At 53.7% G+C, this 57,671-nt stretch carries 45 protein-coding genes and 3 tRNA genes (2 of these 48 cut by a window edge); 9 read left to right on the top strand and 39 right to left on the bottom strand.

The features are described from left to right. The 4 genes from TCARDRAFT_RS00465 to TCARDRAFT_RS00455 all read right to left on the bottom strand — a co-directional run. On the bottom strand, nt 1-1,372 hold the 5' portion of the coding sequence (locus TCARDRAFT_RS00465) for a molybdopterin-containing oxidoreductase family protein (protein ID WP_007288045.1). Its footprint begins 815 nt before the window's first position; the window shows 1,372 of its 2,187 coding nt (coding positions 1-1,372); the start codon lies at nt 1,370-1,372; the stop codon falls past the left edge of the window. A 255-nt stretch (nt 1,373-1,627) separates the two neighbouring features. Further along, the gene (larAH10, locus tag TCARDRAFT_RS00460) at nt 1,628-2,923 is read right to left on the bottom strand and encodes an NPN-dependent 2-hydroxyacid racemase, LarAH10 family (RefSeq protein WP_007288044.1); all 1,296 of its coding nucleotides are present in this window, start codon (nt 2,921-2,923) and stop codon (nt 1,628-1,630) included. A 234-nt stretch (nt 2,924-3,157) separates the two neighbouring features. Then, nucleotides 3,158-3,301: a hypothetical protein gene (locus TCARDRAFT_RS15655; RefSeq protein WP_198003869.1), complete on the bottom strand. Its 144-nt coding sequence runs from the start codon at nt 3,299-3,301 to the stop codon at nt 3,158-3,160. A gap of 2 nt (nt 3,302-3,303) precedes the next feature. Further along, on the bottom strand, nt 3,304-4,176 hold the full coding sequence (locus TCARDRAFT_RS00455; protein ID WP_007288043.1) for an ABC transporter substrate-binding protein: 873 nt from the start codon (nt 4,174-4,176) through the stop codon (nt 3,304-3,306). A 95-nt stretch (nt 4,177-4,271) separates the two neighbouring features. On the opposite strand from TCARDRAFT_RS00455, the gene TCARDRAFT_RS15395 reads away from it, so the two are divergent. After that, nucleotides 4,272-4,430 (top strand): hypothetical protein, encoded by a 159-nt coding sequence (locus TCARDRAFT_RS15395; RefSeq protein WP_156784608.1) that lies wholly within the window; start codon nt 4,272-4,274, stop codon nt 4,428-4,430. Nucleotides 4,431-4,489: 59 nt separating this feature from the next. Beyond that, entirely contained in the window at nt 4,490-5,560 is a 1,071-nt protein-coding gene (locus TCARDRAFT_RS00450; RefSeq protein ID WP_007288042.1) for a tetraprenyl-beta-curcumene synthase family protein, read from the top strand. Nucleotides 5,561-5,609: 49 nt separating this feature from the next. Here the strand turns inward: TCARDRAFT_RS00450 and TCARDRAFT_RS00445 are convergent, their stop codons facing one another. The 3 genes from TCARDRAFT_RS00445 to TCARDRAFT_RS00435 all read right to left on the bottom strand — a co-directional run bounded on the left by TCARDRAFT_RS00445 (nt 5,610) and on the right by TCARDRAFT_RS00435 (nt 8,932). Then, the gene (locus TCARDRAFT_RS00445) at nt 5,610-7,109 is read right to left on the bottom strand and encodes an AAA family ATPase (RefSeq protein ID WP_232199060.1); all 1,500 of its coding nucleotides are present in this window, start codon (nt 7,107-7,109) and stop codon (nt 5,610-5,612) included. Continuing rightward, nucleotides 7,106-7,639, bottom strand: a complete 534-nt coding sequence (locus TCARDRAFT_RS00440) for a hypothetical protein (protein WP_007288040.1) — start codon at nt 7,637-7,639, stop codon at nt 7,106-7,108. Before TCARDRAFT_RS00440 ends, TCARDRAFT_RS00445 begins: the two co-directional genes overlap by 4 nt. 165 nt (nt 7,640-7,804) lie before the next feature. Then, a complete protein-coding gene (locus TCARDRAFT_RS00435) occupies nt 7,805-8,932 on the bottom strand; it encodes a M20/M25/M40 family metallo-hydrolase (protein WP_007288039.1) in 1,128 nt (375 codons plus the stop codon). A gap of 142 nt (nt 8,933-9,074) precedes the next feature. Here TCARDRAFT_RS00435 and TCARDRAFT_RS00430 point away from each other — a divergent pair, with 142 nt between their 5' ends. Continuing rightward, on the top strand, nt 9,075-9,386 hold the full coding sequence (locus TCARDRAFT_RS00430) for a hypothetical protein (RefSeq protein WP_040682872.1): 312 nt from the start codon (nt 9,075-9,077) through the stop codon (nt 9,384-9,386). On the opposite strand, the gene TCARDRAFT_RS00425 is transcribed toward TCARDRAFT_RS00430, so the two are convergent. The 3 genes from TCARDRAFT_RS00425 to TCARDRAFT_RS00415 form a co-directional block, all read right to left on the bottom strand. Beyond that, on the bottom strand, nt 9,375-10,523 hold the full coding sequence (locus TCARDRAFT_RS00425) for a DNA polymerase IV (protein WP_007288038.1): 1,149 nt from the start codon (nt 10,521-10,523) through the stop codon (nt 9,375-9,377). The genes TCARDRAFT_RS00430 and TCARDRAFT_RS00425 overlap by 12 nt on opposite strands. Nucleotides 10,524-10,826: 303 nt before the next feature. Next, nucleotides 10,827-11,348, bottom strand: a complete 522-nt coding sequence (locus TCARDRAFT_RS00420) for a hypothetical protein (RefSeq protein WP_007288036.1) — start codon at nt 11,346-11,348, stop codon at nt 10,827-10,829. A 31-nt stretch (nt 11,349-11,379) separates the two neighbouring features. Further along, the gene (locus tag TCARDRAFT_RS00415; RefSeq protein WP_007288035.1) at nt 11,380-12,060 is read right to left on the bottom strand and encodes a hypothetical protein; all 681 of its coding nucleotides are present in this window, start codon (nt 12,058-12,060) and stop codon (nt 11,380-11,382) included. Between the two features lie 113 nt (nt 12,061-12,173). Between TCARDRAFT_RS00415 and TCARDRAFT_RS16130 the strand changes: the two genes are divergently transcribed. Next, nucleotides 12,174-12,299 carry a hypothetical protein gene (locus tag TCARDRAFT_RS16130; RefSeq protein ID WP_269635001.1) on the top strand — a complete coding sequence of 42 codons (126 nt, stop codon included), beginning with the start codon at nt 12,174-12,176 and terminating at the stop codon, nt 12,297-12,299. A 124-nt stretch (nt 12,300-12,423) separates the two neighbouring features. Here TCARDRAFT_RS16130 and pfkA read toward each other — a convergent pair whose 3' ends face one another. From pfkA to TCARDRAFT_RS00340, 15 genes are all read right to left on the bottom strand, one after another. Beyond that, the gene (gene pfkA / locus TCARDRAFT_RS00410; RefSeq protein ID WP_007288034.1) at nt 12,424-13,383 is read right to left on the bottom strand and encodes a 6-phosphofructokinase; all 960 of its coding nucleotides are present in this window, start codon (nt 13,381-13,383) and stop codon (nt 12,424-12,426) included. 88 nt (nt 13,384-13,471) lie between these two features. After that, on the bottom strand, nt 13,472-15,208 hold the full coding sequence (gene ptsP, locus TCARDRAFT_RS00405) for a phosphoenolpyruvate--protein phosphotransferase (RefSeq protein WP_007288033.1): 1,737 nt from the start codon (nt 15,206-15,208) through the stop codon (nt 13,472-13,474). 16 nt (nt 15,209-15,224) lie between these two features. Then, nucleotides 15,225-15,488 (bottom strand): HPr family phosphocarrier protein, encoded by a 264-nt coding sequence (locus tag TCARDRAFT_RS00400; protein WP_007288032.1) that lies wholly within the window; start codon nt 15,486-15,488, stop codon nt 15,225-15,227. Nucleotides 15,489-15,502: 14 nt separating this feature from the next. Beyond that, nucleotides 15,503-16,411 carry an HPr(Ser) kinase/phosphatase gene (gene hprK, locus TCARDRAFT_RS00395; RefSeq protein WP_007288031.1) on the bottom strand — a complete coding sequence of 303 codons (909 nt, stop codon included), beginning with the start codon at nt 16,409-16,411 and terminating at the stop codon, nt 15,503-15,505. A 304-nt stretch (nt 16,412-16,715) separates the two neighbouring features. Beyond that, nucleotides 16,716-18,755 carry a glucose-specific PTS transporter subunit IIBC gene (ptsG, locus tag TCARDRAFT_RS00390; protein WP_007288030.1) on the bottom strand — a complete coding sequence of 680 codons (2,040 nt, stop codon included), beginning with the start codon at nt 18,753-18,755 and terminating at the stop codon, nt 16,716-16,718. 143 nt (nt 18,756-18,898) lie between these two features. Then, nucleotides 18,899-19,750, bottom strand: coding sequence for a PRD domain-containing protein (locus tag TCARDRAFT_RS00385; RefSeq protein WP_007288029.1), 852 nt, complete (start codon nt 19,748-19,750; stop codon nt 18,899-18,901). 217 nt (nt 19,751-19,967) lie between these two features. Then, nucleotides 19,968-21,347, bottom strand: coding sequence for a TIGR02679 family protein (locus TCARDRAFT_RS00380; protein ID WP_007288028.1), 1,380 nt, complete (start codon nt 21,345-21,347; stop codon nt 19,968-19,970). Nucleotides 21,348-21,356: 9 nt separating this feature from the next. Beyond that, nucleotides 21,357-25,601, bottom strand: coding sequence for a TIGR02680 family protein (locus tag TCARDRAFT_RS00375; protein ID WP_007288027.1), 4,245 nt, complete (start codon nt 25,599-25,601; stop codon nt 21,357-21,359). A 28-nt stretch (nt 25,602-25,629) separates the two neighbouring features. After that, nucleotides 25,630-26,787 (bottom strand): TIGR02678 family protein, encoded by a 1,158-nt coding sequence (locus TCARDRAFT_RS00370; RefSeq protein ID WP_040682909.1) that lies wholly within the window; start codon nt 26,785-26,787, stop codon nt 25,630-25,632. A gap of 1 nt (nt 26,788) precedes the next feature. Further along, complete coding sequence (locus tag TCARDRAFT_RS00365) at nt 26,789-28,300, bottom strand: TIGR02677 family protein (RefSeq protein WP_007288025.1); 1,512 nt, start codon at nt 28,298-28,300, stop codon at nt 26,789-26,791. A 237-nt stretch (nt 28,301-28,537) separates the two neighbouring features. Then, nucleotides 28,538-29,908 carry a C4-dicarboxylate transporter DcuC gene (dcuC, locus tag TCARDRAFT_RS00360; RefSeq protein ID WP_007288024.1) on the bottom strand — a complete coding sequence of 457 codons (1,371 nt, stop codon included), beginning with the start codon at nt 29,906-29,908 and terminating at the stop codon, nt 28,538-28,540. 139 nt (nt 29,909-30,047) lie between these two features. Beyond that, on the bottom strand, nt 30,048-31,136 hold the full coding sequence (locus tag TCARDRAFT_RS00355; RefSeq protein WP_007288023.1) for a dipeptide epimerase: 1,089 nt from the start codon (nt 31,134-31,136) through the stop codon (nt 30,048-30,050). 149 nt (nt 31,137-31,285) lie between these two features. Further along, complete coding sequence (locus TCARDRAFT_RS00350; protein ID WP_007288022.1) at nt 31,286-31,630, bottom strand: DUF3870 domain-containing protein; 345 nt, start codon at nt 31,628-31,630, stop codon at nt 31,286-31,288. A gap of 179 nt (nt 31,631-31,809) precedes the next feature. Then, nucleotides 31,810-31,900, bottom strand: a tRNA-Ser gene (locus TCARDRAFT_RS00345). Nucleotides 31,901-31,933: 33 nt separating this feature from the next. Continuing rightward, nucleotides 31,934-32,022 (bottom strand) — tRNA-Ser (locus TCARDRAFT_RS00340). 313 nt (nt 32,023-32,335) lie between these two features. On the opposite strand from TCARDRAFT_RS00340, the gene TCARDRAFT_RS00335 reads away from it, so the two are divergent. After that, on the top strand, nt 32,336-33,289 hold the full coding sequence (locus TCARDRAFT_RS00335; RefSeq protein ID WP_007288021.1) for a magnesium transporter CorA family protein: 954 nt from the start codon (nt 32,336-32,338) through the stop codon (nt 33,287-33,289). A 60-nt stretch (nt 33,290-33,349) separates the two neighbouring features. Here TCARDRAFT_RS00335 and TCARDRAFT_RS00330 read toward each other — a convergent pair whose 3' ends face one another. Next, a complete protein-coding gene (locus TCARDRAFT_RS00330) occupies nt 33,350-34,117 on the bottom strand; it encodes a polysaccharide deacetylase family protein (RefSeq protein WP_007288020.1) in 768 nt (255 codons plus the stop codon). A 362-nt stretch (nt 34,118-34,479) separates the two neighbouring features. Here TCARDRAFT_RS00330 and TCARDRAFT_RS00325 point away from each other — a divergent pair, with 362 nt between their 5' ends. Next, nucleotides 34,480-36,099, top strand: coding sequence for an amidohydrolase (locus TCARDRAFT_RS00325; protein ID WP_007288018.1), 1,620 nt, complete (start codon nt 34,480-34,482; stop codon nt 36,097-36,099). On the opposite strand, the gene TCARDRAFT_RS00320 is transcribed toward TCARDRAFT_RS00325, so the two are convergent. The 3 genes from TCARDRAFT_RS00320 to TCARDRAFT_RS00310 all read right to left on the bottom strand — a co-directional run bounded on the left by TCARDRAFT_RS00320 (nt 36,087) and on the right by TCARDRAFT_RS00310 (nt 39,332). Continuing rightward, nucleotides 36,087-36,824, bottom strand: coding sequence for a pseudouridine synthase (locus tag TCARDRAFT_RS00320; RefSeq protein WP_007288019.1), 738 nt, complete (start codon nt 36,822-36,824; stop codon nt 36,087-36,089). The two genes, TCARDRAFT_RS00325 and TCARDRAFT_RS00320, sit on opposite strands and share 13 nt — an antisense overlap. A gap of 1 nt (nt 36,825) precedes the next feature. Then, nucleotides 36,826-38,199 carry an RsmB/NOP family class I SAM-dependent RNA methyltransferase gene (locus tag TCARDRAFT_RS00315; RefSeq protein WP_007288017.1) on the bottom strand — a complete coding sequence of 458 codons (1,374 nt, stop codon included), beginning with the start codon at nt 38,197-38,199 and terminating at the stop codon, nt 36,826-36,828. 164 nt (nt 38,200-38,363) lie between these two features. Next, nucleotides 38,364-39,332, bottom strand: a complete 969-nt coding sequence (locus tag TCARDRAFT_RS00310) for a bile acid:sodium symporter family protein (RefSeq protein WP_007288016.1) — start codon at nt 39,330-39,332, stop codon at nt 38,364-38,366. A gap of 239 nt (nt 39,333-39,571) precedes the next feature. On the opposite strand from TCARDRAFT_RS00310, the gene TCARDRAFT_RS00305 reads away from it, so the two are divergent. The 3 genes from TCARDRAFT_RS00305 to TCARDRAFT_RS00295 are packed head-to-tail and all read left to right on the top strand — an operon-like array spanning nt 39,572 to nt 44,338. After that, nucleotides 39,572-40,144, top strand: coding sequence for a TetR/AcrR family transcriptional regulator (locus TCARDRAFT_RS00305; protein WP_007288015.1), 573 nt, complete (start codon nt 39,572-39,574; stop codon nt 40,142-40,144). After that, nucleotides 40,141-41,241 (top strand): efflux RND transporter periplasmic adaptor subunit, encoded by a 1,101-nt coding sequence (locus tag TCARDRAFT_RS00300; RefSeq protein WP_007288014.1) that lies wholly within the window; start codon nt 40,141-40,143, stop codon nt 41,239-41,241. The genes TCARDRAFT_RS00305 and TCARDRAFT_RS00300 overlap by 4 nt, the downstream gene beginning before the upstream one ends. Before the next feature lie 10 nt (nt 41,242-41,251). Continuing rightward, nucleotides 41,252-44,338, top strand: a complete 3,087-nt coding sequence (locus TCARDRAFT_RS00295; protein WP_007288013.1) for an efflux RND transporter permease subunit — start codon at nt 41,252-41,254, stop codon at nt 44,336-44,338. Between the two features lie 29 nt (nt 44,339-44,367). On the opposite strand, the gene TCARDRAFT_RS00290 is transcribed toward TCARDRAFT_RS00295, so the two are convergent. The 10 genes from TCARDRAFT_RS00290 to TCARDRAFT_RS00240 form a co-directional block, all read right to left on the bottom strand. Continuing rightward, entirely contained in the window at nt 44,368-45,768 is a 1,401-nt protein-coding gene (locus tag TCARDRAFT_RS00290; protein WP_007288012.1) for an FAD-binding oxidoreductase, read from the bottom strand. Between the two features lie 86 nt (nt 45,769-45,854). Continuing rightward, nucleotides 45,855-47,129: a nickel pincer cofactor-dependent isomerase, group 22 gene (locus TCARDRAFT_RS00285; protein WP_007288011.1), complete on the bottom strand. Its 1,275-nt coding sequence runs from the start codon at nt 47,127-47,129 to the stop codon at nt 45,855-45,857. Between the two features lie 49 nt (nt 47,130-47,178). Then, a complete protein-coding gene (locus TCARDRAFT_RS00280) occupies nt 47,179-48,642 on the bottom strand; it encodes an SLC13 family permease (protein ID WP_007288010.1) in 1,464 nt (487 codons plus the stop codon). A 241-nt stretch (nt 48,643-48,883) separates the two neighbouring features. Beyond that, entirely contained in the window at nt 48,884-49,633 is a 750-nt protein-coding gene (locus tag TCARDRAFT_RS00270) for a LytR/AlgR family response regulator transcription factor (protein ID WP_007288009.1), read from the bottom strand. Continuing rightward, nucleotides 49,630-51,312, bottom strand: coding sequence for a LytS/YhcK type 5TM receptor domain-containing protein (locus TCARDRAFT_RS00265; protein WP_007288008.1), 1,683 nt, complete (start codon nt 51,310-51,312; stop codon nt 49,630-49,632). Before TCARDRAFT_RS00265 ends, TCARDRAFT_RS00270 begins: the two co-directional genes overlap by 4 nt. Before the next feature lie 155 nt (nt 51,313-51,467). Continuing rightward, nucleotides 51,468-53,075 carry a gamma-glutamyltransferase family protein gene (locus TCARDRAFT_RS00260; protein WP_007288007.1) on the bottom strand — a complete coding sequence of 536 codons (1,608 nt, stop codon included), beginning with the start codon at nt 53,073-53,075 and terminating at the stop codon, nt 51,468-51,470. 321 nt (nt 53,076-53,396) lie between these two features. After that, on the bottom strand, nt 53,397-54,182 hold the full coding sequence (locus tag TCARDRAFT_RS00255; protein ID WP_007288006.1) for an NAD-dependent deacylase: 786 nt from the start codon (nt 54,180-54,182) through the stop codon (nt 53,397-53,399). A 498-nt stretch (nt 54,183-54,680) separates the two neighbouring features. After that, complete coding sequence (locus TCARDRAFT_RS00250) at nt 54,681-55,754, bottom strand: Fic family protein (RefSeq protein WP_007288005.1); 1,074 nt, start codon at nt 55,752-55,754, stop codon at nt 54,681-54,683. A 526-nt stretch (nt 55,755-56,280) separates the two neighbouring features. After that, nucleotides 56,281-56,356, bottom strand: a tRNA-Ala gene (locus TCARDRAFT_RS00245). 63 nt (nt 56,357-56,419) lie between these two features. Beyond that, nucleotides 56,420-57,671, bottom strand: partial view of an MFS transporter gene (locus TCARDRAFT_RS00240; protein WP_007288004.1) — the 3' portion only. Its footprint extends 92 nt past the window's final position; only the last 1,252 of its 1,344 coding nucleotides appear in the window; the start codon falls outside the window, past its right edge; it ends in the stop codon at nt 56,420-56,422.

The raw sequence follows: 57,671 nt of genomic DNA, 5'->3' as shown, positions 1-57,671 counted from the left end.
CTGACCACTTAACATCGCACACAACCATCAGGTCAAGCTGTTTGTAGCCCTTCATCATAAATTCCGGGTCGGGCGCGTTGCGCACCGGATTAATCCGGTGTAAAAAGCCGGCTTTGGCCCGGCCCTCCATCGCCATCTTGGGCATGAGATGAACTATGCCCTGACTCGGCTGGCAGAGCGGGAATTCCCCTTTGATGCCGACGCCGTCGCAACGCGGGACCTTGGCTTTCGGCGGAGCAGGATATTTCTTAGGATCAAGCGAGCCCAACTTGGGCCCGACCGGAAACTTCATGCCGCCGTCTTGGCCGTAGTTGCCGAGCAGCGCGTTAACACAGGCCAGCGCGCGGAACATCTGGGTACCATTAGCGTAGTTGGTGCCGTTCGGAGCCTTGTAGCCCTGTTCGATGCAGCTGGCCGGTCGGTTTTGGCCCAAGCCGCGGGCAATCTCGTAAATGGTCGCGGCCGGGATATCGGTAATCGCGGCTGCCCACTCCGGCGTATACGGCGCCATGGCCTGCTTGAATTCGTCAAAGCCGACGCAGTAGTTAGTGACAAAATCCTTGTCATAGAGATCTTCCTTAATGAGCACATGGGCAATAGCCAATAGCAGCGCCAAGTCGGTACCGGGCCGGATGGGAACCCATTGCCCAAAAAGACAGGACGCATTATGCCGGGGGTCGACGATAATGATTTTGGCGCCACGCTCATGGGCGGCGACAAGATTGGCTACGCTTGACGGGGATAAACCTTCGGCGTAGTTGCGGCCCAAAAAGACGATATACTTGGTCTTACCGATGTCGGCCGTGGCCATGCCGCCGGTTGTCCATTTGTAGGCTACATCGCGGGCGGTACTGCACATCGAGTGATGGGACTGAAGCGTCGATGACCCGACAGCCGCCAAAAACCGGTCCAGATAAAATTTACCGGTCGGTCGGGGATTATGGGAAATAAAGAATTTTTCCGGCCCATGTTCGGCCAAGACCTGTTTGAGCTTGGCGGCAATTTCGGTGTACGCCTGCTCCCAGGTAATAGGCACATACCAGTTTTCGCCCATCCGTTTCATGGGGTGGGTGATGCGGTCCTTGTGGTACGCCAGCAGCATGCCGGCATGGCCGCGGGCGCACAACCGCCCTTTGCTGGCGGGATGATCTTTTTGCCCGCTCACTTTCCAGATCCGTCCGTTTTTGACATGCACCCACAGGCCGCAAGCGGCCGAGCAGGTCTCACAAATGGACGGAACCTTGGTTACCGTAGCGGCACTGGCCGTTTTCAACCAGTCACCGAAGGAAAAGGTTCCGCCAGCGCCCAAGACAGCGGCCGTTGTCGCCGCCGCTTTGAGAAAGGTTCGCCGGGTAAATCGTTTGGCCCACATTTCGTTCGCCTCCTTATAGATTGGTTTATCACAAAACTTGTGACCATTTTCACAATTCGGATTAGTATTTCTTATGAAAAAATAACGAAATTTTGATAGGTATTTTCTACATATCCGCACCCCATTTCCTACTGTGTTAACAGTCATAGGCAATCATAATATCTTATATAGTTATAATTATTTCTTGTACCAAGTAGGCCCAACAGCAATAAAGCTGCCCGGTCAGGCAGCAGCTTTATCTTTATTAATTATTGATTATTGCGTTTTAATTAGCGGCACGGTATTGGCGCCGTGGGGCATGACGGTGATCGTATAATCTTTACGCCCCAGTTTCGCCTCGGCGATGGCCAGTGCTTCCTCAAGTGAAGCGGCCGGGATCATGCCGGTCTTGGCAATAAAGTCCCGGTTTTCCGGCAAGGTAACGACAATATTGGGCGTCCGACGCACATATTCGCCGCATTTTAACGCCACAAACCCAGGGACGGTAAAGGCTTGGCGCAGAGCCAGCTCCCGGTCGTAGAGCGACTGATAATCAAACCAGCCGCTGAAGTCAGGCGGCTCGGCAATATCCGGACATGCGAGCACCAAAATGACCACCCCGCCGTCCTTGCAGGCCAGCATAGCGTTGTCCTGAGCCTTGGTCCCCTGGTACAGGTTGATGTCCTTGGGATACCCGCCGGCGCTGGCAATGACCAGGTCAGCCTTTCCCGTGACCGGTACGCCGAAGATGGCTTCGACCGTGCGGCAGCCTTCCTCCCAGGCGGCGCGCCAGTGGCCGGCCACAAACCCGGCGAACTGGCCGTCAGCCGTCATTATCGCATTTAGTAAAAAGGCGGGATTAAGCATGGCCGCAATTTCCATTAAATCTTCATGCATAGGGTTGCCGGCCAGTTTGCCGCTGTCACAGTGGGGATTTGTCCCTTTGCCGATCTCCGGGTGCAGACAAAAATTATGGTTAGCCTGAATAGTTTGATAGCTGGCGATGCCTGGCACAATGCTCTTGCGGCCACCGCCAAACCCGGCCATCGAATGATAGACAATGCCGCCAGTCAGGATGACTTTGTCGGCGCCGACCACATGGCGATTGAGACAAGCCCGCACGCCGCGACTGGTGACGCCTACATAGACAAAGTCATCTTCGTCCAGAGCATAGCTTTGCAAAATGCGGATCCGGCTAACCACTTCCTGGCCATAGGTTGCCACATGCTCGGCCTCACTGTGCCGCCGGTGCGCGCCAAGGGCGACAACAAGAAAGATATCGTCATCAGGAATCCCGGCGCCATTCAGCTCGTCCAGCAGGACGGGGAGAAACTGGTCTTGTTTTAGCCACGCCCGCGTTACATCGCTGGCAACGATCGCCACCTTGTCACCCGGTTTTATCACCTCCGCCAGCGGCGGTGCGCCAATCGGACGTCGCAGCGCGGCCTGCACCGCCGCCCGAACGTCGCCAACCGGCTGCACCGGCCTTCCTTCGATAACTGCCAGGATTTTTTCGTCGGGCAGCGTGACCGGCAAGGTCCCCTTGCCAAAACCGAGATGAAAGGTTGCCATACCTTTAGCCTCCTTTAATTTGCGGAAAAGCCCAGGGCAAATTTCCGGCAGAAACTTGCCCTGGGACCTATCTGGCAAAATTCAAACATATAATATTATAGCAACCGGCAAAAGACAGGGTCAAGCAAGAGCGCCAAAACCTTGCGCTCCGCTATTGGCAAACTGTCCCACAGCATGCGGCACGCTTCTACGACTAGCGCAAAACACCGGGCTGTAGCCCGGCGTTTTGCCGTGTTACTTTGCTTTTTTCAGGTAGCTGGTATCAATAATCTGCTTGGGATCAGGCTTAGTGTTAATAATCTTCTTATCGTAGTACAAGTTGATAATCTTATTCATGTTATCGTAGAAAACGCCGGGTTTATCGGCATCACCGAACATCTTCACATTATCCTGGTAATTGATAAGCTTAATTCACCCTGCAGGTTCTCCTTCATTTCCTGCTCGCTTATCTTCAAGCCCTGGGCCATGATTTTATTGCCTTCATCCGGATTGGCGGCATACCAGTCCATGGCATCCTTCATGGCATTGACCACGCCCTGCAGGACGTCCGGGTTTTCCTTAGCAAAATCGGCATGGAAGGCGATGGTGTCAACAATCAGCCCGGGAAAGTCTTTGGAGGTAGCCAGCACTTTGCCTTTGCTTTCCTTGGTCGCTTTGCTCAGCCACGGTTCCCAGGTGACAGCGGCGTCAATTTTGCCGGAAACAAACGCCGCCCCGGCATCACCACCGGTCATCTGCACAATTTTTATGTCTTTCTCCGTCATGCCTGCTTTGTCCAGCACCATAGTCAAAAAGACATGAGAGACCGTGCCGTAGTCAAAAGCCACTTCTTTGCCCCTGAGGTCCTGTACCGAATTAATGCCGGACTTCACCAGGATCCCGTCGCCGCCGGCCGAGTCGGCAAGGGCCCAGATAACTTTCACAGGCAGTCCGGCCGCAACGGTCTGGGAAACAATATCAAACGTGATAGCCAGTCCGTCAACTTTTCTGCCAGCCAGCGCTTGCTTGCGCTCAGCAAGCCCCTGGATCATCTGAATATCCATGTCAATGCCGTATTTCTTGAAAAAACCCTTGTCGCGGGCAATAAATAAGGGGCCAAATCCCGACCAGGTAGAAATAGCGATTTTGACCTGCTTAGTCTTGGGCGCTGCTGCTTGCTGCGGCTGCTGGCCAGAGCTGCACCCGGCCGCGAATACGACAACAAACAGCATAAGCGTAAGTATAGCGGTAAGTTTAAACCACTTTTTCGACACACTCTCCACTCCTTCATTATATTAAAGTATTACTATGATAATATGACGTATTGGTGTAATATTCCTGCCGAAAATAAAAAAATGTGGGATCAAGCTTGACTTATTTAAAAATTGACTTATTTCAATTTTCTTTAGTTGAAGGTAATGCCGGCCTACCCGCGAAAATACCAAAGCAGGATATTTATCAAGGCTTTGCCAAGCCGCTGATGGCAAAACATCGAACTTATCAAAAAATTCCTCTAGCCATCGATTAGTCAATCAACTCGAGAGGTAAAATATTCGTAGATTACCTCAGCGGGGGGGAGGAATAACGGTGGTACGCCAACTTGCCAGCCGCGCCGCCAGTCTCAGCCTCATCCTTAAATTCGTCGGCCAGGTTTTTCCCATGGTGAGCCGCGAACTCGCCAGCTGGCGCGAACATGCCGGCCGCCGGGCTTGTCCCCAGCTTGCCGAACAAGCCCTAGCCAGCATTCGCGACAAAAAATTTCACTGCCAGGGAGGCAGCATCTATAGCTTATATGAGGGCGTATCCACCCCTGATTTTATCCGGTTGGTAGTGGCGCTCCAGACCATCAGCGATTATCTGGACAACCTCTGCGACCGCGCCGGCGTTAGTGATGAGGCGGCCTTTCGTCAGCTCCACCTAGCCATGACCGATGCCCTCGACCCCAGCGCGCCGCTACATGACTACTACCGCCATTACCCGTTTCGCAACGACGGTGGCTACTTGGCTGCCCTGGTCCGCACCTGCCAGCAAGAAACCGCCAAACTGCCGGCTTACCTATTGGTAAAGCCCCATGTCCTGCGCCTGGCCGGCCTGTATAGCGAGCTCCAAACTTACAAGCACCTGGACCCGGCGGTGCGGGAAGCGAAGATCCACACCTGGGTCGCCTGCCACCTCGGCGCCTATCCTGGCATCTCTGGCTGGGAGTTCGCCGCCGCCACCGGCTCAACGCTGGGGATGTTTATGCTATGCGCCGCCGCGGCCAACCCCCGCCTTACGGCGGCACAGGCCCAAAGTTTTGACGCCGCTTATTTCCCCTGGATTTCTGGGCTCCATATCCTCCTCGACTATTTTATCGACGCAGCGGAAGACCGGGCCCACGGCGACCTCAACTTTGTGGCCTACTATCAGAGTGACGCCGAAATAACACAGCGGCTCACCCTTTTTCTGCGTGAAGCCCTGGCCAGAGCGGCGGCCTTGCCTGCCCACCCCTTCACGGAAACAGTCATCTACGGTCTGGTCGCCATGTACTTATCCGACCCAAAGACCGAAGCGCCCCGCGAGCGGGCCATTAAGCAGGCGCTACTCGCTGCCGCCGGTCCCTACGCCAGATTTGTCCATAATCTCTGTCGCCTGCTGCGGCGGGGAAAAATATTGTAGAAAATAGGCAAACAGCAGGTTCAGCCTAATTCGCTGACCTGCTGTTATTTTACGCACATTGACTATAGCCTGCTTCGCCAAGCATGGCCCGCAGCTCGTCGCCGGCGATACTCTCGCGTTGCAGCAGGGCGGTGACCACCCTGTCGAGCGCTGCTTTCTGGTCGCGCAGAATGGCGCGTACCCCTGTCTCCACGTCGCTTAAGATAGCCGTAATGGCGTTGTGCAGTTTCTCTTTCGGTATATCCTCAGGCGAGACAATCCCCAGTTCGGACATACCGCCGAAAATAATCTGCTTGGCCAAATCGGCGGCTTGCTTAAAGTCATTGCCCGCACCCGTACTGCGGTTACCGAACTCCAGCTCCTCCGCCACCGCCCCGGCTAGCGCCACGGCGATACGGCCGCGCAAGTAATCGGCGGTATAAAGGTACATGTCATCTTGTTGGGTCTGGCGCACATAGCCCAGGGCATTGCCGCGAGAGGCTACATTAACGCCGGCGACTGAGCCGGGCTCAATAAACTCGCTGACAATGGCGTGGCCGGCTTCATGCACGGCGATGCGGCGTTTTTCCGCCGCACTTGGCAGACGGTCAAGCTTCTCGCCCATAATCACTTTATCCACCGCCGCCCTGAGGTGCTCGCGGGTAATTTGGGCCGCCCCTTCCCGCAGGGCGATAATGGCCGCTTCGTTAGCCACGCTTTCTAGATGGGCACCGGAGAAACCGAAAGTGTCCCGGGCAATCTCGTCAAGCGAAACGTCCTCGGCCAGCGGCTTATTACGGGTGTGGAGCTGCAGAATGTGCAGCCGGCCCGTTTTGTCCGGCAAATCAACCTTTACCTGCCGGTCAAACCGCCCCGGTCTGAGCAGGGCCGGGTCGAGAATATCCAGCCGGTTGGTTGCGCCGATAACCAGCAGCCGGACGTCATCGTCGCTCGATAAGCCGTCCATCTGGACCAGCAGTTCGTTGAGCGTCTGGTCATATTCCAAATGACCATGGTGCTGGCCCCGCTTGCCGCCTAACACCTCAATCTCATCAATAAAGATGACGGCGCTCGTCTTGCCTTGCCGCATAGCCAGGGTGCGGGCCTGCTTGAACAGCTGGCGCACCCGCTGGGCGCCCACGCCCACATACATTTCGACAAACTCAGAGCCGCTGGCGGCAATAAAGACCGAGTCCATATACTTGGCCGCCGCCTTGGCCAAAAGCGTTTTACCGGTACCGGGCGGCCCGCTGAGCAGGATGCCCTTGATGGGCCTGATGCCCAGGCTCTTAATCCGCTCTACATCTTTAATAAAGTCAAGGGCTTCACGCAGCTCTTTTTTGGCCACTTCCTGGCCGCCGATATCTTCAAAGTCAATAAGCCGTTCCTCACTGCCGCGTCCGCCCACGACGGCGAAGGATTTACCGCCCGGACGGTTAACACCCATATACACCGATGCAGCAATCAGCCCCAGCACAAACAAAACCGGCAGAATATTTACTCCCTGCCACAGGAGGTACAAAATCACTCCTGTCGCAATACCTGTGCCAACTTCCAGGAAATACATCATTTCACCTCCCGGCTGTCAACTGTTCGAGGCACCACTTCGTACATTTCACCGCCGTCTTTAGTCAATTTCAGATAAACATGGCGGGCGTCGACATAAGCCTGGACGGCTACGCCGTTTTGGGCGGCCTGCTCCTCTAGGCGTTCGGCCATGAGGGCGAAATTGCCGGTAAAAATAGCCTCCTGGATGAAATAGTGGACTCTGTAATAAAACTGTTCTAACTCAGGCGTCCGATTGTCATGAATTATGATTTTAAAACCTCTGCTGCCTAAAATTTGCCTGCAGCCATCGGTAATTTCGCTATATGTCTTCGGCAGATTACCTACCTGGCGCAGCATAACGTGAATTTTAACGTCCTCTTTTTTCGCCCCCTCTTCCCAGGTGGCGCGTTCCACCCCGTCAATACCCTGCAGCATTTTATCAAGCGGTTTGGCTACGGCGTATTTCTGCCACAGCACTTGGCCGCCGGCAAGCAGAGCGATGGTAAGCACGACCGAAACTAAACCGATAAACCAGTTATATTTTCGTTGCATCTTCTCCCTCCTACACGGCAAGCCATAAATCGACATTATTATACCACTTTTCCGTCGATAAGGGGAAGCTATAGCGCAGGTGATATACAAATATCAGATAAGATTATATATATTTTGTTGCCGATAATATAGAAAAAGCTGCGCCATAGGCGCAGCTTCCATTATTTACTTATTCATTTGCGCTGCCGTCTGGATGAGCGCTACCACCAGCTCGGCCGTCTTATACAGGTGTTCTTCCTTAATAAACTCATCCGTAGTATGAACCTTGTTCATACCGGTGCCCAGCACTGCCGTCGGTACACCATAGCTATTGAAGAAATTGGCGTCGCTGCCGCCGCCGGTGCCCGTCAGCTTAGGCTCAAGACCGATGCTTTCCGCCGCCTTCCTAGCCAGCGTCACAACCGGTGCGTCAGGCGACAAAACATAGGGGTCGTAGGCTTTCGTCACTTTCACTTCCGCCCGGGCGCCATTCGCCGCCGCCACCCGTTCAAAGGTCGTTACCATGTGCTCGGTCTGGGTCTCGAGTTTCGCCAGGTTGCGGCTGCGGGCCTCGCAAGTAATTTCCACCCGGTCGGGCACAATGTTGGTGGCGCCGCCGCCTTTAATATTGCCGACGTTAGCCGTCGTTTCTTCGTCAATCCGACCATCCTTAAGCTCGGCCAGGGCCTTGCCGGCAACGACTATGGCATTAACGCCTTCTTCCGGAGCCAGGCCGGCATGGGCACTCTTGCCATGAATGACGACACTAATTTTATTTTGACCAGGCGCGGCGACAATAATCTTGCCCGGTTCGCCGCTGGAGTCGAGGGCATAGCCCAGATCGGCCTTGAGCCAAGCCGGATCCATATTCTTGGAACCATTCAGGCCGCCTTCCTCGGCTACGGTAAAGACCACCTGAATGTCACCATGCGGCAGCTGCTGCTCGCGCACGACGCGCAGCGCTTCCATAATGGCTTCTACCCCGGACTTATCGTCACTGCCAAGGATGGTGTCGCCGGCCGAAGTAATAATGCCGTCTTTCAGCACCGGCTCAATGCCGGCGCAAGGCTCAACGCAGTCAAGGTGGGCGCTCAGCATTAAAACCGGCGCCGTCGGGATAGAGCCCTTAAGGTAGGCGAAAACATTGCCGCAGTTGCCGCCGATTTTCTCGCCCACATTATCTTCCGTCACTTCCAGGCCGAGTGCGGTAAGCCGCGTTTTTAACAGATCGGCCACTTCCCGTTCGGCTCTGGTCGAACATTTGATTTTAACCAGTTCAAAAAACTCGGCCAGCATCCGTTCCCGATTGATCATACCATAAAACCTCCTCTTGGCGTTTACACTACCAAAATTAGCCGCAGGCTGGCATATTCCTCCTTTCCTTGCGTCCCAGGCATGGAAAAAGTATGCTCCGGCGCATACTAACGGCGAACTCCCTTTAGGAAGGAAGATGCCCATGCCCAAAGTCGTCGCTCTCCAGGCCCATATGGGAGCCCTTGCTGAGCTTTTGCGCCGGAAAGGCTACACGGTCATCGATCTTTATGAAGCCTGCCGACCAGGCGTCAAGGTAGACGCTTTACTGTACACGGGCTACCATCCCGATATGGCCACCTCCTTTAGTAGTGTAACCGAAACGGCCGATATTACCATTGGTGCTGGCGCCTTGGAAAACCACCCCGCGCCGGTGCGGGTCAATATCACCGGCCTGCGTCCCGAAACCGCGCTCGCCGCCCTGGAAGAACGGCTACGCCGCTTTTCACCTCAGTAGCCGCCCCCGCGTAATAATCCCCGTCCCAAAGCGCTCACGCAGTTTGTCAACGGCCCGGTAAACGGCCTGCCGCTTATCGTCATCGCCACCAAAAAGCGCGAGCTGTCCGCCGCCGTGGTGGAGATGCGACACGGTCACCCCGAGCAGCCGCACCCCTTCGGTCAAGGTAACGGCATCAAGCAGTCGGCGCGCGGTGGCAAAAATGGTTTCATCCAGATTAGTAGGCTCGCTTAGCGTCCGGCTGCGGGTAAGGGTGCGGAAAGACGCAAACCGCACCTTGAGCGTGATGGTGCGGCCGGCATAGCCGCCGGTTCTTAGCCGCCAGCCGATCTTTTCCGCCAGCGCTAACAGTTCGGTCTCCATTTCTTCCCGGCGAAAAAGATCCTCGGCAAAAGTCACTTCGTTGCCGATCGACTTCGGCTCCTGGTATGGAATAACCGGCCGGTCGTCAAGGCCGCAGGCCAGCCGCTGTAAATCACGGGCCGCCTTGCCGCAGTACTTTTCCAGCAGGCTTGTCTCCACCGCAGCCAGTTGACCGATGGTAGTAATCCCCACCCGGGCCAGCGCTGCCGCCGTCGCCTCCCCTATGCCCCACAGGCGGCTCACCGGCAGCGGGGCCAAGAACGCCGCCGCTTCCTCCGGCCGTATCACCGTCAGCCCGTCCGGCTTATTGAGGTCGGAGGCCAGCTTGGCTAGAAACTTATTGGGGGCAACGCCGGCGGAAGCCGTGAGCTTCACTTCCTCCCGGATGGCGGCCTTGATGGCTCGGGCGATGGCCACCGGGTCAGGGTACAAAAGTTCCATACCAGTGACGTCCAAAAAGGCTTCATCCAGCGCCAGCGGCTCCACCAGCGGTGAAAACCGGTCGAGGATTGCGCGGATTTGGGCCGATATGCGAGCATATTTATCGTGGTCAGGCGCCAAAAAGACGCCGTGCGGACAACGCCGCCGCGCCTCGGCCATCGACATGGCGGAACGTACGCCAAACTGCCGGGCCTCGTAGGACGCGGTCGCCACCACGCCCCGGCCGCCCACGCCGCCGATAATCACCGGCCGGCCCCTGAACTCGGGATTGTCGCGCTGCTCAACCGCGGCATAAAAGGCATCCATATCCACATGAATAATCCAGCGCTGCATATTATCACCCGCTTGGCTTGCTTTTACTCTTATCATAGAACGCAAGTTCGTGATTGTAAAGCCTATCCAATAAACCAACACTAGCACCACGTAAAAAGCGGCGACCTTTGCGAACGCCGCCATCGCATATCTGTTCGCTCGCGATTTTTTTACTGATAATCGCTGTGCATCTTCACAATCTCGAGGCCGGTTTTAATATTCATATCATCCGTGTTCCCTTGCTCCGACTTTAAAGCGTACTTGTTTACTATCGCTAACATTATGCCCCCTGATTGGCGTTTTTCATTAGCGGTTTAGCCCGGCTTAACCTTTAATAATCATGGTCAGCACACTCGCAAGCTCGTCCCCCAAGAGGCCCGACAGACTGTCCAGCATGGATAAAGCCGCCCCGCCGTCGGGCGCCGTCACCGTTTTGTCCACAATATAGGCGTTAGCGGCGCTCGAATAGGCCTTAATATCCAAGGTTACGTCCAACGGATGGACGGCCAGCAGAATGATATAGTTTACATGCCGCGCCTTGGCGTAAGCGGTGAGCGCGTCCGGCGTAGCGTCAGCCGCCGTCGCCACATTGTACCGCTTGAGCTCGCGCAGCACCTCGTTGCCGCACTGAACTTCACTGCCCAAAAAGAGGGCGTTGACTTTGTAGCGGATGACCTCGTTCAAGGCTTTGTTCAGCATATCCAGCCCCGGCACATAGCGACCGGAGGTATCAATATACAGGGCTATGGCGGCCAGGGCGTTATCGTCGGTAACGCCGGCAAAAGATATCGCCGGACTGGCGACCAGCAGAAAGATAAGCGCGCTGAGAACAATCTTAACTTTCATATTCCCCATTCCTCCATTTACGTTGTTCTATCTAGTCGAGAAATTGGCGCAGCAACGCGAGTAGTTCCCCCGGCCCATGATAAGAAACATGAAGATACAGGACGCCGCTGCCGGTTGTCACCGCATCTACGGCAATTAGGTCGACCAGACTGCGACCGGCAAAGGTGACTGTCCTTAGCGGCGATTGGTCAATATACGGCCTGAAGTCGACAACCAGCAGATTGCCGTCAAAACGCGCGACAAAATAATCGCCGGCGCCGGTTAACGGATTGCCGAACAATTTGACAAGCGCCCCCAGGCTCAAATGCGAAAATAGCCATGAAGCGACGGGTCGGTCGCGCAGCGAGCGTTTGCCGACCGCTACCACCATCTGCGACTCGTCCTGGTTCTGCACGAATTTCATAATCCGGCCTTCGACCACGACGCGTCCCGTTTGTCTGGCCGTAAAGGCCAACCTGAGTTTATTGTCCGGCAGAATAGTAACGCGAGCCTCCGTAATGCCCGGAAAGTTCGCCAACGCCCCGGCAAGGTACTCATTGACTACCTCCTCTGGGACTGCCACCACTCCCTGCCTGAGCTGATCAAGCGTTTGAGCATTCAAAAATTCCTTTATCGTCGCTACCGCCGCCGGGTCCAACCAGCCAAAAGCCTGCACCGGTCGGCAAAGCAGCAGTAAAACCAGTAGCATGGCGAGCCAACGTTTGATCGGCATTACCGCTGCCTCCTTTACTGGGTCTTTATTCCTATACTATAATATCGCAACCAGCTGTATGATGCCAACCCTTTATGCGCACAATAAACCATATAGGCAGAGGAGGTAACACCATGATTAAGCACGGCGCGGGTCCCACCGCCCAAAGCGCCAATCAGGCAGCAGAAGCCCAGCAGGGCAACCTGCGGGTCAATGGCCATCAACGCATCACGCGGAACAAAGCAAAAGAGCAGCATTAATGCTCAAGGGCCTGCTGATGATTGCATCAGCAGGCCCTTGGGACTGATCAAAGGGATTGAAGCGAAAAACAATAGCCGGCTCGATCGTCTTCTTCCTTCTAAAGCGGTTCTAATTGGTCTTTTACTAGATTGACAAACTATGCGCCAGTTCATATAAAGACAACGGTAAACTATGCGGTCGGCTTACAGCCTCCTCCAAAGGTACTGCAACCATTTGATTGTTTTGTACCGCTACCATAACTCCGGTCTTTCCTTCCACAAGAAAATCAACGGCCGTTGCTCCCATCCGGCTGCCAAGTACCCGGTCAAAAGCGGACGGAGTCCCGCCACGCTGGATATGCCCAAGCACAGTGACTCTTGTTTCAAAACCCGTTCGCTCACGGATAATTTCGCCAATTTTATTGCCGGTGGCAACTCCTTCCGCCACAATAATAATACTGTGTTTTTTACCCCGTTTTTGTCCTTGAAGTAACCGCGAAATGATATCGTCCATATCTGCTTCGGTTTCCGGAATTAGAATAGACTCAGCCCCACCAGCCAAACCAGACCATAAAGCAATATTTCCTGCCTGTCTTCCCATTACCTCAATCACATAGGTCCGCTCATGAGATGTTGCCGTATCCCTAATTTTATCAATCGCCTCAATCACCGTATTCACCGCAGTATCAAAACCAATCGTATAATCCGTGCAGGCAATATCATTATCAATCGTGCCGGGTATACCAACGGTGGGAAAACCCATTTTCGCCAGTTTAAGCGCCCCGTTAAATGATCCGTCGCCCCCGATGACAACCAGTCCATCAATCCCGTTTTCCTTTAAACGGCTGAGGCCCTGTTTCTGACCATCCTCCGTCTTAAATGCCTCGCAGCGGGCAGTTTGCAGAATAGTCCCTCCCCGATGGATAATATCTCCAACACTGCCCAAGCTCAAAGGAATATAGTCACCTTCCATTAAGCCTTGATATCCATGCTTAATCCCTACTACTTCCAGTTGCTTGAATATCCCTCTTCTCACTACCGCCCGAATGGCCGCATTCATACCAGGAGCATCTCCGCCGCTTGTCAAAACGGCTATTTTTTTCATTTTACTCCCTCCCAGCCGCTTTCTATACCCTTATGAGGTACAAACCGAATTTTTATAAGCAGTCCTGCATGTGGGTAAATTCCGCTGCTCACCGCAACGTAACAATAGCCGAAACCGCTTGTTCCACAAAATCTCTTATTTCTTTGGCATCATCCATCTTTAGGACAGCTTGGGCAATGCGCTGCGCATCTTTTTGCGTTAACTGCCTTAATAAAGCACGGGCAGGTAAAATTGCGTTTGCGCTCATACTAAATTCATCAAGGCCCATGCCCAGCAGGATGGGAATTGCAGCTAAATCGCCAGCCATCTCCCCACACATTCCAACCCATTTTCCCGCTTTATGCGCCGCCGCAATCACCCCTTGGATCAAGCGCAGCACCGCTGGATTAAACGGTTGATAGAGATAAGATACTTTTTCATTCATACGGTCAGCAGCCATAGTATACTGAATCAGATCATTTGTTCCGATACTGAAGAAATCAACTTCTGTTGCGAACTGATCGGCTAAAACAGCGACGGCAGGAATTTCAACCATGATGCCGACTTCCATTGCTGTGTTAAAAGGAATGTTTTCACTGGCCAATTCTTGTTTAGCCGCTTCAAGAATCTGGTTGGCTGCTCTAAGCTCCTGCAACGTGGCAATCATCGGGTACATCAGTTTGATGTTTCCATAGGCACTGGCGCGCAAAATCGCTCGAAGCTGGGTCTTAAAAATTTCAGGCCGGTCGAGGCAAAGGCGAATAGCACGGTATCCTAAGAAAGGGTTTTTTTCCTTAGGCATATCCATATATGATAATTCTTTATCGCCGCCAATATCCAGGGTGCGAATGACTATCGGCCGTTGTGCGCCAAACATGGTCACAACTGTTTTATAGGCTTCAAATTGTTCTTCCTCGGAAGGGAGTTCATTTCTGCCCATATATAAAAACTCTGTCCGAAATAAGCCGATTCCTTCAGCGCCGTTGGCTACCGCCCATTTGGCATCTTCCGGATTGCCAATATTTGCTACTAGTTCTACTTTTGTCCCGTCAAGGGTAATCGAAGGCTCGTTTACCAGCTTTTTGGCTTCTTTTTGCCGCTTTATAAATTGAGCTTTCTTTTCCCGGTATTGTTCGATCAGTTCATTGGGCGGGTTAATAAAAACAGTTCCTTCATTACCATCAACAATCACAAAATCTCCCGGTCTAACTTTTGCCGTAATATCCATCAGCCCGACAACTGCAGGAATTTCCAGCGAACGGGCCATGATGGCGGAATGCGAAGTACGCCCGCCGCTATTTGTTACGAAACCAACCACCTTGTTCCGGTCTAACTGGGCCGTATCCGAAGGGGTCAAATCATGAGCGCACAAAATGACATTCTCAGCAATATCAGCCAGATCAACCGACTGTATACCCTGCAAACGCTTGAGAAGGCGTTGGCTGACATCCCGCAAGTCAGCGGCCCGTTCCCGAAGATACTCATCTTCAATGCAGGCAAACATGTTTAAAAAATGGTCGGTCACCTCTTTAACAGCCGCTTCTGCATTGATTGCCTCCGCCACAATCTTTTGTTTGATATTGCCGATATATTCGGGATCAGTAAGCAGCATGATATGAGCCGCAAAAATGGCAGCTTTATCGTCACCAAGTTTTTGACGGGTCTCCTCCTGTATCTTTTCAATTTCCCGAATCGCCTGACAGAGTGCTTTTTCAAGGCGATCTATTTCCGCCCCTGTGTCTTCCGCCGCGATGTTTTGTTTAATTACCGGTATTTCTTTTTCTTGTAATAAAAAGGCTGTCCCCAAAGCATAGCCAGGCGCGGCCGCAATTCCCCGATATTGCATCGTTGTCCCCCTCCTTTTACTCCGTCAATGCCTCCAGAAAGTCACCAATGACTTGCAACGCTTCCGCAGCTTGCTCGCCTGCCGCAACGATAGTTAACTGCTCGTTTGGCCCTATCCCCAAGGCAATTACGCTCATGATACTTTTCGCATTGGCCTGTTTGTCCCCTTTGCGCAAAGTAATTTCACACGGAAAGGCGCTAGCCTTTTGCACCAGCAAAGCGGCCGGCCGCGCATGCAGGCCGTTAGCATTTTTAAGCATTACTGTTCTTTCTATCATCATCAACATTCCCTTCGTTAAATATTGTTTTTATTTATTGGCGCTAATCTTGGACGATAGCCGGCTTGATAACCTCGTAACCGCTGCTGCATCACGGCAACTTCGATCATGCTGGCCATATTTCGTCCCGGACGGACCGGCAACGTGATTTCGGGAACAGCAATCCCTAAAATCTCGCGCGTCTGAGGAGGGTCAAACCCTAAGCGGTCGTACATTTTCCCTTGTTGCCATTCCTCCAGATGAACAATTAAATGAATATCCTTCTCATCCCGGACGGAACCTGCACCAAACAACAACGTGACATCCAAAATCCCCAACCCTCTTAGTTCGAGCAAATGGCGAATATGACTTGGAGCAGTACCTCGTATATTCTCTTCGTCGACCCGCCGCACTTCCACAGCATCATCGGCCACTAACAAATGTCCATCTTTTATGAGTTCCAACGCTGTTTCGCTTTTACCGATCCCACTTTCCCCGGTAATTAGGACACCTACGCCATATACATCTACCAGTACACCGTGAATAAGCATACTGGGAGCCAAACGATTGGTAAGATAGCGAATTAAAAGAGAGAATAGGCGAGTCGTAGAACGATGCGTCGTTAACAGCGGAATATTACGTTCATTGGCTAACGCCAATAACTCCACAGGTACCGGCAACCCACGGGTAACAATTACACAAGGGACTTCAGGAACCATTACCCGGGCAAGACGTTCCCGCCGCATCGCCTCGTCAAACTGTTGAATAAGTCCTAGCTCAGTTCGTCCGTATATCTGGATACGCTTTGGTGTCAAATACGTTAAAAAACCCATCAATTCCGCACCAGGGCGTTTTAAGCTATAATCCGTAATTTCTTTATTTAATCCACCATGTCCCGCTTTAACCTCAAATTCGAATTCGTCTACCAGTTGATTAACCTGCAGCATTTTGACCACTCTTCTTATTCTTTAGTAATGTGTCTACCTGGAAAATCGTTAAAGGCAACCACAGAGGACACGGAAAATAGTTTTTAAATTTTGCGCGATGAATATCACGTCTCTGCGTCCTACCCTAAAAAGCGTTAAACCGCAAAGGACGCAAAGGGCTACGTGCGCGACAGTTGTCGCGCGAGAATCGGTTCAAAAACTTACTTTTCATGCTTTGTGGTGCCAATTATTGGCATGATTATCTTGGCGGTTAAAAATCGGTTCATTACTTGTGATGCTGATTTGTCGGCTTGATGATCTGGTGTTATTGGTCTACTAAAATATTCATGGCTTGTCCCCGTTTCACATTCTCCCCGGCCTGAACAGCAACGCTTTTGGCTCCAAGATTTGTAAAAATAATGGGAGTTATAACGGACGCCACTTTTCCTTTCACCAATTCCAAATCCACCTTAAGGATCGGTTGCCCGGCTTTTACTTTATCACCGACATTTACAAGCGTTGTAAATCCCTCGCCCTTTAAGTTAACGGTATCAATACCAAAATGGATTATTAGTTCCAGCCCGTTATTAGCGGTAATGCCGACAGCATGTTTGCTACTGTGCACCACGCTGACTGTGCCATCCACTGGCGACACTACCTCGCCGTTAACAGGTTCAATGGCAAACCCGTCGCCCATCACTTTTTGTGAAAATACTTGATCAGGGACATTGTTTAAACTCAAAAGTTTCCCGTCCACCGGCGCAACAAAACCTTCATATACTCGTTTTATTTGAGGTGCTGCCGCTTCAGTATTTGTCATGGCTACACGGGCATTGTCCGCAACCTGAAGCGTTTGACCATTAATAATGTCTATAATCTGCGTTTTTATTGAGTCTGATTTAGGACCGAAAACAACTTGCAAATTGTCACCTATTACCATGACGCCAGCTGCGCCTAACTTTTTAAGTTTATCTTGATCCACACTGCCAATATTCTTTACACTTACACGCAAACGGGTAATGCAGGCATCCACGTCTACCAGATTCTCTTTGCCACCCAAAGCCTGCAGCACTTCCGCTGCCAAACTTGCATTGGTCGCAGCGCTATTTATATTTTCTGCTTCGTCTTCTCTGCCGGGGGTCTTTAGATCCCAGGTACGGATAGCAAACCGGAAACCGAAGTAGTAAATGACAGAGAAAACCAAACCAACAGGAATTACCAGCCACCAGGCCGTACGATTCGGAATAACGCCAAAAAGCAAATAATCAATTACCCCGCCAGAAAATGTCATGCCGATTTTTACATTTAAAATATGCATAAACATAAACGAAAGACCAGCAAAAATAGTATGGATTCCGAACAGTACCGGAGCAACAAACAAGAAGGAAAACTCAATCGGTTCCGTAATACCAGTTAAGAAAGAGGTCAAGGCTGCCGAAGCCATAATACCGGCAACACTGGCTTTTTTCTCCGGTTTGGCCTCATGATAAATAGCCAGCGCCGCTGCGGGCAGACCAAACATCATGAACGGGAATTTACCTGTCATAAAGGTGCCGGCTGTAAACGGAACTCCGTCTTTTAGCTGGGCAAAGAAAATGCTCTGGTCACCATTGATTATTTGGCCGCTTTTGCTGACATACTCCCCGAACTGATACCAGAAAGGATTATAAAATATATGGTGCAAGCCAAAAGGTATAAGCGCACGTTCGATGACCCCAAAAATAAAAGCCGCAGCCGTCTTATTAGTATCGATCATATTACGTGAAAATGAATTGAGCCCTTCTTGTATCGGCGGCCAAACAAAAGTCATCGCAATTCCCAGCATAAGAGCCGCAGCAGCAGTAACAATTGGCACAAACCGTTTCCCAGCAAAAAATCCCAAATAGGAAGGCATCTCAATATTATAGAAACGTTTGTATATTTGGGCAGCCATAATACCAACGATAATACCGCCAAAAACACCGGTTTGCAGCGTTGGAATGCCCAACACATTACTATACGCTGGATTTTTCCCGGTCACCATGTCCGGGGTAATACCTGTCACCAGTCCCATGGTCACATTCATAATAAGAAAACCAACAATGGCTGCTAGCCCCGCAACCCCTTCACCGCCTGACAAACCTACCGCCACACCGACGGCAAATAATAAGGAAAGATTTGCGAAAATAATTCCGCCAGCCTGCTCCATTACTTTGGCAAAAGCATGAATCACCTGATTATCCAGAGCCGGAAGAATATTAATCATTGCTGGATTTTGCAATGCATTGCCGCAGGCCAATAATATACCTGCCGCCGGCAATAGCGCCACGGGAAGCATTAATGACTTACCTACCTGTTGAAGAATGCCAAATGACTTTTTTAACATCGTTCTCCCCTTCCTTTTAGTAGTTTTAATGGAAATTAAACCTCGCATACCTAAAATGAAAAAGCATGAGTTGCCGCAAGGGAATTCTCCCTTGGGAAACAACTCATGCCTGCTTTACCAGTAACACGTTGCTTATCGCCTATTTAGTTCTCGCTACTGTGGCTCCGAAGCCGTTCCAAGTGTATCGTTAAATATCCAATCTCGGCATCCGGAACTTCTATTCCTAAACCTTTCCCTATAATATCGCCCACCTGTCGGGCCAGCTGATAAGATTCCGCAAACTTTTCCTTTAGTTGCTCGATAATTGGATTTTCTATCGTCTTATTGGTTATCAACCTGTTAATACAGCTCTGTAAATGAGAAAGCAGCCGTGCGTAACTAAGCCCCCCACATTCTTTTAGCGGCCCCACCTTAGTCTCCAGGTAGTTTACCACCTGATTGATAATTTCCGAATATTTTAAACTTTCGCCAACAGGTCGGTTATGTCTAGCCGCATGCAGGTGTAGGGCAATAAACCCGATTTCCTCACGCGGGATGGTAACGTTTAGCCTTTCAGCAATCAAATTCGCCCCTTGCTTAGCAATACTGAACTCTTCTGGATACATGACTTCAATCTCAGAAATAAAAGGATTTTTAATCTCCATCCCTTGCGAAAGGCGAATTAAGGCGAAATTGATATGGTCTGCCAATCCTAAATATATACGGGAATGTAAAACTTCTCCCAGTTTGAGTTTCACTAACTTTATAATTTCTTCCGTAATCTGTATAACGGCCGGATCAAGCTGGTCTATCAAATGTAAAGCTTGCTTTTCACCGCCTTCAGGAACAACAAAAATTTTTTCATAGTTTGGGCTGACTAATAAATCTCCTTCCTTGCGGCCAAATCCCAAGCCTTTACCCAAAAGGATGACATCGTTTCCTTCGACCGTTTTGGCTAAGACAGCATTATTGCTTAATGTCCGTTGCACGGTAAATGGGCCTTGAGATATAGCCATTTGCTAAGCCCCCTCTGCCAAAAATAATAACCAGTAAGAATAATTATTGGCTAAACCAACAACAACTATTCTTACTGGCTAATGCCGTTACCGTAACACGCCAGAATATATCAATCTTTTGGTTTGAATTATAGCACATATTGATATGACACACAAGTATATTTTAAATATATTTAGAAATTCTAAATTGCAATAGCAAATGCACTACCCAAGGTCTCTACCCGCCAACACCTGATGCCAAGCAAGCTAAATCAGCTGCCAAAAGCGGCAAAATCCCTTCCTGATACGCCGCCAGGCGCCGGGCGGCAATATACTTTGCCAACGGCGCCAGTACGGGATGGTCCACGGCGGCCAGCTTTTTCAGCCGCCGCTCGTCCAGCGGCGCTGCCGGCCGGGCGGCCGCATAATCAGCGGGCGTCATCCGCCACAGGCGCACCCGGCCGGGATAGCGGCATAATAGTTTCTGAGCCATCTGCAGCCCTTCTGGGTCGAAATCACCGGAATAGTGAAGAACGGCACCGCTGGCAATAAGGCGATCAAGCAGCGCCCAGGAAGCCAGCTTAAACTGCCCGTGCAGGCAGACTAACGGGCGCGCCGCGCCAGTTGGCGCGGCCGCAGCGTTTCTATCCGCTGTGACCGCGTCAAGCAAAGCGGAAAAGACCCCGGAGTTTTCCACCAGATAAACGTCAAACAAATCATCAGGCCGGGCCGGCGCCGCGAGCGGCCTTACTGCCGTAACCCGGACAAGCTCGCGCAAGGGAATGTTTAAGGGCGCGCCGGCCGCGGCCGCCGCCCGCCAGTAGATGAGTTCGCTCGCGCCGGCATAGGCGGCCAGACCGTAGCAGGTGGCAAAATTAAGCACATCATCGCGCAGCAAGCGGAAATGATATAACAGCTCGCCCACTTCCTCGGCTGACGACAGCGGTCGGTCGTTATCCGGATCCGGATCCGGGCCGGTCTTCGCTTCTTCGTTTCGCAGAAAGCGCAACGCCACCAAAAACAGCTTGCCTGCGTCGCGGTCGCTGTCCAACCCGTGCGGGTCGCCGCACACCTTTTGGGCAAATACGGGCAGGCGCTGATACTCGTCCGGCAACCGGCTGATGGCCTGCAAAGCCAGCTCCAAATCGGCGACAAACGCCGGCGCTACATTGCCGTCCGGCGCCCACCGGATGTTCGTCTCTTTGGCCAGCAGCGCTTGCAGCCATTTTTGGCAAAACGGGTGAGGAAACCGCGCCGTTAGCCGCTCAAGGAGCATCGCCCTGCACCGCCAGCGCCGCCGGCGGCGTTCCTGGTTACTGATTAGCTCGCTGCCCAACCATCTTTCCAATACTTCTTTCGGGTCAAGGGCGCCAAACTTGGTCGCCGCCAGCGCGGCGGCAAACTCCCGGGCCGATACACGGATAGCCCCGGGCGCCAGGCGGCGGCGCAGCAATGCTTCCAGTTCGGCCCGTTCTTCAGCGGTGGGGTCGTTTAGTACGACCACGCCCCCTAACCGGTTCAAACTCCGATATTTAGCGGCCAAACCCGCCAGCAGCCGGTGAAAACCCGGCCGGCCAAAATAAGCGGCCGCTGCTGTCAATAGTTCTTCCCGATCCATAAACGCCCCCTAATCTGTTTGCGTGGCTGCGGCCACTTCGAACAGGCCGCCATCGTCCTCGCCGGTTACGGCTAAGGACCGCGCTTGGCCGTTCCAGTGGTAACGCACCACCGTCACATACGGGCTGTTTTTGGGACGGACCAGCTCGTACACCGTCAGGGCCGGCACCACATCATAATCGCCCCACAACGCCTGCGAGTTCATGATGTAATTAAAGCCTAACTGTTCCACCAAGGCAAACATGTCGCGGATATTGTTTTCGTCCACGCCGGCAAAGGCTTCGTCCAGAGTGATAATATAGGGAGCGTCGTACCGCGCTTCCTGATAGCGCGAATAAACAGCCGAAAAGAGCGGAATATACATGGCCATCGCCTTTTCCCCGCCGCTAAATCTAAAGAATGCCCGGTCGGTCAGCTCCCGCCACGTCAGGCCGGCCTGCTCATAATACAGCCGGAACTGAAACCACCGGCGGTAATCGAGCACCTCCCGCACTGCCTGCTGAAAGGTCGTGGCGCTTTCCGCCCCTTGCCCCCCGCCGTCGCTGGCCTGCTTGGCCCGCTCAATCCGCGCCTTAAAATGGCGCTCGATTTTGCTGAGGTCGTCGTCCCGCAGCGCTGTCGGGTCGGCATGTAAGAGCCGCACCAATTCCTCAGTATCCAGCTCGTCATCTTGCTCCGCCGGCCTGGCTTTCCATTCCAGCTTAAACCTCAAACCGCTGGACGTATCACGCTGGCGCATCAAGCGGTTCATATCCTCGACCCATTGCTCGGCGGCGTTAATCCGCCGGTTGATGAGACGACCGATGTTATTGAGGATGACTTCTTCATATAATTCTTTGTCCTTCTCGGACAACACCAACCGCAGCATGTCAAGCTGTCGGTCCAGCGCTTCCCGGAGCTGATACGGGTTTAGTCGGCGGCCTTCATAGTCCAGGGTAATGACCTGGCGCTGCCGCTTCTCGCGCAGCCTGTCCAGTTCCCCCGCCAGTTCGCCGCTGTCATCAACGTCTGCCGGCAACTCAGGTAGCCCGTACGACTCAGCCGTCATCGGCTCAAGCTGCATCCGGTATTCCATCAGCACATTGTTCTCGGCATAAAAAGACTCGCTCAAGCGGCCGGTGACCGTCGTCCGGTTCAGGCGATCCTGTTTCAGGATACCGCCTTTTTCCTGGATAATAGCCGAAACCGTCGGCCACGTTCCCTCCCCAGGATAGACAAGGCCCAATTTCAGCTCGTCCTCCACCGCCTGCTGCCAGCACCGGCATACCTGGTCCAGGAAAGCACAGCTCTCAGTCAGCTGCGCCAGCCGCCGCTCGCCGGTTTCGATACTGGCCTGCAGGGTGACAATCGCCTCAATCACCGCAGCCGTTTCCGCCGGAATTTCGTCCAGCCGTCTGGCCACGTTGCGGATGCGCGCCTGGAGTTCGTCCGCACCCAGTTCCTGCAGACGGCTTTCCAGGTGGGCAATGGCCAGACGCAGCTGGGCGGCCTGGCCGTCCAAAACCAGTAGCTCGCCTTTTAAGTCATCCACTTCCTGCCGGATATCGGTCAAAAATTCCCGACACCTCCGGGCGTTGGCCATAAGGTTGGTATAGTCCTGACAACATAATTCCAGCTCGTGCAGACTGGCCTGGTAGTCGGCCATTGCCTGCACGGCCGCGGCATAGTCCCCTTCCCGCAGCGGCAGCGCAAGGCCGGCGCTGGCCTGCGCAAGCGCACCGCGCAGCTCCTGCAGGTCGCGGACAACCGCGCGGAGCCGGGCGTCCACCCGTTCAACGGCCTGCTCCTGACGCGAAATATTGGCGGCCACGGCCAGCTTCTCGTGGTGCAAAGCACGAAGCGCCGTATCGGCGGGAAAATTGGCCTTGGCCTGGCTGGCGCGCTCCAGCGTTTCCTGCAGCTCGGCCGCCCGTCCATAAAGCGCTTCCTGCTTAAGCGCCAGGGCCGCCAGCTGTTCTTCCAGCGCGGCAATTTGCCGACGCCGGTACGCCTCGCGCGCCTGCCGGCCAATAAACATGGCCGTCTGGCGGCGGGGAGCTCTGCCTGTCACCGGCCCGATGCAGTAGGCGCCATTCGCGGCAAGAGCGGCGCCCGCGCCGTCTTCCGCCGCTTCGCCCCAAAGCTTTACATCTTCGACGATAATGCTGCGGAGTACGTCATCGATATCGGCGGCTGTCACCGCTACGCCGTCAACCGGCGTGGGATAAAGGTAATCGGCCAGCGTCACCGCCATAATTTGTGGCGCTGGCTGAATGACGGCGCCGTAAATGTCCGGGGGAATGTCCTGCCGCCGCTGCCGGGGCACAATGAGCGCATCCAAAAGCCCCATATCGGTGAGGGCGGCCTCGATCCGTTCGCGCATGTCCGGAGAAACGTCGGGGTTGAACTCAACCGCGGCGTAGAACGGCAAAAAGGGAATATTGCGTTCAGCCAATAGCGCCCGTGCCGCCTGCGCGTCGCTCAGCCGCGGCGGTTCCGGCTCGCGCCGGGCGCGCCAGTCATTCAGCGCGGCCGTCAGCTCCCGCTCCTCTTCTTCCAGTACCTTTAGCTCGGCATTAATAAGACCCAGTTCCTGGTTTATCACCTGCACGCGCCGGCCGTAAGCGGCAGCCAGCGGGGCCTCCACATCCGGCCAGGCCCGGGTTTCGTACAAGCCCTGAATGGCTTGCGCCGCATCGCGTAGTTCGTCCTGCGCGAGCGGCAGCCACCGGCCATGCTGCTGCCGCCAATAATGCAGGTCCGCAAGCAGCTGGTCGCGGGCTTCGCTAAACTGCTGTTCCAGGCGACGGTATTCAGCGCGGTATTCGTCCAACACCCGGCGCTCCTCGCCCAGCTCTTTGTCAATTTCCTGCCGGCGCAGCTGCAGCTCGGCCTGGCGCCGAAGCAGCCCCAGCACTTCGCTCAACCGGCCGCTATAGCTGCCGGCGGCCCGGCGCCAAGCGGCGAATGAAAAAGCGGCGTTCCCTTCAGCCAACGCGCCGGCTAGCGCTTTATGCTCGGCAAAAGCCGCCTGACCGGCGGCATCGTTCATATCTTGCAGCAGTTCTTCCTGGCGAGCGCGGCACTCCTCCGCCCTCGCCTCATAGTCGCGCAACTTGTGCTGTTCCTGCCGTTCGCGCCGCTGTTTTTCCGCCAGTTTGGCCGCCTTGTCCCGCTGCAGTGCGGTAACCTGATTAAGCTGGGTTTCGTGCTGCTGTTTCTGCTGCTGGGCCCGAAAAGCATCGTGCTGCTGCAGGTCTTCGCGCTCTCGGGCCAGTACGGTCTCTTCCCGCTTTAGCTCCTCCCGGCGCTGTCTTGCCTCGACCAATTGGCGGCCATCTTCCGCCAGCCGCTGGCGGAGTTCTTCCTGTTCGCGCTGCAGTTTGGCAAGCCGCCGCTCTGCTTTGTGGGCCAAATCGGCCTTTTCCGCCAGCACATAGGTATTGTAGAGGTCATAGTTCCGGCACAACCGATCGAGGGCCTGCTTGTCCCGTTCCAGCTGCTCAATCTGGTCTTTGGTGCGCTGCATACTCTCGATCGTTTCCGACAACGGGCGCAGTTCCTCGTCCGACAAAGGCGGCAGCGCTTCGTTCAATATATCGTAAATTACGCTGGGTTTAAAATCCTTGGACAGTTTCGGGCTGCGCAGCTGGATGAGCAATTTCATCAGTTCCTCATACTGCTCAAGCGAGGCAAAGCCAAAAATGTGGCGGTTTACCAGTTCCATATACTCCTTCTGGCTGCGCACCACCTGCCCACCGGACCCAATTGCCCTTTCCAGCTCCGCCCGCGTCAGAGGAACGCGCTCGACCGTGCCGTCCAAGGGATTAATCTCCTCTTTGTATAGCAAAAGATCATGTCTAATCCGCCGGTTATCGGTGATGACAAATCCCCAAAAGTCGAGACTGCTGCCGCGGCGGGCCTGCAGTCCGATGCCAGTGGTCAGGTACTGCGCGCTGCCGCGGCGCTTGTATTCAAGATAGAGATAGCCGGTCCGTTCATCGCGATTGACCAGCTCTTTTTCCCCTAAAAGATAGTCTTCCATCCGGCGTGATCGCGACCCAAAACTGTCTAGCCGGTCAGGTGTCTTTACCCCGTCCAGCAGCACGGTAATCAGGCTCTGCATAGTCACCGACTTGCCGGAGCCGTTAGCGCCGCGCAAGAGCAGCCGGCCATCGGCAAAATGAAATTCTTCATCGTCATAATACCAGAAGTTTATTAGCCCGGCGCGACTCAGGCGCCATTGGTCCCGCTCCCGGGCGGTTTGCCTTGTCATTTTCATCCCTCACTTTAGGGTCGGCTGTTTAGTCTGCTGGCTCGGACCTTGACGGCCAGCCGTCCGGATAACGCCCGGCCAGCCTTGCCAGCGCCGGCCTGAGCGTGATAAAGCCGGTTTCCGGATCATAAGCCGCCATATTCCACCCCTCCAGTTCGGCTAACACTTCCGCCGCCAGCCGGCTGAGAGTTGCCGTGCGATATTCCTTCGTCCACCCGGCGCCATAGCATTCACGACATTCGCCGACCAGCCGCTCAAATGCTACCGGGCTAAAGCTCTGCTGCCAACCCTCGCCGGCCGGCCAGCGGTCGCGGCAAAAACTGGCCAAGTGCAGAATAACGGTGTGGAGGCCGCTTTGATAAAAGGGGAAAATCTGTTTGCACCAGTTCGTCCGCTCCGGACTAGTGAGTAGGACACAGTCTTTATAGAGCTCAAACTGCAGCCCCGTATAGCTCTCCAGCTCGTCCCGCAGCCGGCGGTGCATATTCCGCAAATAGAGGAAATCTTCCGGCCGGGCGTCGGCAGCATTGTACGCCGCCGTAAGCAAGAGCTGCCGGTAAACCCGGGCCCGCCGCCCGCGCCCCGTTGTCGCCTCGTCGTCAAACAGCTCGGCTGACTGCAGTTCGGCCAACGACTTGTACTGATGGAGATCCTTGGGGTATGAGCGCAGAAAATAGCGGGCCAGCACCGTCACTTCATACAGTGCTTCGCTTTCCGCCCGCAGGGCGAACTGTTCGCTGTCGCCGTCAACCAGACGGACAAGGCCACGTTCCACGGCGAACTTAAGCGCCCGCACCAGCGACCGGCGATGCTCGTAACTTTCCCAATTGAGCCGTTCGTCCGCTTCGTGCGGATAAAGCGCGAGCAAACTTTCGCACAAATCACTGAGCAAAAACTGTTCATTTACGCTTTTTTCTTCCAAAAAAGCTAACACACAGCACAAAAGCGCGTAGTCTCGGGGATGGCTAAACTCTTGAATACCCATCCAGGACGCCGGCTGGGCCGGAATTTTTTCCAGCTTGTAAAATTGCGGTGTCGCCATCAACCGCCAGCCGCATTTTTCCAAAAAATAGCGCCGCAAATGAGCCTCATGCCGGCGAATGAGATTATACTGCTCCGGGGCTTCTTCCCGAACAATCCAGTAGTTCTCTAGTAGCAGCGCCAACGCCTCCCGCACTTCTTCCATCTCAGCCACGGGCCTCACCTGCCTTCATAGCCGGCCGGGCGTCGACGAATTCAATAATAAACGCGGGCAGTTCCAGCCATCCGTCAGCACTGCGCAAAACTACCCGGTGGCCGCCCGGGGCGGTTACCAGCCGGATGCGTCTGCCCGCTTCCGTCTGGATGGTGCGGTCTTCGCGCTGCATGCAGCGGGCAATCCAGGCCAGCAAGGTCTTGCGCACATGCGGGTCAACCTCCGGCAGGTCGGCCAGCACGATTTTGTTGTCGACAATAAGCTGGTCAATCAGCCTTTCCCGGTCGTGCTGGGCGCGAATATACGCGGCCAGCGCCGCCTCTTTTTCGGCGCGGCGGTCAATGAGCGCTCCCGGCCGGCTCCGTTCCCGCATACCAGGCAGGCGGGGCGCGGTCGTTACTATGGTTGGCGGTTCGGCCCAAACCGTCAAGTCAAAGTCGTCGCTCGCGCGCGGCTGGGCATACAAATGACGCGAATGGGGTACGCCAAACAACATCGCCGCCAGCCGGTGAGCTTCGTCTAACCCCTCCGTGCGGGCAAACCACCCCGCCAAATAGAGGTAATCATGGCGCCGGCTGCGAAAAGCCTGATGGCGCTCGCTGATCCGCTGGGCAAAGCGGGCAATACGACGGATAGTATCGGTCGTTTCGTTCTGGAGGGTGATGAGTTCACTGGGGTGGTTGGGCCGCCCCAAAAACCACTCGGCCAAACTGGCATACTGGTCAAGGTACAATGTCACCCATTCTTCCCGGCTGGGCTGGCTGTCCAGGCGGGGAATGCTGAGCTGGTATTCGGCCAGCCGTTCGGCAATGAGCTTCACCCTATCGGCTGGCGCTTTTTTCAATACGGCCTCGATTTTGGCGGCCGTGCGCTGCATGCCGAGAATAAAATTCTGCAGGTACTGGGTAAATGCGGATTTATAGGCGATAAAGGCCTCGGTCTGCATCTGTTCTTCCACTTTATCGCTTTTGAGATGGGCAAGGTAGTCGGAAGCATTCTGGACCAGGGAACGAAAATGGCCGTAAAGGTCATCCCAGGCCCGAAAAAGTTCTTCCGGCGGCAGCGACGGGCCTTCCGCCAGCAGCCTGGTAAGGGCAGTAAGCAGCCGTTCAAACAGCGTTGCCTCCAGCGACCCGCCGAAACTGTCGCCTAACTGCTGCAGGCGCGCCACCATCCGCTCGATTTCAATCGTGTAGGGCGTGCATTGATAGCGAAACTTTTTCCGTTTAAAATCCTCAATCGTATGTACCCGCCCCGTCTCCTGGCGAGGAATGAGGTTCTTCCACTCGACCAGCTGCTTTAGGTCCTGCTGCAGCTGGTCTTCGGTATATTCGGCAAAAAAGGGGCTTGCCTTCAGGTGCTGGTAAATTTCTTCCGGATATACATAGTGATGCAGTCGTTCATGCTGCACAAAACAGTAGCGCAGAATCGCCCGGTAGCGCCAGCTATTTTCCCGGTTAAGATAGCTTGTTTCCACAATCGGCCGCAAGTCCTGTTCGTTCATGCCATCATTCCCTAAAGGCCGCTGTCCGCGCCTCGTCCTATAAAGAATCGACTCGGCCAACGGCTAATCTCTAATGCCTTAAATTCCGACAATTTGTATCAAAGTCCTGCTTGTAATTATCGCCAATTTTCATCAGTTGTAAACTCTTTTATTTACCCTGGAAAATGGTAAGCGGAAAGTGGCAAGTGGTGGTACAAAAAAAGACGCCATGTTGGCGTCGAAAAAAATTGCATATAATTACCGGTAGAAATAGACAAAAGTACCGATAACGTTGACAAGCATGGCGCCCGCCATAGGAATGGCGGTTCGCTTCACCAAGTCAAACGGCGAGACACCGCCCATGCTGGACGAAACGACAATAACGGCGGTAATAGGCGATACGCTGCGCGCGATGCTGGCGGCAAAATGCATGGGCAGCAGCATCAGAACGGGAGCAACCCCCATTTTGGCCGCGACGGTGGGCGTCAGCGAAGCAAACGCGAAGAAAGGTGCGTTGCCGGAGCCCATGACGATGGAGCAGCCGGCGATAATGCCGACCATCACCAGGATCATGCCGGTAGCGCCGAAACCGGAGGTTTGAGCGCCTTTGATGATGGCGTCAATAGTGCCGATGGTAGTAAGACCCTTGGCAAAAGTTTCACCGGCGACAATAAGGGTAATAACATTGGCCATTTGCATGCCCAGCCCGTCAAAGAAGGACTGAATGCCATCGAGGACCTTCTTCCCGTCGCGCGTGCGGACATATTCGAAGATCATGGCAATAAACACGCCGATAAACATCGCCTTAATGATGTCCATCTTGATCCAGGAAATCCACAGGTTGCTGAAAATCAGAATGAGTGCCAGAGGTAACGTAGGCAAAATAGCGTAAATCATGGGAACACATTCTTCATCATTGTCGGCATTTGTCTTGTCCAATACAATGGGCACTACCTCATGGCCGTCCCGCTTGTCCATCCACTTTTGCGTAAAGTAATGGAGACCGGCCACTACCGGCATGACCGTTAAAGCGATTGGGATTTGATAATTGGTCCAGTACAGCACCGGATCGAGACCGGCGGTCTGCGCCGACAAAATCGTACCCGTGTCGCTGGGGCTCCAATCGAGGCAAAGCGTCGTGGCAATCACCGCCGTAGCGGACAGGCGGCTGACGCCGAGGCTTACTAGGACGGGGAAAAGCGTTACCATGAGCAGCATGGCCAGGCCGGATGCGCTGTTGATGCACAGGCCGAGTAGCATGCCTACGACCCAGGAGGCGGCCATCACAAGATAAGGCGCCCGTAGAGCCAGCAGAGGACGAATAGTGAGCCTAACCAGCGCTTTGCTGGCACCAATGTGGTCCATATAGCGGGCAAAGCCGCCTACTGCCATGATGTTGAGACCCAACCCCGCCGCCCGGGAACTGAAGGTCTGTTTGATAAACTCAAAGGCATCAAAAAAGACCGATCCCGTGCTGTTTTTTGCCGGCAGGATGGCGCCCAGCCCTAAGGCCACCCCGCAGAACATCAGGATCAGGCCGGCCATGAACAAGACCGGCTGTGGCTTGTACTTGCGGGTTATAAGATAGCCGACCCAAAAAGTGACAATCAACGAAATAACAATGCCCAAATGAACTTCCTCCTTCTTTCTTGCTAAAATTCTACGTACTGTTCACTAGCCGCTGTCAGCTGTCTCTCCTCCCTTGTACCGCCTATATGGAAAACTGTCCGGCCAAAGCGCCGCATGCTGAGCGCACCACCCGGCCAGATCAGATTTCCTGCCAACCTTTTACGTCTTCGACGCCAAAACCCGGCGCCTCCGGCAGTAAAATCCGATTTTGGTCGAAAGCCACGCCACCTAATACGGGGTCTTCCGCCAGCAGCACGGCCGCATCCAGATCGGCCCGGGTAATGTTCTTTTTCGCGGCGGCAAAGCTGGCCGCCGCCGTGATGCCGATTTTGCTCTCAAGCATACAGCCCATCATGCACTCAACGCCCATGGTTTCCGCCAAATGGCAAATTTTAAGGGCATTGTGCAAACCGCCGGCTTTCATCAGTTTAATATTAATCAGGTCAGCGGCCCGCATCGCGAGGATGCGGAAGGCATCTGCCGGGCCGGAGACAGCCTCGTCGGCCAAAATATCTGTTTCGACGTGATCGGTGACAAATTTCAGCCCTTCGAGGTCTTGCGCCGCAACCGGCTGCTCGACCAGTTCAATCGCCAGTCCCAGGTCTTCCATGCGCCGGATGGTACGGACCGCTTCTTTGGGCTTCCAGCCCTGGTTGGCATCCAAGCGGATCTTGACGGCCGGCCCGACGGCCTGGCGAACGGCCTTGACCCGGCGGATATCCAGCTCGGCATCGGTACCTACCTTGATCTTCAGTTCCGAGTAGCCGGCCGCTACCGCTTCCAACGCGTCCTGGACCATCTCTTCCGGAGAATTGACGCTTATTGTCAGGTCGGTCGTCACTTCCCGCCGGTAGCCACCGAACAGCTTGTATACCGGCAGGCCGTGAATTTTGCCGAAAAGGTCGTACAGCGCGATGTCTACGGCCGCCTTGGCGCTGGTATTATGGACCGCGGCCCCGTCCAGTGCGGCCATCAACTCCTCCAGCCGGTCGGCTTCCATCCCGATGATCTTCGGGGCAATACAGTCCCAGATGGCGGCCACAATGGCGCCCTGGGTATCGCCGGTGATGACGGCGGTCGGCGCAGCGCTGCCAAACCCTATAACCCCCTCATCAGTAATAACCTTAACAACAATGTCTTCCGCGGCATATACCGTGCGCAGGGCCGTCTTAAACGGCTTTTTCAGGGGTATGCGTACTTTTCCGACCTTGATTGCGGTAATCTTCATGGCGTATCACCCTCCACTGGTTGTTGCGGTCGACCCGCCGGCAAGCAAACAAAAATCCAGCCGGAAACAGCCGGTACAGCACCGGGTTTTCCGCTGGATTTCATTTACGCATGATAAATGAAGCAGCGCTCTTATTTACTTGCTTAAAATTATATACCCTGCAGGTCGACTTTTTCACCCTGCTTGTAAAGATTAAATTTCCGCTGCGCGTCCTTAAAGGCTGTTAAAATCGCCTTCTGCGAAGAGCCGAAATAGCGTGCTTCCAATTCTTTCTGCACCTCAAACGGACTGGTTTCCATGCTTTTTCCGACAAACAGCTGCCGAATAAACCGGTTGGTCACATCCAGCATCACCGAGGCGCCGCATTCCAATATCTCGCCCGTTTCCCGGTGGACGACAAAAGCGATAAAAAACTGACCGTAATTAAGGGTGATGGGATTATTCTGCCCCGCTTTCGCATTCCCAACGATATAAATTGTTTCGTGTTGTCCCATTTCCGCTCACCCTTATCGGCAATCCCGCCGTAGCTGCGTTGGCCGGGTTGGCATTTTGCCATAATGGTTATTCTCCCGATTTTTTTAAAATCCTGCTTCATCCTACAGGAAATTTTCTCCTGTCAGGGCAAAATAAAAACGGCCATCGACCTTTGCCCGATAGCCGCTGTTGTTATGTATGGCGGAGTGGGAGGGATTTGAACCCTCGCGGGCCTTACGACCCCTAACGATTTAGCAAACCGTCCTCTTCAGCCACTTGAGTACCACTCCGTATATGCTACTTTTCCCACCATCCTGCGCGAATGGCGGAGGGGGTGGGATTCGAACCCACGGTCCCTTGCGGGATCACTGGTTTTCAAGACCAGCTCCATAAACCACTCGGACACCCCTCCGTGCCCGACACATTTAGTATTATAGCAGTCAACAAAAACCTTGTCAACTAATATGCGCCTGGGAAATTTTGCACCAACCCTTACGATGCGCGGTTATTTTTATCCTTTCTATTGACTATTATAGTATATAGGATTATAGTTTAAGTAAACAGATAAAAAAACTCGGGCAGGTGAGAAAAATGGATGTAGACCGACCTAGTTCATCGACACGATTATTTTTACAACAAAAGAGGGGAAATATCCATTTTTCTTGCTTTTCTAAGTTTTAGAAATACAAGAATGGGTGTTTCCCCACACGAAAGGAGGAAACACCGTGCTCAAAATCTATAAGAGCAATTGTGAAACGCTGTACGAACTGTCGCTTAATTCGACACCGGTCAAGGGGGCATGGTATAACCTTATCAACCCCACGGCAGAAGAAATCGACGCCGTTGCGGCCGTTACTAGTCTGCCGCACGACGTCATCAAGGCGGCGCTGGACGAGGAAGAACGGTCCCGTGTGGAAATCGAGGATAACTATGTACTGGTAATTACCAACATTCCCATTATGCGGGGCAAAGACATGTACGATACGCTGCCGCTCGGCATTATTATCACCGCTGACTGCTTTATCACAGTCTGTCTGGAGCCCAACGACGTCCTGGCCTGCTTCAACAGCGCCACTGCCAAAACCTTCAGCACCTTTAAAAAGACGCGGTTTCTGTTTCAAATCCTGTACAAATCGGCCACGCTGTATCTTAAATATCTCGAGCAAATCAACCGCCGCTCCGACGATATTGAACTGCAGCTCCGGCAGTCGATGCAAAATCAGGAATTTTTCCAACTCCTAGAATTACAAAAAGGCCTTACCTATTTCACCGCATCGCTGCGGTCCAACGGCATCGTACTGGAAAAGTTGCTGCGCCTGCGCAGCAACACCCAACTGCAGCACCTGATTAAAATGTATGAAGAAGACGAAGACCTCTTGGAAGACGTCATCATTGAAAACAAGCAGGCCATCGAAATGGTCGAAATGTATGGCAACATCCTTAGCAGCATGATGGATGCCTTTGCTTCCATCATTTCCAACAATCTAAACATAGTCATGAAATTTCTCGCGGCCATGACCATCTTGCTGGCCATTCCCACAGTAATTGCCAGTTTCTGGGGGATGAACGTCGATGTACCCTTTAAAGACAGTGATTATGGGTTCTTCTATGTATTCCTGTTGTCGACAACTATTACCGGTATCAGTGCATTTACCCTATGGAAAAAAGGCATGTTTTAGGATCCGACGGGCAATATAAAAGCATCAGGACTGACGAGATGGTCCTGATGCTTTTGCTTTTCACTCCGCCCGCCCCCGTTTGGCCATAATCGTCCAAATATCGCCGTCAAAACTGAACAAGGGGATGCGCCGCAAGGCAAATGGGTGGGTCTTCTTTGAGCTTTTGCCGTGAAGGGTGGTAAACCCGGCGACATAGCCGTTTTCCTCGGCCAGTTTGATCGTATCGTAATTATAGCTGCCCTTGGGATAGGCGATGGAGCGCACCGGTCGGCCAAGTAAGTCCTCCAGGTCAAACTTGGAGAGGGCCAGCTCCTGCTGAATTTCCGGCACCGGCAGGTCACCCAGGCTGCGGTGGCTGACGGTATGGGAACCAAAGGACATGCCCGCGCCGGCCATCTCCCTGATCTGAGCGCCCGACAGCCGCTCCGGCTGACCGATCATCCCGGTAATGATAAAAAAGGCGGCCTGCATATTGTACCGCTGCAAAAGAGGAAAAGCCTGCTCGTAGTTATCCCGGTATCCATCGTCGAAAGTGATGAGCAGCGGTTTATCAGGCAGTTCAACATTGCGGTCCTGGAGAAATGCTTCAAACTGCTCAAGGGTAATTGTCCGGTAGCCAGCGGCGGCCAGTTCGGCCAAATCGGCGGCGAACCGCTCGGGCGAGACGGTGAGGTGGCCGCGGGTATGTCCTACCCGGTGATAAAGCAAGATAGGAATTTCCCGGTTGGCGGCACCACTGCCGGTAGGCATCTGCATAACAAGTTCCAAGGCGCTCGTTACCGCAACCGTTGTGGCGAACAATTTCAAAAATTGTCGGCGTGTCAACAATTGTTTTCTCTCCCGCAAAGCATGGCCATAATATTCAAAAATTGAGTTCGCTTGCTTCTACCAAATTCCCTGCCGAACGTCTGCTTGCCCAGCCAAAAATAACGGCAAGCGCCGCAAGCGCGGCTGGCGAGGCGACGGCAGGAAAATCGTGCATTTCGTGGAAAAAACAAAATAACGCTTATCTATTATCTATTTCTCCTCTTCTTTTCGATCGTCATCCTCGGCGATAAAGTATCGATCGGACGGTCGCTTATCGGTATCGGCTTTATGATCGCCGGAATCTATATCCTAAAATCCAGTTAAGGCTGCTGGCAGTTCATCTGCGCCGTATTATAAAAAATATGGAAACCGGGAGGTATGCTATGACTACCCCGACCGCCGATCTTATCCTGTATAATGGGCTGTTTTGGACTGGCGATGCGGCATGTCCTGCCGCCACGGCTGTCGCCATCAGCGGCGACCGTATCCTGGCCGTAGGTGATGAAGCAACGGTCCGCCCCTACCGCGCTCGGCGCACCGAACTTATCAACCTTGCTGGCCGGCGGGCACTGCCGGGCTTCATTGATAATCACACCCATCTGCTGATGGGCGGTCTCCAGCTGCTTACTCTTGACCTGCGGGGAACGGCTACCCGCCAGGCGTTCGCGGAGACAATCGCCCGCCGGGCTCGCGCCCTGCCGCCCGGCCAGTGGGTGACCGGTGGCGGCTGGGACCAGGAAGAATGGCCGGACGGCAAGCTGCCGGACAAAGCCTTGCTCGACCCTTATACACCTAACCACCCTGTCTTTGTAACCCGCAGCGACCTGCATATGGCCGTCGCCAACAGCGCCGCCCTCACCCTTGCCGGTATTACCCGTACTACGACCGACCCGGCCGGCGGCCAGCTCGATCGCGACCCGGCGACCGGCGAGCCTACCGGAATCCTTAGGGACGCCGCCATGGAGTTGGTGCAGCGCGTCATTCCGCCGCCTGAGGAAAAGGAATATGATGCGGCGCTGGCCGCCGCCCTCCGCCATGCCGCAGCGCTGGGCGTGACTTCGGTGCAGGACGTAACCGCCTGGAAAGACTGGCACGACTGGAATGCCTTTTGCCGGTTTCACGCCCGCGGACTACTGACGTTGCGCATTTACGCCCGCACGCCTTTGACTAGCTGGCAACAGCAGGTTGCCCTCCGCGCCGAGGGGGCGCCGGCGGATAAGTGGCTGCGGCTGGGCGGGGTCAAGGGGTTTGTTGACGGTTCCCTCGGCTCGGCCACTGCATATATGTTCGAGCCCTACTGTGATGCCCCCCACACTGCCGGCCTGCTGCAAGACGAGATGTATCCCCCTGGCAGCATGCAGGAGCGCATCGGCGCTGCCGACCGGGCCGGCTTAAGCGTGTCCGTCCACGCCATCGGCGACCGTGCCAACCATTTACTGCTTGATATTTTTGCCGCGGTCATGGCCGCCAATGGGCCCCGTGACCGGCGCTTCCGCATCGAGCACGCCCAGCACCTGCGCCCGGAAGATATTAAGCGTATGGCCGCCCTGGGCGTTATCGCCTCCGTGCAGCCGGCCCACATCCTCGACGACGGCGGCTGGGCCGAACGCCGCCTGGGCGCCGCCCGCTGCCGCTACACTTACGCCTTCCGCTCCCTGTTAGATGCCGGCGTCACCGTCACTTTCGGCACCGACTGGCCGGTCGCACCCCTCAGCCCCTTCCTCGGCATTTATGCTGCTGTAACCCGCCGCACCAAAGATGGCCAATATCCGGACGGCTGGGTACCAGAACAAAAAGTAACGGTAGAAGAAGCCGTCCGCGCCTACACTGTGAGCGGCGCCTATGCTGAATTTGCCGAGCACGAAAAAGGCTCCCTTACGCCTGGCAAGCTGGCCGACATCGTCGTTCTGTCACAGGATATTTTGGCGATCCCGCCGGAAGCCATCCCCGCTACCCGGGCCGTGTGCACCATCGTCGGCGGCAAAGTGGTCTACGAAACTTGAACTGCGCCGAGCGACGCCAGTTCGTCTGCTGTCAGCTCCCGGTACTCGCCGGGAGCTAATTTTTCGTCCAAAACCAATGCTCCCATGGCCAGCCGTTTGAGGTAAGTAACCGTTTTCCCTCGGGCGGCAAACATGCGCTTAACCTGATGGAATTTACCTTCATATATGACCAGTTCGACCTCCGACACCGGACCGGCGTGCAAAATGGTTAGCTCGGCCGGCAGCGTTCGGTAGCCGTCGTCGAGCGTAATGCCAGCCTGGAAAGCTCCCTTGTCCTCATCGGTTACTACGCCCTTCACTCGGGCGTAGTAACGCTTCGGCACATGCTTTTTCGGCGCAAGCAACCGGTGGGCCAGCTGGCCATCGTTGGTCAATAGCAGCAGTCCCTCGGTATCCTTATCCAGCCTGCCGACAGGAAAGGGGGCAAAAGCCTTATGCTCGGGCCGCAGCAGGTCGACCACCACTTTACCGGCCGCATCCTCGGTGGCCGATAGTACGCCCTGGGGCTTATTCATCATTAAATAAATATATTCACGGTAATGGATGGGCTCACCATCCACTTCGATGCGATCCTGCCAGGGAAAAACATGCAGCTCCGGGTCGCGGACAACCGCGCCGTTGACGATGACACGCTCGGCCTTTACCATTTTTTTAATTTCCCGCCGTGAACCATAACCCAAATGAGCCAGCACTTTGTCCAGCCGCTGCCGCTCTTTGCCGGCCATCTCATCCTTCCTCCCCGTCCTCCCAGCGCCAGCCGGGAGGATATTCGTTTTTCAGCCAGCCGCCGGCGCCCTTAGCCCACCCCAAGGCGAAGCCGTCCACCGTCACCAGATGCCAGCCGGCCGGCCAATCCCGTTCGTCCACTTGGACGGTCTCGCCGCGCAAATAGCGGACGGCGGCATACCGCCCCGCTTCATCCCGGGCAGTAAAGTCACAGCGCTGCCGGGCATTGGCGACGGCCGGCTCTGGCAAACCAAGGGCCAGCGCCTGACTGGGGCGAAACCGCCCCTTTTCCACCGTGCCGAGCAGCCAGCCGGAACGCAAGATTTTTAGCCCTTTTAAGTCAGGAAGAGCAGCGCTTTCCCACAGGACATGGCCGGCCCGCTCAACAACCGTACCGTCCTCCGGCAGCCACGCTGCCCAGGCGTCGGCGTGACCCCATACCTGACGGGCAAAGTCAGCCAGCGCCTGCCGCACCGCCGGTGCAAGCGGCGTCCGCCGGGGCAACGCCGAAACAGGCTCGTCCCCGGCAGACGTCTGTCGGCGGGTCATTTTGGCCGCAAAATGCCCTTCGCCCCGTACCTTATGAGGCCACAGCCGCTCGCTGCCTTCTAACGCGAAATCCGGATGGCCGACGAGAAACCGGCCTATCTGTTCCTCATTTTCTTCGGGCGAGAAGGTGCATGTTGAGTATACAACCGTGCCGCCGGGGCGCAGCATGGCCGGGACATGGCGAAGGATGTCCGCCTGCCAGGCGGCGTATTTGGTCACCGCCTGCTCGCTCCATGCCCGGACCATGTCCGGGTCTTTGCGGAACATGCCTTCCCCGGAGCAGGGGGCGTCGACCAAAATTTTATCGAAAAAGCCGGTGAAGACTCGGGCCAAACGGTCAGGCGTTTCATTACACACCACGGCGTTAACGGCGCCGCACCGCTCGAGATTTTTTAGCAGCGCCTTCGCCCGCTGCGGATGAATGTCGTTGGCAACGAGTAGTCCTTGCCGCGCCAATTGACCGGCAAGCTGCACCGACTTGCCGCCCGGGGCGGCGCACAGGTCGAGCACCCGCTCTCCCGGCTGGGCGGACAGCATCTGGGCCGGCAGCATGGCGCTCGGTTCCTGGATATAATACAGTCCGGCATAAAAGTAGGGGTGTTTGGCCGGCCGTACAGCGGTATCATCGTAATAAAAGCCGTCCGGGCACCATGGCACCGGCTCGACGGCAAACGGCAAAAGCTCGCGCAGATTTGCCGCCGTCACTTTCAGGCTGTTCGCCCGAAGCCCCGCCGCCCGCGGCTGCTCATAGCTCTGGCGAAAAGCGGCGAATTCGCCGCCCAGCAGATCCTGCATTTTTTCCAGAAAAACCTGCGGTAATTTCATCTATCTCCGTCCTTTGCGGCAACAATATTGTCACTCTCCATCAATTCCCTGTTGACTATCCTCGCTCCTGCTTCCTTTTATTATTCCGCTGCCACCGCCCCGATTATGGCCGTAACCTAATAGTGAACCGCTTTGCCCTGGCAAAAGCCTGTTCCCAGCCGGGTTTATTCCGACCGACACAGGCGGTCAAACCGGGCAAACAAATAGGGAATAATGGTAGCCAGCGGTTGCTGATACAGCATAAACAGCGTCACCGGCACCGCCACCACCGGCGGAAAGTACGTTAACGCTACCACCAGGCCAAAAGCGATATTACGCAGGCCCACATTGTAAATCATGGCCATGACAATGTCGCGCGACCGCACCCGTAAGAAGAAGGAGCCAAGAAAACCCACCGCATAGGCGGCGGTCACCATCAGCAAGCTGACCAGCAGCATTTTTAGCAGCGTCAGGCTCCACTCCATTGCCGGGGCCACCAGCGAGGCGTTAATAAAGACAACGAGAAAAAAAGCTACTTTCGCGCTGCAGCCGCCGGCCGTTTTGGCAAACCGGGCAAACCGGCCGCCCCCTGCATCATGGAGGGCCATACCCGCCAGACTGGGGATGGTAATCATCCCCAGAAGTTCCAATACCATGCCGGCAAAATCAAAAGCCAGCGCCTGCCCGGCCACTACCTTGAAAAACAGCGGATACAGCACCGGGGCTGCCAGGGTATCGAGAGTAACCGCCACCAACGACACGGCCAAATTGCCCTTTGTAAGCGATGTCCAGATTATCGACGTTACGCCAATGGGAATAGAGGCACCGATAAGATAGCCCAGGCGCAGCTGGGCATCATCGGGATAAAAAAGCTGGCCCGCCCCCCACGCCACCAGCGGTGTAACAACGTGGACAAGAACAAGCACCCACAGCGGCACCCATGGGCGGCTGAGAACGCGAAAAAACTGACGAAAACTAACGCCGATGGAAGTAACGAAAGTCATGTAAGCAAAAAGGACAATCACCGTCCCTTTAACAGCCGGCCCTGCCGGCAGCTTCACACTAAAACCAAGGCCCAACGCCAATAGCACCAGCAAAAACATCCGCCGGGCCAGCCATTCGTTCCACCGGCTAAACCGCTTTTGCATGCTCATGTTTTCTCGCCCCTTGTCGCCATGTCTGCTACATTGTATTCCGCTGCCGCTTGCCGGGCACCCCACAGCCTGACCTTATTTTGGGGCACCAGCGTATCACGGGTACAGTGTGTCACATAAAAAAAGCTTGCCTCTGTGCGCATAGTTTGCTAATATCAATTTAGAAACTATAAAAACAAAAATAGTTTCCTTCGTTGACAGAAAAATCCATACATATAAACGGCTTGGGAGGAGAAGTGATGAAAGAACGCATATTGGCAGCCGCTGCTCAGGAAATGAACGAACGGGGCGTAAAATTCACCGTCGATGCGGTCGCGGCGCGGCTCGGCATTAGCAAAAAAACGCTGTACCAATATTATCCGTCCAAGGATGCATTAATTGCGGCAATTATTGATGCCGCCTTAGCTGATATGGTGGCCCAGAAGGAGCAAATCCTTGCCAGTGCCGAGCCGTTTCCCCGGCTGCTTGCTGCCGTGTTGACCGTAAGGCCGAAATTGTTTGGCAAAATCAACGATTGGGTCATGGAGGATATTAAAAAGTTCAGACCTCAGGAATGGCAAAAAATCGAACGGTACCGCCGGGAACACACGGCAGTTGTTATGAACCTTTTGGAGGCTGGCAAAAGAGAAGGCTTCATCCGGCCGATTCACAGCCGGGTAGCAGCCCAGATGTTGCTCGGCGCTGTCGGCGAATTGCTCGATTACCGTTTTCTAGCGGAAAACAATCTTAGTCTTTCCGAAGCACTGGATGCCGTGACCGATGTATTTTTAAACGGTGTACTGACAAAGGCTGGGGAGAGTGACAATCAGTGAGAGGATTTAAACGAAAATACTGGATTGTGCCGATTATGGCGGCTATCGCCCTTATCCTTGCCGTGCAGAAAGGAATAATCCCGATTGGCCAGGCCCAAAAAGAAGCGCCGGCCGCCTCCGCCCTTGCCGTAACGGTAGCCGAGGCAAGCATGCGGGGCAAGGTACCCAAGATTACCCTTACCGGCACGATTGAAGGCGAAACATCAGCGACCGTAAGCGCCAAAATCGCCGGCCGCATCGAGCAGGTGCTGGTTCAGGACGGCCAGCGCGTTACCGCCGGCCAGCCCCTTGTCACGCTGGAAAGCGTCGAGCTGGCCAATGCCGTCCGGATGGCCCAGGACGCCGTAACGCGGGCGCAGGCCAACTACGACAATGTGCAGGCCGACTATCAGCGCTATTTGACGCTTTATCAGCAAAACGCCATTTCCCGCCAAATGCTCGACAGCGTGGAAACTCGCCTCAAAGTGGCGCAGGCCGACCTGTCCAGCGCTTACGCCAATCTGTCCAGCGCCCGGCAACAGTACGGTTATGCTACCGTCACCGCGCCGGTCGACGGCATAGTTGCCAACAAAACAGCTACCATCGGCCAGGTGGTGGCAGCGGGAATGCAGCTTTTAACGGTTGAAGACATTAACAATGTCTATGCCGTCGTCAATATTGAGCAAAAAGACGCGGGGGCGGTGCGGGTCGGACAAACGGCCGAAATCACGGTTGACGCCTATCCCGGCCGCACTTTTACCGGCAAGGTGGCCGTCATCAACCCTGCCGCCGGTGCATCGAGCCGCATGTTCCGCACCAAAATTGCCATTGATAATGCCGAGGGCCTCTTGAAACCCGGTATGTTTGTTAAAGTACAGCTGATTACCGGCGAGGAAGCGCCGGTTTTAACCGTTCCCCAGGCCGCCCTTTTTCAAAAGCAGGGACTTTACTACGTCTATGTAGTTGACGGCGATAAAGCGGTAAGACGCCAGGTGGAAATAGGCGCGCCGTTAGGTGACTACATTGAAATCAAAAGCGGGCTTACGGCGGGGCAGCTTGTCGCTATCACCAACGTCAACAAGCTTAAAGACGGTGACGCAATCTTTGTAGCAAAGTAAGGAGAAGGCTATGATACTGACAAGCATTAGTTTAAAACGCCCGGTTTTCGCCACAGTAACCATTTTGGCGCTTATTGTCCTGGGCTTCTTCAGCTATGCAACACTCAATGTCGACGAATGGCCTAATGTCGAATTTCCTTACGTTACCGTCATGGTAACCTACCGCGGCGCCTCCCCAGAACAGGTTGAAACAAAGATTACCCAAAAAGTGGAAGAGGCGGTCAGTTCTATCGCTGGCGTGAAGCACATCTATTCCACTATCAGGGAAGGCGTGTCTTACACCACCATTGAGTTTACCTTGGAAACCTCGCCGGCAACGGCCGCCCAAGACGTGCGGGACAAGATCGGGCGCATCCGGGGCGAACTGCCGCAGGACGCTGATGAACCGGTCATCATGCGGTTTGACCCGTCGGAAGCGCCCATCGCTTCTGTCGTCGTCACCGGCAACATGAGCGTGCGCGAACTTACCATTTTGGTCGATGATGTCATCAAACGCCGCCTGGAAACTGTTAACGGCGTTGGCGCAATTAACGTTTACGGCGCGAGCAAGCGCGAAATCCAGATTAATTTAGACAAAGATAAAATCGCCGCCTACGGCCTGACCATACCGGAAATTGTCGACAACCTGCGCGGCGAAAACCTGGAAGTGCCGGGAGGCAAGGTCACGCACGGCGACCGGGAAGTGGTCATGCGGACGGCTGGCAACTATAAAACTGTGCAAGACTTTTTAAACGCTCCTGTCGGCCGGCGCGACAACGTCCAGCTATATGTCGCCAATATTGCCACGGTAACGGACACCACCGAGGAACCAACCAGTATTACCAAGTTCAACGGTCGGGAAGCGATCGGTCTTGACATCATGAAGCAGTCAGGAACCAACACCGTCCAGGTCGTCAAAGATGTGAAAAAAGTTCTGGAGGAGCTGAAAAAAGACCTGCCGCCCGGGGTTGAACTTGTCCTGGTGCGCGATAATTCCCGGACCATTAAGGAGTCCGTGGACGATGTGATCTTCAACCTGGTGCTGGGCGGCGTACTGGCCGTGGCCATCGTTTTCCTGTTCCTCGGCAACTGGCGCAGCACCATGATCAGCGCCATCGCCATACCGGCGTCGATTATTTCCACCTTCTTCATTATGAAACTGCTCAATTTTACTCTAAACACCATGTCGCTGATGGCCCTGTCCCTGGCGGTTGGCCTGTTAATCGATGACGCTATCGTAGTCATCGAAAACATTGTCCGCCATATGGAAATGGGCAAGGATAAATTTACCGCTGCGTTGGAAGGCACGCAGGAAATCGGCCTGGCCGTTACGGCCACTACCCTTACCTTAGTGGCGGTGTTTGTGCCGGTAGGCTTGATGAGCGGCATTGTCGGCCAGTTCTTTAAACAGTTCGGCATTACCGTTGCGTTCAGCGTACTGGTATCGCTGTTCGTCGCATTCACGCTCACGCCGATGCTGTCCGCCAACTACCTGGATATTGCCCACGGGCAAAAAAACAATGCCCTGGGGCGGTTCATTACCTGGTGGAACCGGCACTTTGACCGCCTGACGGAGCGGTACAGCGCTTTTTTGGCGTCGGCCTTAACCAAGCGGGGCAAGGTAGCGGCGGCGGCAGTGCTGATGTTTATCGCCAGCCTGGGGCTTGTTCCTTTCCTGGGTTCGAACTTTATCAGCCGTACCGATAATGCCGAATTTTCCGTGACCGTCGACGTTGATGCCGGCATGAGCGTGGCTGGCTCGTCAGCGCTGGCCGACCGGCTGACGGAAATCATCCGCGCCGTGCCGGAAGTCACGATGACGTACAGCGTGGCTGACGCCGACACCATTAAGATTTATACCCGACTGACGGAAAAGCAGCAGCGCAAACGCAGCGACGACCAGATTATCGCCGAACTGCGCGGCAAACTCAACGCCATCCCGGGTGTGAAGGTCAGTGTAACCAAAAAAGCGGGACTAAATGAAAGCAAACCGGTCACACTAGTCATCCGGGGCGAAAACCTGGACACCCTTGCCGAAATTGCCGAGCAGACCCAGCATGTCATCGAGATGACGCCGGGAGCGGTAGATGTTACCTCAACCTATAAACCGGGCAAACCGGACGCCCAGATCCGGATCAAGCATGACCAGGCCGCCGACCTTGGCGTGTCTACGGCCAGCGTGGCCGATACACTGCGCACCATGTTCAACGGACTGGTAGTCAGCCAGTACAAGGACGGCGATGACCGGTTCGATGTGCGCATCCGCCTTGCCCCTGAAAACCGCGTTAGCTTAAGCGACTTATCCGGCATTTACCTGCCCGCAAAATACCGCGACAGCCGCGGTCAGACCATTATGGCGCCGCTGTCCCAGGTAACCGAAACGGTATATGCCACCAGCCCGAGCGAAATCCGCCGCTATGACCGGCAAAAACAAATTCAGCTGTCAGCCAACCTGGAAGGGACTTCTCTTGGCAAATTTAATAAAGTGTTGACGGAAAAATTAAAGCAAATTCCGCTGCCACCAGGGTACAGTTTTGTTGCCACCGGCGAAGCCGAGCGAATGGGCGAATCCTTTACGAGCATCGGTATGGCGCTAGCCTTGGCGGTCATCTTTATCTTCTTCGTGCTGGCCGCCCAGTTTGAAAGTTACATTGACCCCTTTGCCATCATGCTGTCGCTGCCCCTGGCGATTATCGGGGCGATCCTGGGACTTTTGGTTATGAAGAGCGACCTCAGCATCATGTCGTTGATCGGGGTTATCATGCTCATGGGCCTGGTAACGAAAAACGCCATCCTGCTCATCGACTTTACCAAACAGCGCCGGGCGGAAGGCATCGACCGCGATACCGCCCTGGTGGAAGCCGCCCGCATCCGGATGCGGCCTATCATGATGACTACCGCGGCCATGGTGTTCGGTATGCTGCCTCTTGCTTTCGGCATCGGACCTGGTGCTGAAGCACGGGCGCCGATGGCCCATGCCATTATTGGTGGCCTGATTACTTCCACCATCCTGACACTGCTGGTCGTACCGGTAGTATATTCGCTCTTGGACGATGGAAAACAGAAGTACCGTTTTGCCAAACTATTTAAAGCCCGCCATACCGGGCCCAAAACATGATAAGCGGGCGCGCAAGCGCCCGCTTATACTTACACATCGAAAATTTTCCCCGGGTTGAGGATGAGATTGGGGTCAAGGGCTTTCTTAATCGCCCGCATCATCTCTAGTTCCACCGGATCGGTAAATTCTTGCATAAGCTGTTTGCGTTTATAGCCAATGCCGTGCTCGCCGGACAGTTTGCCGCCCAGCCGGTAAACGCACTTATACAGTTCGTGCTGGAAGGCGTCAAGCTTGGCATCCCATTCCCCATCAGGCATGTCGCCTTTCAGGATGTTCAGGTGAATGTTGCCGTCGCCGGCATGGCTGGCTGTCCGGGTTGCCAGGCCGTACTTTTCGCTTAAGGCTGCAATTTCGCGCATCATCGCCGGAATCTGGTCAACCGGTACGACAATGTCTTCCTTGGCCTGAATGAGGCTTTCGTGTCGAACGGCCTCGGCGAACGACTTGCGTGCCCGCCAGATCTTCTTGGGATCGGCAACTAAAACGCTCAACGCGCCATGCTCGGTGCACAGCTCGTCCAAAAGCACGCTCTTATTGTCCAGGTCGTCTTCGTTTTCGCCTTCGACCTGGACGATGACATAATGGCCGTTTTCGCTATGGGGGAGCTTTTCATTGAGGAAGCGCTCAACGCTCCGAATGGTAACATTGTCCATGAACTCCACACAGGTAGGCGTTATCCCGGCTTTGATGAGTTTGGGCACCAGGCCGATGGCCGTATCAATATCCGGGAATACCGCCAGCAAATCGACGACATGCTGCGGCAGCGGCATTAGCTTAAGCGTGATTTTGGTAATGATCCCTAACGTGCCTTCGGAACCGATGATCAGTTGGTCGAGGCGGTAGCCGGTAGTGACTTTTTCCAGGCGGCCGCCCAAAGTTACAATATCGCCGCGCGGCGTTACCACCTCAATTGAATATACCTGGTCGCGGGTTGTGCCGTATTTTACCGCCCGGTTGCCGCCGGCATTGGTGGCCACATTCCCGCCAATGAAGCAACTGTCGCCACTGCACGGGTCGCCGGCGTAGAACAGCCCAACCTCACGGGCGGCATTTTGGACATCGTCAGTTCGGACACCGGGTTCCACCACCATATACAGGCTGTCAGTATTGATTTCCAGGATGCGGTTCATCCGCTCCAGGCTGAGGACAATGCCGCCGTACACCGGTACGGCGCCGCAGGCTAGGCCTGTGCCCGCCCCGCGGGGTACGATGGGAATAAGCTCGCGGTTGGCCAGCTTGACAATCTCGGCAATCTCCTGCGCCGTCTGCGGCAGGACGACTACTTCCGGCATATGGTGGTAGCGGCTGTCGGTAACTTCGTCATGGCTGTAGGGGAGCATCTTTTCACCGTCGGTAATGACATATTTTTCGCCGACAATGCCTTTTAGCGCCTCAATAACTGCCGGTGTTACTTTGTTGTATTGAACCATTAGTTCATACCTCCCTATATTTCAAAATTATTATATCAATTCAATGCATTCGTCACTGTGAGTAAGTATAAGTGGCGCTCGTATAGCTAGCCATGGACTGTCCGGCCAATCCGCAGGCGCAGGTTGCCTTCGCCGTCAAAAGTAAATTCCTCCGGTTCCCCGCAAATCTCGATGCCCGGCCGCGCCGCCAGTTCAGGGATTAGCGCTTCCGACACCAGGCATTCGGTTAAAAACAATGTATTCGGGATGATGACGATGCGCAGCTTTTCGGCGGGAATGCCGCTTAGGCTATATAGCGCCGCATCAAGCAGCTTTTCCTCGGTATCAAAATACATGGGAATGGCCGCCCGCACGACAAACGTGCTGGTCAGACAGTTCAGGTAGGTACTGTGCCGGTCCATTTTGTCCACCAGCTTCTTGGTAACAAAGTCGGCCAGCCCGATACCGGTAGCGTTGCCGTGGGATTCATGCGACAAATCGAGGACGGCAATCCGCTTGATGAACGGTTTTTCCGGCTCAGGCACGCCCTGAATGCGGGCCCTGCCGATAATATTGGTATCGATGCCGGTGCCGCTGTAGTTCTTGCCCATCTCTTCAATAATCAATAGATCGAGATTGTCAGCCGGCAAGGCCGGCATAAGGCTTTTAGAATAAGCCAGCAGGTCGCTTTCTTCGTCAATCATGCCCGCCGGCGACACAGCGCGGATGAGGGCCGTTTCTTCGTAGGCATTTTCGATTATCGCCAGCCCGCCCAGGATGGGCAGTTTCGCCAGCAGCACCTCCCCGATTTCAACGAGTAACCGGGGCAACTCGGCGCTGCCGAAACCGTGGAACTGCTGAGCGCCCAGCGGGCCGCCGAGGCCGACGACCAGCTTCTTAATTAGGCCACTCTCCACTTTTCCTTTAAACGATGTATGGGTTTTAACCCGGTTGATGACCAAGATGCCGTCAACTTCCAGGGCAGATTTCAAGATATAGGCCGGAATGCCTTCGCGGGTATGGCCAATTATTTCATTGATGGCACAGGGAACTATCGGCGCCCCCATCGCCTCTTCGGTTATGCCAAGCCCCGCCAACACCTCGAGCTGACCGGCCTCAGTTCCTCCGCCATGACTGCCCATCGCCGCCAGCAGTATGGGCTGGGCACCCAGCGACCTGACGTATCCAATGGCCGCCTTGAGAATGGTCAGGATGTTCTGGATACCCCGACTGCCGACGGTAATGCCGACCGTTTGCCCCGGCTTTATCCGGTCTCCCAGGCTCAATTTGGCCAGCTCAGCTGTTGCCACGGCGCTAGCATCGTCGACCCGCGGCCGGGCAAAGGTCTGTTTTATGCGCACCATTTTCGGCAATTTTGCCATATTAACCGTCTCCCTTTCTATCCAAGTTTATTTACATTATTATTCATTATTATAGCAGGCCGATCCATTTCCACCAGGTAAAGGCGGTAACAATCCACAATCCCCAGATAATAAGTGCCAACACGGCCGACGACTTGATTTGCTCGGTAACGGTATAATAGCCTGTGCCGAACATAATGATGTTGCCCATGGTATTAAAGGGTAGAAAGAGGGCGTAGGCCATCATGATCGCCAGCGGCAGCACAAAGGCTACGACATTGAAACCCAGCGTCTGGGCAAGACCGATATAGATGGGGATCATGACACCGGCCATGGCCGTTGTCGTCGACCAGATGACATGGCTGAAAATGCTGAAGCCGATCAAAATGATGAGCAGCGGCATCATGGGGATATTCTGAAGCCCGAGGGCAGCCAGCAGCGTTTTTATCAGCCACTCGAAGGCCTTAGTCTTCATCAGGGCGCCGCTTAGGGTCAGCACGCCGCCGAAATAGACAAACAGCTCCCATGGCAGGGATTTTTCCGTTTCCTTCCAATCAAGGACGCCGATTTTCGGCATAAAGATAAGCAACGATACCAGGAAAGCCACCATTGTGGAGTTAAATTTATGGAAAATATCTGTAGACCATAAGACAAGGGCGATAAAAAAGTAAAGAATGGCTTTCTTTTCCCGGACGGACATCGGCCCCATAGCGGCAAGCTCCTGCTTGATATACTCGACGCCGCCGGGCAGGGCCGCCACTTCCGGCGGATACATCTTGAGCAACAGCCGTCCCGTAAGATACAAAATAATAATGTTGGTCGGCACCGCCGCCAGTGCCCAGTAACTCCAAGTGGTATATACTGACGCCCCCGCCGCAGCCGCAATCATGCCGACCGCCACAGGGTTGGGAATGGTGCCGGTAAGAAAGGCCGACCCGGTGATATTGGACGTAAACGTCCCAGCCAACATTAAGGCTTTACCGAAATTGCTCCGTCCGGGCACGGCCCGGTAGGCTTCGGCAATGCCCTCCACAATGGGCAGCATGGCCGCCGTGCGGGCAGTATTAGAAGGCGTCAGCGGGGCGATTAAAAAGTTGGCCAGCATGGAAGCATAAACCGCCCCCGCCGGTGTGCGCCCCCAAATGCGCATCATGTAGAGCGCCAGCCGTTTGGCTACCCCTGATTTGGTCATGGCGATAGAAATAACAAAGCCGGTCACTAACAGCCACAGCGACGACGAGGCAAAGCCACCTACAGCGAAATCGGCGTTCCGGATGAGGTTGCCCGCTTTGTCCAGTTTGCCGTCAGGGTTGCCGACCCAAAAGTATAATAATGTAATAATGGCAAAGGTGCTTACGGCAAAATTGATGCCGATGGTTATCCAGGCGACCACCGCCCCGCCGAAGATCGCCAGCAGTTTATGCTGGGTAACGGTCATGGACGCCGGCGTGGGGATTGCCCAAATAGCAAGTCCGGTTAAAATTGCGGCAATTAAGCCATACTTTTTGCCCCATTCCTCAAATTGGTTGGCCATACACCTATCCTCCTTTGTCAATTTTTTGTCGGAGCGATGTCCTCATTGCGCCAGAACCTGCCGACCGGGATTAAGACGCCCCCTGCCAGTCCGGCCCTCATTTTGATGTTATTGCGAATATTTAAGCTAGTACATCATTTTCTGACGAGCGCCAAAAAATCGGGACCGAAATACCTGAAAGCGGATACAAAAAACCACAAGCAAACGACAATCCGACTGCTTGTGGTTTTACGACATTTTGTTAAAACTGAATATATTCTTTGAGCTTTTTGGCATAAATGCGGCCCACCGGCACCTCTACCTCTTCCTTGCCCTCCAGCGTCAGCATATAGCCGCGGTGAAACCACGTAGCGAGCTGTTTGATTCGGTCAACATTAACAATATAGTTGCGGTGACAGCGAAAAAACTGACGACTATCCAATATTTCCTCGTATTCCTGCAAAGTATGTTTTGCCGCATATTTTGTCCCGTCAACAGTCTGAATGTAAACCATGCGGTTCTTGGCAAAAATAACCTGAATCCGCTCCACATCGATGACTTCCAGCCTGTCCCGCCCCTCAACGCACAGTTTGCGAAGATGCTGCGGCGCTTTGGGAAGCATCTCTGGCTCAACCCCCGACGCAGCATGCCGTCTGCGCATAAGCCGCTCTATAACTTTTTCAATATCCTGCTCGTCAAAGGGTTTAAGTATATAATGCAAAGCATTGACTTCAAACGCTTCAACGGCAAATTCGCTAAAAGCGGTGATGAAAACCACGTGCGGCGGATCTTTCAGGCTAGACAGGCGGCGGGCTACTTCCAGACCGCTCAGCCCAGGCATCCGGACATCCAGAAATACGGCGTCAGGTTTCACTGACCCAACCATGGCCAGCGCATCTTCCCCGTTATAGCAAACACCGACAACCTCGGCCGCCCCCTGTTCTTCCAGCAAGTATTTCAACTCGCGGCACATAATTTCCTCGTCGTCCACGATGAGAACTTTCAGCTTCACGCCACCACCCCCGCTCGCACTTCAGGCAAACGAATAATCACTCTCGTACCCTCTTTTTCCGCACTCTCAATACGCAGGCCATATCTATTTCCATAAAGTATTTGCAATCGTTTATGGACATTATATAGGCCAATCCCGCCGCTCGTTTCCCTTTTCGCTGCCGAAAACCCTACACCGTCGTCTTCGACCGCAATACATAAGTCGTCTTGGTCTTTCCACGCGCGCAAGACAACTGTGCCACCGGTTTTTTTCGGTGATACACCATGCTTTACGGCATTTTCCACCAGGGGCTGGAGCGAAAACACCGGCACCCGGCAGTCTAAAAGTTCTTCCGGGATATGTTCGAAAAATCTCAGTCTGTCCTGGAACCGTTCGCACTGAATACGGACATAAGTGCGAACGGTTTCCAGTTCTTCCCGCAGACTTATTATTTCTTCTTCCCGATTCAAGACCTTGCGCAAAAAATCGGATAAGTCCTTAATCAGGGCCCGCGCCGCACTCGGATCTATCCGGGTCATCGCCCTGATGGTGCCTAGTGTGTTAAATAAAAAGTGGGGGTTAATCTGGGCTTTAAGCATATTGTACTCAGCTTGGGCAAGTAGCATCTGCTGCTCAACAAGCTTGCGCTGGGCCAATTGAAGGCTCAAAAAATCGGCAATGCCCCGAATCAGTTCGGCTTCATAGGACGAAATAACTTCGTTGCCGGATTTGTAAAGTTTAATGGAACCAACGAGCTCGTCACTGACAATGAGCGGCACAGCTACTACGGCCGTAAGCTGGCATCCCTTGTCAGGACAGCCTACTTCATTTTTATTATTGATGATTATCGTCCGGCGGTCCTTAATGGCTTGTTTAGTGGCTCCCGTCAAAATTGGCTGGCCGGGCCGATGATGATCGGCGCCTGCGCCGACAAAGGCGAGCACTTTTTCCGTATCAGTGATCGCCACCGCGGCCGCGTTTGTTTCACGGTAAATAATCTGCGCCACATTGCCGGCAGTATCATTGTTCAACCCTTTATGCATAAAGCCGCTTGTCTGCTGCAGCATCCGAATGGCCTGCTGAGCCGATCGGGCCTGAGCTTTTTCCTGTTCGGCGAAAACGTCGCGAACAATATATATGAAGAGCCCCACCGCCAGGCTGTTCGCGGTAATGGTTGGAAGTGCGATGACTTTTTCCAGTTCCCAGGCCGCGGAAAATGGCTTGGACAGGGTTAAAACCAAGACCTTGAGCACAATTTCGCAAAGCAACGCCGTCGCTAACGCCACCTTTAAGTTGATACGCTGCGCCCCGCATTTTTTGTGAACCAACCCGCTGATGCAACCGGCGACAATATTGGCCAGCACCGCCGCCCACATCGTGAAGCCGCCCATAAAGTAGCGCGGGATGGCGCCGATAATGCCGGCGCCGATGCCTACCAGCGGCCCGCCCAGTAGTCCTCCGGCCACCGGGCCGACGATACGGGTATTGGCAAACGACCCCATTACCGGGATGCCGATCCAATTGCCGAAAGCGGAAAAAGCCCCAAATACCATAGCCAATATTATTCTGTCGAGCAGCCGGTATTCCGATGCCGTTAGGGTGCGGCGGATGGTAGGAAGCCGGGTAGTCAGGTACGCCCCTATCCCTACCAGAGCAACATTCCTGACAATATCCCACAGCAGCGGCCCAATATTAGGCAAAGCTATCACCTCGCCTGCCTTTTCTTAGTATAATTCTATAGTTTCGCAAAAATTATTACTTGTCCTGCCTTATTGAGTCTTACTGACAGGGAAGCTTATTTTAAAAGGCGCCAATATAAAAAGCCTGCAACATTAAATATTGCAGGCTCTGATATTTACCAAGCAGCCACTACGCCGTCGGCCCGCGGCTCGGTGCCTCCCGCTAGCACTCCCTGGTCATCACGCCAGATAATTTGCCCGCGTCCCATAGTATGATTGCCTACGGTCCGCTTAATATCATGTCCCATACGCTGCAGCGCCTCGGCCAAATACTCGGGAAAAGCGTGCTCAACTTCAATGGTTTTTCCTTCTGTCCACTGCCAACGTGGCGCATCAAGCGCAGCCTGTGGATTAAGGCCAAAATCAACAGTGTTCATAACAACCTGAACATGTCCCTGCGGCTGCACAAATCCGCCCATGACGCCAAAAGGCCCTATCGCTTTTCCATCTTTGGTCAAAAAACCCGGAATAATCGTATGATAAGGTTTCTTGCCTGGCTCAATGCAGTTGTCATGCTCCGCATCAAGGGAGAAGTTATTGCCCCGGTTATGCAGGCTAATGCCTGTTCCTGGAACGACCAACCCAGAGCCGAAGCCCATATAGTTGCTCTGGATATATGAAACCATATTGCCTTCACCGTCAGCCGTGGCAAGGTAAACCGTGCCACCCTTTGGCGGTTGTCCGGGCGCAGGCGTAAGCGCCTTATCGGTAATTAGTTTTCTTCTTTCTGCCGCATAAGCGTCAGACAACAGGTCTTCCACTCTTACTTTCATTTTGGCTGGGTCTGTTATATACTTCATACCGTCGGCAAAGGCCAGCTTGATAGCTTCAAACTGCTTATGATAGGTATCTACCGCTTCTTTCGCCGCAAAATCAAAGCCTTTAAGGATGTTCAAGGCCATTAAGGCTACCAGGCCGTGTCCATTGGGCGGGATTTCCCATACATCATAACCCCGGTAATTAACCTTTATGGGTTCTACCCACTCTGGCCGGTAAGCGGCTAAATCTTCTTGCCGCAAGTAACCACCATACCGCCGGGAAAAAGCATCAATTTTTTCGGCTAGCTCACCCCGGTAAAACGCTTCAGCTTTCGTTTCGGCAATTAGCTGCAGCGTCCGGGCATGGTCAGGACTGCGCCAAATTTCTCCGGCCGCTGGCGCCCGTCCTGCCGGGGCAAAAGTCTCAAACCAATACTTAAATTCTTCACCGGACAGCGCTTTGTACTGGTCGAACCCCAGCTTCCAGAGCTTGCTGATCACCGGCGACACAGGATAGCCGTTTTCCGCATACTCGATCGCAGGCCGTAGCACCTCGGTGAGCGGAAGTTTGCCGAACTTTCGGGATAGTTCCGCCCAGGCCGACGGCGCTCCCGGAACGGTAACCGGTATCCAGCCAAACGCCGGCATTTTCTGGTAGCCGGCTTTTCTAATAATATCGGCCGATATTCCCCGCGGGGCCGGCCCGCTGGCATTGAGTCCATGAAGCTGCCCGTTCGTCCAAACTAAGGCAAAAGCATCGCCGCCTATTCCGTTAGAAGTGGGCTCGACCACGGTAAGACAAGCGGCGGTTGCAATCGCCGCATCAATTGCATTGCCCCCGCGCTTGAGCATGTCCAGACCGGCTTGGGCCGCTAACGGCTGAGTTGTGGCCACCATCCCTTTTCTGGCATACACCACGCTGCGGCGTGAAGGATATGGATTATATAACGCATCGTATTGCCCCATAGTTTCTCCTCCTTATATTTGCCTGTTGAAACCGGTATTGCCGGACTAGCCTTGCCACCCGATCAGCTGCAAGACCGTTATCGCGACGGCTCCCAGAAGCAGCTGGACGGTCAAAACCGGCAAAAACCATTTGGCGTAACGCAATTTGTCCACTACAAAAAATACTTATATTTAAATTATAGCACATATCAATGTAAAATTTAGTAATTTTATGAATGAATTATTCAATTTAAAATTAAAAAACCGGAGCAAGGTTCACTTAGTCCTACTCCGGCAATATTTTTTTCAGTTCATCATGGCAAAAGCATTTTGACAAACAAATTACATTCGCAAAATTAACTCTTTTATACCCGTCAGCACTTCTCCCGCTTTTTCCCGTATTACCCATGCCGCTGCATCATCCAGCGGCGTGCTATCACTGTTAATGATAAGCAGTTTAGCGCCCTGTTCGACTGCCAGTTGCGGCAGGTAATTAGCTGGACTGACAACAAGCGACGAGCCGATGACCACAAAAAAATCCGCTTTACGGCTCCACCGGACAGCCTCATTCCATGCGGTATCGGGCAGCGACTCACCGAACAAAACGACATCAGGCCGTAGCTGCCCTTGGCACCGGGGACAATAACACTCGCTCCCATGACGGTAGCGCCCTGCTTTATAATCTTCTTCCCAAGTATCATTATGGGGTAACATTTGTCGGCTGTCATATTGGCTACCGCACTTAATGCAGCTTACTGTTCGTAACGTACCGTGGAGTTCTGCAACCCCTTGCGAACCAGCCCGCTGATGCAGCCCGTCGACATTTTGTGTAACCAGCTTTGTTACAAAGCCGGCCTGCGCTAGTTCTGCCAACGCCAAATGGCCGGGGTTTGGCTGAACTTCCCACAGGCGGGCAATTCGCCATTGATAAAAAAAGTAAAACTCATCAGGCTTAGCCTTTAGCGCCGCCAACGTGGCAAGCGTCTCCGGCCGGTCTTTCCATAAACCCTGTTTCGAGCGAAAATCCGGCAAACCCGACTCAGTGCTCATGCCGGCGCCGGTAAAGACAACAATATTGTTGGCACTGCGCCAGGCTGCGGCAATTTCTCTAAGAACTTCTTGGTCCACAGTCGTTCCCCCCTTTGCAATTCGATGCTATGCTAACGCTATATAAAAATATAATACAACAAAAGGCTTGCGCCAAGTGCAGTGCCAGCTCATTTTGCCTTTTGAACCAGCCGCGGCTGTGGTATACTGTGATGTATACTGACTGACCAGGCTGTTAAAATACGCCGAAGAGCTGGAGGAAGAACTCACCCCGGAAGACATCGCCACTATTGAAAAGGGCAAGGCCCAAATAGCGCGCGGGGAGAGTGTAGAAATGTCTTACCCGCAAACACCAAGGAGAAAATTAGCTTGAATACGTCGGTGCAACGGATGCCCTTCTCTTTACCACCATTAAACTCCCCAAAGGCGGCCTGCCTATCATGCCATCTTACTCCATTACAATATAATCACAATAAAAATCGTGACTAAACACTTACCACATCCCCGCTGGCTGTTTCGCCAAATAAACAAAAACTCCCGGCAAAAATACCGGGAAGTTATTTGCGCTGCACAACAAACCTATTTTTGCATACCGGCTTGGCGCACAACTTCAAACAAGCGCGTATTTAAAAAGATTTTTTCCTTGCCAATCTTTTGCGACACCAAAAAACCCTTTTCTTCTAGCGCCGCCAAATACCCGGAAGCGGTTTTCCGCGAAACGTTAAGCCCCCTTTCGATATATGGAATCTTAGTGTAAAATTCATAAAACAATAAATCTATCAATTCCCTTGAATAAATTTTGGGAAGTGCCTGTTTAACGTCTTCAGCTGTTTTCTCCATAACGCTATTTATCTTCTTTATCAGTAACAATGTCTCCTCGGCGGTCTGCTCCACACCTTCCAGCATAAACAGTACCCATTCTTCCCAATTGCCCTTTGTCCTGACCTCTTGCAGTAATCTATAATATGCCGATTTGTTCCGGATAATATATTTGCTGAGATAAAGGATAGGACTATCCAGCAACTCTTTTAAGACAAGATACAAGACATTTATTATCCGGCCTGTCCGGCCATTGCCGTCATAAAACGGATGTATCATTTCAAACTGATAATGGACAACAGCTAACTTAACGAGTGGATCAATGTTATCAAAATCGTCGTTTATGTACCACTCAAGGTTAGTCAAAAAGAATAATATTTCCTTTTCGCCACTTGGCGGAGTATATACCACTTCCCCGGTAGCGGCATTTTTCAGCACGGTACCCGAAAGCTTTCTTATCCCGGCCCTGTTATTTTCGATCAACTGCTGAATTTCAATGATCATATTGGTTGTCAGGAGTTGTTTTTCCTTCACCAGCTTATAACCATGCCAAAGTGCGGTTCTATAGTTTACCACCTCTTTTGCCGCCGGGTTGTTATAATTCTCAAGCGACATCGCTTTAAACAGTTCGTCATGCGTGGTAATAATATTTTCGATTTCGGAGCTATCTTTGGCTTCGTTAATAGTTACAGCGTTAATAAGAATATTTTTATTTGGTATCATATCAGCAAATCCTTTAAGCTCCGCCAACGCTCTATGCGACCTTGCCAGTTGCTTTAACACCATCTTGGTTTCAAGCTCCGCTTCTGGCGGTAAAAGCTTTACTTGATCCATACAGCTTCACCTCTCTCTATTCCCATTATATACCAGGTAACGTTCTATCTCAATAAAATATGAGTAAAAAAATAAAAAAATTACCCATGTTACAAGAACATGAGTAACTTCTTCCCGTGTTTCTATTCTGTAAGCCAGATCAACATTATAAAGTTATAATCATGAAATTCGGCTACAAACATCTCTCGTTCAACGTTAGATAACGTATTCTTCAATAATATGCCTCTTTGGTGCACAATAATTTGGCCGCCACTTCTAACTTGAGTCATAGGCGGCGGTTCAATACAACAGTCAAACATAATGAAACTCGGCTTAAACTCGGTAACAAATGGGGACAAAATGGAGGCCATCCTCCAACAGACAATCGAACAGGCCAAAAATAAAAAGCAGGCATGACCAGCCTGCTTTAGTCTTTTATCTATTAATATTAGGTTTTATTGGCACCCGTTTTTAAAAGATTGTCACTAACTATCACCAACTTTACATAATAAAAGGCCTTGCGACATCCGCAAAGCCTTGATTTTCCTGGTGGAGACGATGGGATTCGAACCCACGACCTCATGAATGCGAACCATGCGCTCTCCCAACTGAGCTACGTCCCCACACCAATTGATTTCACGACACATATTATATTATATTTCCCGCCTGCCTGCAAGGTTCTTATACTAATTTAATTCTTTGCCTTTGGTTTCCGGCAGCAAGAAGTAGACGTTGACGGCGGCGGCGACGTAGATGAAGGCCAACAGCGCCAGTGCGCCAGAAAGACTGTATTGAGCGGCCAAGATGCCGATAACGAGAGGAGCGAAACCGCCCACGGCCCGGCCGGTATTAAAAATGAAGTTTTCTGCGGTGGAACGGGCTTCCGTGGTATAGTTTTCCGACAACAATGCGCCGTAGCCGGCCATCATGCCATTGCAGAAGAAGCCGAGAATAGCGCCGCCAATTAAAAGGTGCAGTGGGTCGGACAAATTGGCATACACCCACACCGCGGCCGCGGAAGCCAGTTGGAAGGCCATATAAGTTGGGCGGCGGCCGATTTTATCGGCAATATAGCCGAAGACGGCAATCCCCAAAATCATCCCTAGAACGGTGGCCACCATCCACATGCTCGTTTTGTTCAGCGTCAGCCCATGCTGCTTCATCAATACCGTGGGCAGCCAGACCATGATGCCGTAGTAACCCGTGTTCTGCACACTGGTCATCACCGTAAGAGCCAGCGTGGTCGTTGCCGTACGGCGATCGGCAAACAGATGCAGCAGTGGGAACTTGGTGGTCTTGTTGTAAAACGCCTGTTCCTCGGCAGTCAAGGGTAACTTGGCCGCAATTTTGGCCTGAAGGGCCTTTTTCTTTGCCTGTGTTGCCAGCCAGATGAGCGGTTCAGCCAGACCATAGCGTGCCCAGGCAGCGAACAGGGCCGGCACCGCGCCGACCAGGAAAACGGCCCGCCAGCCAAAGGCCGGTAGTACATAGGCGCTGACCAAAGCGGCAGCCACCACGCCGAGCTGCCAGCCGACAGCCACTGCCCCGGTCGCCCGCGCCCGCTTTTCTTTCGGCCACGTCTCGGTGACAAGGGTCATGCCGATGCCAAACTCGCCGCCCAAGCCCAAACCGGCCAGAAAGCGGTAAATGTTGAGTTCCAGGAAGCTGTCGGCAAAGGCCGTTAGGCCGGTGAAAACCGAGAAAACCAGAATGGTGAGGGAAAAGACACGCACGCGCCCGATATAGTCAGCCAAAATGCCAAAGCCATAACCGCCAAGCACCGCGCCGATCAGGGTCACCGTGGCCACCAACCCGCCCTCGGCGAGGGTCAGGCCGAAAGCACCGATGATCGCTGTCATGACAAAGGACAGGATAAGCATATCCAAACCATCCATTGCGTAGCCTAATACGGAAGCAAGCAGTACTTTCCAGCGGTAG

Source organism: Thermosinus carboxydivorans Nor1, from assembly GCF_000169155.1.
Lineage (GTDB): Bacteria > Bacillota > Negativicutes > Sporomusales > Thermosinaceae > Thermosinus > Thermosinus carboxydivorans.
Note: the sequence above shows the minus strand (reverse complement) of the source record. Positions and strands in the feature narration are given on the sequence as shown.

Coding starts and splice junctions, on each gene's coding strand:
- TCARDRAFT_RS00445 (WP_232199060.1), bottom strand. CDS start 7,109: ATGATGTATTTCCTGGAAGTTGGCACAGGTATTGCGACAGGAGTGATT.
- ptsG (WP_007288030.1), bottom strand. CDS start 18,755: ATGTTAAAAAAGTCATTTGGCATTCTTCAACAGGTAGGTAAGTCATTA.
- TCARDRAFT_RS00435 (WP_007288039.1), bottom strand. CDS start 8,932: ATGATCAATCGGGAACGGATGCTGGCCGAGTTTTTTGAACTGGTTAAA.
- TCARDRAFT_RS00280 (WP_007288010.1), bottom strand. CDS start 48,642: ATGGCCAACCAATTTGAGGAATGGGGCAAAAAGTATGGCTTAATTGCC.
- larAH10 (WP_007288044.1), bottom strand. CDS start 2,923: ATGGCAACCTTTCATCTCGGTTTTGGCAAGGGGACCTTGCCGGTCACG.
- TCARDRAFT_RS00400 (WP_007288032.1), bottom strand. CDS start 15,488: ATGATGATAGAAAGAACAGTAATGCTTAAAAATGCTAACGGCCTGCAT.
- TCARDRAFT_RS00250 (WP_007288005.1), bottom strand. CDS start 55,754: ATGGATCAAGTAAAGCTTTTACCGCCAGAAGCGGAGCTTGAAACCAAG.
- TCARDRAFT_RS00370 (WP_040682909.1), bottom strand. CDS start 26,787: ATGGAAGAAGTGCGGGAGGCGTTGGCGCTGCTACTAGAGAACTACTGG.
- TCARDRAFT_RS00415 (WP_007288035.1), bottom strand. CDS start 12,060: ATGCCGATCAAACGTTGGCTCGCCATGCTACTGGTTTTACTGCTGCTT.
- TCARDRAFT_RS00295 (WP_007288013.1), top strand. CDS start 41,252: ATGATACTGACAAGCATTAGTTTAAAACGCCCGGTTTTCGCCACAGTA.
- TCARDRAFT_RS00375 (WP_007288027.1), bottom strand. CDS start 25,601: ATGACAAGGCAAACCGCCCGGGAGCGGGACCAATGGCGCCTGAGTCGC.
- TCARDRAFT_RS00365 (WP_007288025.1), bottom strand. CDS start 28,300: ATGAACGAACAGGACTTGCGGCCGATTGTGGAAACAAGCTATCTTAAC.
- pfkA (WP_007288034.1), bottom strand. CDS start 13,383: ATGAAAAAAATAGCCGTTTTGACAAGCGGCGGAGATGCTCCTGGTATG.
- TCARDRAFT_RS00440 (WP_007288040.1), bottom strand. CDS start 7,639: ATGCAACGAAAATATAACTGGTTTATCGGTTTAGTTTCGGTCGTGCTT.
- TCARDRAFT_RS00290 (WP_007288012.1), bottom strand. CDS start 45,768: ATGGTTCAATACAACAAAGTAACACCGGCAGTTATTGAGGCGCTAAAA.
- TCARDRAFT_RS00420 (WP_007288036.1), bottom strand. CDS start 11,348: ATGAAAGTTAAGATTGTTCTCAGCGCGCTTATCTTTCTGCTGGTCGCC.
- TCARDRAFT_RS00380 (WP_007288028.1), bottom strand. CDS start 21,347: ATGGATCGGGAAGAACTATTGACAGCAGCGGCCGCTTATTTTGGCCGG.
- TCARDRAFT_RS00350 (WP_007288022.1), bottom strand. CDS start 31,630: ATGGGACAACACGAAACAATTTATATCGTTGGGAATGCGAAAGCGGGG.
- ptsP (WP_007288033.1), bottom strand. CDS start 15,208: ATGCAATATCGGGGAATTGCGGCCGCGCCTGGCTATGCTTTGGGGACA.
- TCARDRAFT_RS00355 (WP_007288023.1), bottom strand. CDS start 31,136: ATGAAGATTACCGCAATCAAGGTCGGAAAAGTACGCATACCCCTGAAA.
- TCARDRAFT_RS00285 (WP_007288011.1), bottom strand. CDS start 47,129: ATGGCAAAATTGCCGAAAATGGTGCGCATAAAACAGACCTTTGCCCGG.
- TCARDRAFT_RS00310 (WP_007288016.1), bottom strand. CDS start 39,332: ATGAGCATGCAAAAGCGGTTTAGCCGGTGGAACGAATGGCTGGCCCGG.
- TCARDRAFT_RS00430 (WP_040682872.1), top strand. CDS start 9,075: ATGCCCAAAGTCGTCGCTCTCCAGGCCCATATGGGAGCCCTTGCTGAG.
- TCARDRAFT_RS00320 (WP_007288019.1), bottom strand. CDS start 36,824: ATGGCCGGCAAAGAGCGGCAGCGGCTGGACAAAGTGCTGGCTCATTTG.
- TCARDRAFT_RS15655 (WP_198003869.1), bottom strand. CDS start 3,301: ATGTTCGGTGATGCCGATAAACCCGGCGTTTTCTACGATAACATGAAT.
- TCARDRAFT_RS00425 (WP_007288038.1), bottom strand. CDS start 10,523: ATGCAGCGCTGGATTATTCATGTGGATATGGATGCCTTTTATGCCGCG.
- TCARDRAFT_RS00325 (WP_007288018.1), top strand. CDS start 34,480: ATGACTACCCCGACCGCCGATCTTATCCTGTATAATGGGCTGTTTTGG.
- TCARDRAFT_RS00305 (WP_007288015.1), top strand. CDS start 39,572: ATGAAAGAACGCATATTGGCAGCCGCTGCTCAGGAAATGAACGAACGG.
- TCARDRAFT_RS00385 (WP_007288029.1), bottom strand. CDS start 19,750: ATGGCTATATCTCAAGGCCCATTTACCGTGCAACGGACATTAAGCAAT.
- TCARDRAFT_RS00260 (WP_007288007.1), bottom strand. CDS start 53,075: ATGGGGCAATACGATGCGTTATATAATCCATATCCTTCACGCCGCAGC.
- hprK (WP_007288031.1), bottom strand. CDS start 16,411: ATGCTGCAGGTTAATCAACTGGTAGACGAATTCGAATTTGAGGTTAAA.
- TCARDRAFT_RS00315 (WP_007288017.1), bottom strand. CDS start 38,199: ATGAAATTACCGCAGGTTTTTCTGGAAAAAATGCAGGATCTGCTGGGC.
- TCARDRAFT_RS16130 (WP_269635001.1), top strand. CDS start 12,174: ATGATTAAGCACGGCGCGGGTCCCACCGCCCAAAGCGCCAATCAGGCA.